This is a genomic window from Streptomyces sp. NPDC093089 (genome assembly GCF_044754405.1).
In the GTDB taxonomy this organism is placed as follows: Bacteria; Actinomycetota; Actinomycetes; order Streptomycetales; family Streptomycetaceae; genus Streptomyces.
On record NZ_JBIVPA010000004.1, the window covers coordinates 571,979 to 629,001 of the forward strand.

Consider the following 57,023-nt stretch of genomic DNA (forward strand, 5'->3'; position numbering starts at 1 on the left):
AGGAGTAGCCGTACTCGACGTGGTACTGGTCGGGCGAGCGGGGCCGCCACAGCTTGTGGAGGTCGCCGGGGAGCGATCCGGCGGCGTTGATCAGGATGTCGCTGGCGTCGACCAGAGTGTCGAGTACGCCGAGGACCTGGGTCTGGGTGGGGCGGGCGTCCTCGTCGGCGACGGCGTAGGCGGCGTCGACGCGGGTCCGCCAGCGGAGCCGCTCCTCGGCGATCTCGTGCGCGTAGTGCGCGGTGACGTGGTGCGGTTCCAGGAGCGAGTGGAGCTGCTCCAGGCCCTCGCGGGCGTCCGCCACGAGCGGGAGCCCGGCCAGCTTGTGGGAGTCGAAGGCGGCGGTGTTGAGGTTGACGAACCGTACGTCGGGGTGGCCGAAGAGGGTGCCGGAGGCGGTGGTGAAGTCGGTCCAGCGGGTGCCGACGCCGATCACCACGTCGGCGGTGCGGGCCAGGTGGTCGGCGACGGCGGTGCCGGTGTGGCCGATGCCGCCGACGTCCTGGGGGTGGTCGTGGGGCAGCGCCCCCTTGCCGGCCTGGGTGGCGGCGACGGGGATGCCGGTCAGTGCGGCGAAGTCGTGGAGGGCCTCCTCGGCGCCGCTGTACCGGACGCCGCCGCCGGCGACGATCAGCGGGCGGGTGGCCCGACCGATCGCCTCGACCGCCGCGTCCAGTTCGGCCTCGTCCGGGGAGGCGCGGCGGACCCGCCAGACCCGTTCGGCGAAGAAGTCCTCCGGCCAGTCGTACGCCTCCGCCTGGACGTCCTGGGGCAGGGCGAGGGTCACCGCGCCGGTCTCCACGGGGTCGGTGAGGACGCGCGCGGCGGCGAGGGCGGCGGGGATCAGGGCCTCGGGGCGGACGATCCGGTCGAAGTAGCGGGAGACGGGCCGCAGGCAGTCGTTGACCGACACGTCGCCGGCGTACGGAAGCTGGAGCTGCTGGAGGACGGGGTCGGCGGGGCGGGTCGCGAAGGTGTCGCCGGGCAGCAGCAGGACCGGCAGGTGGTTGACGGTGGCGAGGGCGGCGCCGGTGACGAGGTTGGTGGCGCCGGGGCCGATGGAGGTGGTGACGGCGTGTGCGGAGAGCCGGTTCGACTGGCGGGCGTAGCCGACGGCGGCGTGCACCATGGCCTGTTCGTTGCGGCCCTGGTGGAAGGGCATGCGGTCGGCGTCCTCGACGAGGGCCTGGCCGATCCCGGCGACGTTGCCGTGTCCGAAGATGCCCCAGGTGGCGGCGATGAGCCGGCGCCGTTCGCCGTCGCGTTCGGTGTGCTGGGCGGCGAGGAAGCGGACCAGCGCCTGGGCGACGGTCAGCCGGATGCTCATGCGTATCCCTCCGTGTGGTCCGGATGGAAGCAGATCTTCCATGCCCGCTCGGGCCCGGGGCCCGCCATGACGTTGAGGTAGTAGAGCGCGTGACCCGGTTGGGCGATCGAGGGGCCGTGCCAGCCGTCGGGGACGAGGACGGCGTCGCCGTCCCGCACCTCGGCGAGGAGGTCGGCGCCGCCGGGCCGGGAGGGCGAGATCCGCTGGTAGGCGAGGGCGCCCGGGCCGTCGATCTCGTAGTAGTAGATCTCCTCCAGGACGGACTCGGCGCCGGGCCGGTGCTCGTCGTGCTTGTGCGGCGGGTAGGAGGACCAGTTGCCGCCGGGCGTGACGACCTCGACGGCGATGAGGCGGTCGCAGGCGAAGGCGTCGGCCGCGGCGAAGTTCCGCACCCGGCGCTCGCGGTCGCCGCGGCCCCGGGTCTCGACGGGAACCTCCGGCGCGGGGCCGTAGCGGGCGGGGAGTCGTCGCTCGCACTTCGCTCCTGCCAAAGCGAAGCGGCCTCCCGCGCCGGAGGCGATCTGGGCGTGGGCGTCGCGCGGTACGTAGGCGAAGTCGGTCACTCCGTCGAACACGCTCGCGCGGCCCTGGAGTTCGAGGATCTCGCCGTCGACGCGCACGCTACAGGCACCGGCGAGGGGAAGCACGACCCATTCGCGATCTCCGCTGTCGAACGCGTGCGTCTCCCCGGGCCCGAGGGTGAGCACCCGGAGGGCGGAGTACGTCCATCCGGCCCGCTCCGGGTCGATGTCGACGGTGTACGGGCCGCGGGCGGCGGTCCCGGCGGGCAGGTGGAGGGAGGGGGGTCGGTCGGGGTTCATGCGCGGATCCCTACCCCTTGTGCGCCGGAATCGTTCCCGTGCCGGCGGTGAGGGCTTCGTCGATCTCGGAGGCGTAGGGCATGGCGGAGGAGCAGGGGAGGCGGCCGGCGACGATCGCGCCGGCGGCGTTGGCGTGGCGCAGGGTCCGTTCGAGGTCCCAGCCGGCGAGCAGGCCGTGGACGAGCGCCCCGCCGAACGCGTCGCCCGCACCGAGGCCGTTGACGACCTCCACCGGCAGGGGCGGCACCTCGGCGCGGGTGCCGTCGGCGGAGAGCGCGAGGACGCCCTCGGGGCCCTGCTTGACGACGGCGAGGCGGACCGTGCCGGTGGCGAGGAGCGCGCGGGCGGCGGCTTCGGGGTCGCGTTCCCCGGTCGCCACCTCGCACTCGTCGAGGTTGCCGACGGCGACGGTCGCGTGGCGGAGCGCCTCGGCGTAGTGGGGGCGGGCCGCCGCCGGGTCCGTCCAGAACATCGGCCGCCAGTCGAGGTCGAGGACCGTCGTCCCCCCGCCGGTGCGGGCCCGCAGCGCCGCCAGGGTCGCGGTGCGGCTGGGTTCGGCGCACAGGCCGGTGCCGGTCGCCCAGAAGACCCGGGCGGCGCGGACGGCGTCGAGGTCCAGTTCGTGCGGGTGGATCTCCAGGTCGGGGGCCCGGGGCCGGCGGTAGAAGTAGAGCGGGAAGTCGTCGGGTGGGAAGAGGGCGCAGAAGGTGACGGGGGTGGGGTGGGCGTCGACCTCGGTGACCCAGCGGGCGTCCACGCCGAAGTCCGCCAGCTGCCTGCGCAGGTAGGTGCCGAAGGGGTCGGCGCCGGTGCGGGAGACCAGGGCGGTGCGGCGGCCGAGCCGGGCGGCGGCGACGGCCACGTTGGCCGGGGAGCCGCCGAGGAAGCGGCCGAAGGCGTCGACCCGGTCGAGCCCGACTCCGCTGGTCAGCGGGTACAGGTCCACGCCGAGGCGCCCCATGGTGATCAGCTCGTACGGCTCCGTCTCCACGCGCCACCTCTCGGCTCCGGCCCCGGCCCCGGCCCCGGCCCCGGCCCCGCCACCAGGTCTAGTCGTCCGTCCGGAGGACTGTCAACGATATGTCCGGACATCCGGACGACCGTCTTGACGCTCCCCCGCCCCCCGGTCAGGGTGGCAATCATGACGAAACCGGCGCCACCGTCCCGTATCCGTGTCGGCTCCGCCCCGGACTCGTGGGGGGTGTGGTTCTCCGACGATCCCCGGCAGGTGCCGTGGCAGCGCTTCCTCGACGAGGTGTCGGGCGCCGGCTACGGCTGGATCGAGCTCGGCCCGTACGGCTATCTGCCCACCGATCCCGCCGTCCTCGCGGAGGAGACCTCGCGGCGCGGCCTGCGGGTCTCGGCGGCGACGGTCTTCACGGGGCTGCACCACGGCCCGGACGTCTGGGACCGCACCTGGGCGCACGTCGCCGAGAACGCGGCCCTCGCCCAGGCGATGGGCGCCGCCCATCTGGTCGTCATCCCGTCCTTCTGGCGGGACGACCGGACGGGCGAGGTCCTGGAGGATCCGGTGCTCACCGCGGGGCAGTGGCGGGACCTGACGCGGCTGACGGAGCGTCTGGGCCGTGAGGTGCGGGAGCGGTACGGGCTGCGGATCGTGGTCCATCCGCACGCCGACACCCATCTGGACGGCGAGGAGAGCGTGACGCGCTTCCTCGACGCGACCGACCCGGAGGCCGTCGCGCTCTGCCTGGACACGGGGCACTACGCGTACGCCGGCGGGGACAGCGTCAAGCTGATCGAGACCTACGGCGAGCGGATCGGCTATCTGCACCTCAAGCAGGTCGACCCGGAGGTGCTCGCCGGGGTGGTGGCCGAGGGGGTTCCGTTCGGGCCGGCGGTGGCGCGGGGCGTGATGTGCGAGCCGCCGTCCGGGGTGCCCGCCCTCGAACCGGTGCTGGCCGCCGCGCGGGCGCTGGACGTGGACCTCTTCGCCATCGTCGAGCAGGACATGTACCCGTGCGAGCCGGACGCCCCGTATCCGATCGCCCTGCGGACCCGGCGCTTCCTCCGCTCCTGCGGGGTGTGAGGGGCGCGGGGCGGGCGACCGGGCCGGGGCGGGCGTGACCGGCGTACGGCTGGGTGGAGTCCGGCGCATACCGGTCTGACCAGGGGTGACGCACGCGGACACACCGGTGGACGCGTGTGCCGCTTCCGTCACACGGGTCTCTTCTCCGTCACGCGTGTCTCCGTTACGCGGGTTTTGCGTCACAGGCGGTCGACAGCCCCTCTCCTCCCGTCGGGAAGGCCGTTGCACGGGGCAACAGGCTGATTGATCGCTTGATCGCCGACGCCCGCCCGCAGCGCCCCCGAACGGCACCCCCTGCCGCCGCTGCGCGGCGCGCAGGGAGGTACCGGGCATGACGGACAGAAGGCTCTGGTCGTACAAGGACATCGCCGCACACATCCGGGTGCAGCCCGACACGGTCCGCTCCTACCGGAAGCACGGGCTGCTGCCGCCGCCCGACCGGGTGGAGTCGGGCAAGCCCTACTGGTACGCGGACACGATCCGCACCTGGGTCGCCGGCCGCCCCGGCAACCGGGCCCGCCGCGACTGACGGCGCCGCCCCGCGGCGGCGCGGCGCCGGTCCGGAGTCCCCGGACCGGCGCCGCGCCGTGTCACCGCCGCGCGGTCGCGGTCTCCCGCCGCTCCCCGGGCGCCCCGGGGTCCTCCGGCGCCGGGGCGGCCGCGGAGGCGTCCGACTCGCTGATGCCGAAGCGGTCGTGGAAGCGCCGCAGCGGTGCCGGGGCCCACCAGGTGAGGCGGCCGGTCAGCTTCATGACGGAGGGGACGAGGAGGCTGCGGACGACCATGGCGTCCATGAGGACGGCGAGGGCGACGCCGAGGCCGAGCATCTTGGTGTTGGTGACCCGGGAGGTGCCGATGGCGACCATGACGACGGCGAGGATCACGGCGGCGGCGGTGATCAGTCCGCCGGTGTGGCTCAGGCCGAAGCGGACCGAGTGCTCGTGGTCACCGGTGGCGTCGTACTCCTCCTTGATGCGGGAGAGCAGGAACACGCCGTAGTCCATGGAGAGCCCGAAGGCCACGCAGAACATGAGGACGGGCAGGGTCGTCTCGATGTCGCCGGTGGAGGTGAAGCCGAGGAGTCCGGCGAGGTGGCCCTCCTGGAAGACCCAGACGACCGCGCCGAACATCGCGGTGAGGCTGAGGGCGTTGAGGACGACGGCCTGGACGGGGATGACGACGCTGCCGGTGAGCAGGAAGACGAGGAGCAGGGTGACGAGGACGACGATCGCCGCGGCCCAGGGCAGCCGCTCGGCGAGGGCGTCCTTGGAGTCGACGAGGACGGCGGACTGGCCGGTGACGGAGGTGTCGAAGGGGGCGGGGACGGCGCGGAGTTCGCCCACGACCCGCTGGGCCTCGGCGCCGACGGTCTCGCCCTCGGGCACGACGGTGAAGTAGGCGTGTCCGGGGCCGCCGCTGCCGGCGGTCACGGGGCCGTCGGCCCGGTCGACGCCGTCGAGGGCGGCGATCCGCTCGCGGTAGGCCGCGTACTGCGCGGGGGTGGCGGAGCCCTCGGCGAGGACGGTGATCCCGCCGCCGGGGTTGCCGGGGAAGCCGTCCCGCAGCTGGTCCTGGACGACCCGGGAGGAGGCGGTGACGGGGAGCTGGCGGTCGTCGGCGGTGCCGAACTTCACGCCGAGGAAGGGCAGTCCGAGGAGGACGAGCCCGGCGGTGGTGAGGACGGCGAAGACCGGTGCCCGGCGCATGACGAGGCCGGCGGCCCGCGCCCAGCCCGCGCCGGGGCCGGCCTCGGATCCGGCGCCGTCCGGCCGGCCGCGGCGGCGGCGGAGGAGGCGCCGCAGGTCGAGCGCGTTGACCCGGTCGCCGAGCAGCACGAGGGCCGCCGGGAGCAGGGTGAGCGCGGCGGCCGCGGCGAGGAGGACGACCGCGATGCCGGCGTACGCGAAGGAGCGCAGGAAGTACTGCGGGAAGACCAGCATCGCGGAGAGCGAGACGGCGACGGTGAGGGCGGAGAAGAGCACGGTGCGGCCCGCGGTGCGCAGGGTGGTGCGGACGGCGGTGTGCGTGTCGGCGCCTGCCGCGAGCTCCTCGCGGTAGCGGCGGACGACGAACAGCGCGTAGTCGATGGCGAGTCCGAGGCCGAGCGCGGTCGTCAGGTTCTGCGCGAAGACGGAGACGTCGGTGAACTCGGTGATGCCGCGCAGGACCGCGTTGGTGCCGAGGATGGCGACGATGCCGACGCCGAGCGGCAGCAGGGCGGCGACCGCGCTGCCGAAGACCATGACGAGCAGGACGAGGGTGAGGGGCAGGGCGATGAGCTCGGCCCGGAGCAGGTCCTCCTGGATGACGGTCTGCATCTCGTGGCGGACGGCGAGGCCGCCGCCGAGGGAGACCTCGACGGGACCGTGGGCGCCCCGGTACTCGGGGGCGATCCGGTCGAGTACGGCGGCGGCGTCCTTCTCCTCGCCGGCGATGCGGGCGGCGATGACCGCCTGGCGGCCGTCCTCGGAGCGGAGGGCGGGCGAGCCGGTGGACCAGTAGGAGCCGACGCCGTCGACGCCGGGCTCGGCGTCGAGCCGCTCGGCGAGCTTCCGGGCCTCGGCGGCGACGGCGGGCGCGTCCACGGCCGCGGTGCCACCGGCGCCCGCCGCCCCGGCCCCCGCGTCGACGAGGAGGAGCAGGTTCGGCTGGGAGCCGGGGAACTCCCGCTCCAGCGCCTTCGTCGCGTACGTCGACTCGGCCGACGGGTCCTCCCAGCCGCCGCTTCCCATGCGGTCGGCGACCCCGCCGCCGGCCAGGACGGCGAGGGCGGTGAGGAGGAGCGCCACGAGGAGGGTGAGGCGGGGCCTGGCGGTCGCGAACCGCGTCCACCCCCCGCCCGGAGACCCCGTCCGACCTGGTGCTCCGGCCTCGCCGGACGCTGATTTCTTGACTTCGGCCATGACGCGGTGTCCCCTTCACCTGACCCCTGCGCTCGCTTCCCGGCAGGTCGCATGGGTCGCCCATTGCCATAGACTGGCAAACACGAGTGATCACTCGCATTTTCCAAGAATGCGAGTGACCTCTCGTGTTTGTCAAACGTGTCGAGGAGAGCTGGGGACAGTCGTGTCCGAAGAGGTGCCCGAGGAACCGAAGCCGCGCCGCCGCCAGGCCCGCGGGGAACGCCGCATCGCACAGCTGCTCTCCGCCGCCGCGAACGTGTTCTGCGCGAACGGGTACACGGCGACCAGCACCAACGCGATCGCCCGCGAGGCACACGTCTCGCCCGGCACGCTCTACCAGTACTTCCCGAACAAGGAGGCCATCGCGATCGAGCTCGGCGGGCGCCTCCTGCACGAGATGCGGGCGGCCCACGGGCAGGCGTTCACCCCGGAGAACCTCTCCCTGCCGCTGCCCGAGCTGCTCGACGTCGTGGTCGACCCGATGATCGCGTTCAACTGCGAGAACCCGGTCTTCCTCGCCCTGATGCACGGCTCCGAGGTGCCCGGCCGGATCGCCGAGGAGCACGACGAGCTGCACGCCTCGCTGCTCACCAGCGTCCAGGGGGTGATCGCCCACTACGCCCCCGCGCTGTCCGCGGGCGAGCGCTCCCGCATCGCCGACATGACGTTCGCGATCTTCAAGGGCGGCCTGGGGCTCGTGCTCGCCGCGCCCGAGGGGGCCGAGCGGGAGGCGACGATCGCCGAGCTGAAGACGGTCCTGTTGCGCTACCTGGCCCCGCTGGCCCCCGCCGCCGTCACCACGACTCCGCCCCGCTGATCGACTCGGCGGGCGGCGTCCGCTCCCCCGCCCGCGCCCGCAGCCTCAGGGCGAGCAGCGGGAAGACGAGGACGGAGAGCATGCCGGCGCCGACGAGCGCGGCCGCCTCACCCGCCGTCATCGCCTTGCCGTCCACGCCGATCGTGGTGATGGCGACGACGAGCGGCAGGGCGGTGGAGCCGTAGAGCACGAGCCCGCCCCGGTCCACGCGGTCGAGGTCGCGCGGCGCGAGGAACCAGATCGGCCCGCCGCGCACGGCGAGGAAGAGCAGCAGGAAGACCGGCAGCAGGAGCAGGGTCCTGCCCCCGTCGAGGAGCGACGCGAGGTCGAACTCGATCCCGGTGACGACGAAGAACACCGGGACGAGGAAGCCGAAGCCGACGCCCTCGATCTTCTCCAGGATCTCCGGACCCGAGTCCGGCGCGGCCCCGGTCAGCACGAGCCGGGTGATGAGCCCGGCGGCGAAGGCGCCGAGGAGGACGTCGAGCCCGAGCGCCGTCGACGCCCCGAGCATCAGGGCGATCAGCAGAAAGACGAACCGGACCGCGAACTGGCCGCTGCTGTGCAGGGTCTTGGCGATGACCTTCGAGAACCACGGCGGGCGGGGCCGCATCGCCCAGAGGACGGCGCCGGCGGTGAGCGCGGCGAAGACGGCGAGGAGCACGGTCGACTCGGCGGCGCCCCGTCCGCTGAGCAGCAGCGCCATGGCGATGATGGGGCCGAACTCGCCGACGGCCCCGAAGGCCATGACGACCGAGCCGAACCGCCCGCGGAGTGCGCCGGAGTCCCGCAGCACGGGCAGGACGGTGCCGAGCGCGGTGCTGGTGAGGGCGACGCCGATGAAGACGCCCTTGGTGTAGCCGCCGCCGAGCAGGACGCCGGTGGCGAGCCCGAGGGCGAGGGCGGCGACCCAGGCCCACACGGAGCGCCTGAGGGTGTCGCCGCGGACCTTGCCGAACTCGATCTCGTACCCCGCGAGGAAGATCAGCATGGTGAGGCCGAGCTGCGAGAGCCCGTCGATGAGCGCGTCGGTGCGGGCCCAGCCCAGGACGTCGGGGCCGATCACGATGCCGAGCAGGATCTCGAAGACGACGAGGGGTACGGGGAGCCACCGCCCCACTCCGTAGGCGAGCAGCGGTGCCAGGACGGCGATCGTCATGATCAGGATGAGCGTGGTCCCCGAATGCGACATATCGGGTGTTTACCATAAGCTCCCGTCAGGCACCCGGCCGGCGGAGGGACTTGGAGGTCCGGCCGCGCACGAGCGTCCACCCCCAGCAGGAGCACCTGTCCACCCTGCTCCCGGCGGGCGGGCTCGCCCCGGTGACACTGATGGGGTCGGCGCGGCGGAGAACGCCCGCGCGGCGCGGGTCCGGGTCGGAGCCGGAGTCGGAATCGAGTGGAATTCATACCCCCTAGGGGTATAGTCTCGGTAGCGTAAGACCCTGATCCCCCAGGAGGAGAGCACCATGTCCGCAGAGACGAAGACCGAACTCACCACCGTCTACCAGGTCAAGGGCATGACCTGCGGCCACTGCGAAGGCGCGGTCTCCAGCGAGATCTCCGAGATCCCCGGCGTCTCCTCCGTCACCGCCGTCGCCAAGACCGGCGAGGTCACCGTCGTCTCCGACACCGCCCTCGACCGCGAGGCCGTCGCCGCCGCCGTGGACGAGGCCGGCTACGAGCTGGTCTGACCGCCGCCGGACGAGGCGGCACCGCAGGGTCGTACCGTTGCCTGGTACGGCCCTGCTCCCGTTTGGAACCGCCATGCCCACGACCACCGTCACCGAGCTGACGATCGGCGGGATGACCTGCGCCTCCTGCGCCGCCCGGATCGAGAAGAAGCTCAACCGGATGGACGGCGTCACCGCCACCGTCAACTACGCCACCGAGAAGGCGCACGTCGAGCACGCGCCGGACATCGGCGTCGACGCGCTGATCGCGACCGTCGTGAAGACCGGCTACACCGCCGAGGAACCCCTCCCGCCGGTGGAGGAGCAGGACGAGCCGCAGGACCCCGAGCTCGCCTCCCTCCGGCAGCGGCTCACCGTCTCCGCGCTCCTCTCCGCGCCCGTGGTCCTGCTCGCCATGGTCCCCTCGCTCCAGTTCGACAACTGGCAGTGGCTGTCGCTCACCCTCGCCTCCCCCGTCGTCGTCTGGGGCGGACTGCCCTTCCACCGGGCCGCCTGGACCAACCTCCGGCACGGCGCCGCCACCATGGACACCCTCGTCTCCGTCGGCACCCTCGCCGCCTACGGCTGGTCGCTCTGGGCGCTCTTCCTCGGCGACGCCGGCATGCCCGGCATGCGCCACGACTTCGACCTCACCGCCGACCGCGCCCACGCCTCCTCCGCGATCTACCTGGAGGTCGCCGCCGGCGTCGTCACCTTCATCCTGCTCGGCCGGTACCTTGAGGCCCGCGCCAAACGGAAGGCCGGCGCGGCGCTGCGGGCCCTCATGGACCTCGGCGCCAAGGACGTGGCCGTGCTGCGCGCCGGCGCCGAGGCCCGGATCCCGGTCGCGGAACTGCGGACCGGCGACCTCTTCGTCGTACGCCCCGGGGAGAAGATCGCCACCGACGGCACCGTCACCGAGGGCGCGTCCGCCGTCGACGCCTCCCTCCTCACCGGCGAGTCGCTGCCGCTCGACGTCACCGAGGGCTCCGCGGTGACCGGCGGCTGCGTCAACGTCTCGGGCCGGCTCGTCGTCCGGGCCACCGAGGTCGGCGCCGGCACCCGGCTCGCCCGGATGGCGAAGCTCGTCGAGGACGCCCAGAACGGCAAGGCCGAGGTGCAGCGGCTCGCCGACCGGATCTCCGCCGTCTTCGTCCCCGTCGTGCTCCTCGTCGCGCTCGGCACCCTCGTCACCTGGCTGCTGCTCACGGACGACCCGACCGCCTCGTTCACCGCGGCCGTCGCCGTCCTGATCATCGCCTGCCCCTGCGCCCTCGGCCTCGCCACCCCGACCGCCCTCATGGTCGGCACCGGCCGCGGCGCCCAGCTCGGCATCCTCATCAAGGGCCCCGAAGTCCTGGAATCCACCCGCAAGGTCGACACGATCGTCCTCGACAAGACCGGCACCGTCACCACCGGCCGCATGCGGCTGACCGGCGTCCACGTGCACGGCGGGCGGTACGGCACCGACTCCGCCGACGAGACGGAGCTGCTGCGGCTCGCGGGCGCCCTGGAGCACTCCTCCGAGCACCCGGTCGCCCGCGCCGTCGCGGCCGGCGCCGCCGAGCGCTGCGGCACGCTCCCCACCCCGAAGACCTTCGAGAACGTGCCCGGCCTCGGCGTCCGCGGCTCCGTCGACGGCCGGCTGGTCCTCGTCGGGCGCGCCGCCCTGCTCGCGGCCGAGGGCGTCGAGGCGCCCGCGGCGACGGAGCCCGGCGCCGTCCACGTCGCCTGGGACGGGGTCGCCCGGGGCACCCTGACCGTCGCCGACACCGTCAAGGACACCAGCGCCGAGGCGGTCGCCCGGCTGCGCGGCCTCGGCCTGCGCCCGGTACTGCTCACCGGGGACCACCGGGCGGTCGCGGAGGCAGTGGCGGCCGAGGTGGGCATCGACGAGGTGATCGCCGAGGTACTGCCCGAGGAGAAGGCCGAGGTCGTACGGCGGCTCCAGGCGGAGGGCCGGACCGTCGCGATGGTGGGCGACGGGGTCAACGACGCCGCCGCGCTCGCCACCGCCGACCTCGGCCTGGCGATGGGGACGGGCACGGACGCGGCCATCGAGGCGAGCGACCTGACCCTGGTCCGGGGCGACCTGCGGGTCGCCGCCGACGCCATCCGGCTCTCCCGGCGGACCCTCGCGACGATCAAGGGCAACCTCGGCTGGGCCTTCGGCTACAACCTCGCCGCGCTCCCCCTCGCGGCCGCCGGACTCCTCAACCCGATGATCGCCGGCCTCGCCATGGCCCTTTCGTCCGTGTTCGTCGTATCCAACAGCCTTCGTCTCCGTCACTTCACGTGATTTCACCTACACGTGACGCACAGGACCTTCACAAAGAGATCTAGATCACAGATATTGGGGGGTAACCATCTGGGCTGTTCGCGAGTCTAAGTGGGCGATGCCGAGAACGTCTTGGGGGACGTTCATGGAATGTCTTGGGGGACGTTCCAGGCAAGCGTTGGCCGGGGCACGTGCACCGGGGAGCTTTGAGCGGCCCTCCCGTACGTACCCCGGCAGACCGCATCGCGCCGACCCGCGTAGCTTCTGCTGACACCCGCAGACGCCCGGCCCGGATCCCGTGGGGGGAATCCGCACCGGGAAAAGGGAAGCGCCCCGCCCGTCGACCCGTGGGGGGATCGACGGCGGGGCGCCTCTCGCTTTTCTGACCCTCGTCGGGTGAGGTCAGCGGGCCTCGACCGGGACGAAGTCGCGGAGGACCTCGCCGGTGTAGATCTGGCGCGGACGGCCGATGCGGGAGCCGGGCTCCTTGATCATCTCGTGCCACTGGGCGATCCAGCCCGGGAGGCGGCCGAGGGCGAAGAGGACCGTGAACATCTCGGTCGGGAAGCCCATGGCGCGGTAGATGAGACCCGTGTAGAAGTCCACGTTCGGGTAGAGGTTGCGCGAGACGAAGTACTCGTCGGAGAGCGCGTGCTCCTCCAGCTTGAGCGCGATGTCGAGCAGCTCGTCGGACTTGCCGAGGGCCGAGAGGACATCGTGCGCCGCCGCCTTGATGATCTTGGCGCGCGGGTCGAAGGACTTGTACACCCGGTGGCCGAAGCCCATCAGGCGGACGCCGTCCTCCTTGTTCTTCACCTTGCGGATGAAGGAGTCGACGTCGCCGCCGTTGGCCTTGATGCCCTCGAGCATCTCCAGGACCGACTGGTTGGCGCCGCCGTGCAGCGGGCCCCACAGCGCCGAGATGCCGGCGGAGATCGAGGCGAACATGTTCGCCTGCGAGGAGCCGACCAGGCGCACGGTGGAGGTCGAGCAGTTCTGCTCGTGGTCCGCGTGCAGGATCAGCAGCTTGTCGAGCGCGTTGACGACGACCGGGTCGAGGTCGTACTCCTGCGCCGGGACCGAGAAGGTCATGCGCAGGAAGTTCTCGACGTAGCCGAGGTCGTTGCGCGGGTAGACGAAGGGGTGGCCGATCGACTTCTTGTACGCGTACGCCGCGATCGTCGGCAGCTTGGCGAGCAGCCGGATCGTCGAGAGGTGGCGCTGCTCCTCGTCGAACGGGTTGTGGCTGTCCTGGTAGAAGGTCGACAGCGCGGAGACCACCGAGGACAGCATCGCCATCGGGTGGGCGTCCCGCGGGAAGCCGCGGAAGAAGTTCTTGACGTCCTCGTGGACCAGCGTGTGCTGCGTGATCTCGTTCTTGAAGGTCGCCAGCTCGTCGACCTTGGGCAGCTCGCCGTTGATCAGCAGGTACGCCACCTCAAGGAAGGTGGAGCGCTCCGCCAGCTGCTCGATGGGGTAGCCGCGGTACCGGAGGATGCCCTGCTCACCGTCGAGGTAGGTGATCGCGGATTTATAGGCGGCGGTGTTGCCGTATCCGCTGTCCAGGGTGACAAGCCCGGTCTGGGCTCGGAGTTTCCCGATGTCGAAGCCCTTGTCGCCGACGGTGCTCTCGACCACCGGGTAGGTGTATTCACCGTCCGCGTACCGCAGTACTACAGAGTTGTCGCTCACGTCATCCCTCACCGACGTAGTGCCTCTTCTTCGAGGTGCCCTGACTGTCTCTACCATCCCCCATTTGGCTCAGGAGAGTGCACTCGGGGTCGCTCATTGGGCCATTCGGCGGCACTCAGTGCCGCCAACCTTCATATCCTGCCCCCTTCGCCCCGGTTGCGATAGCCCCTCGTGATCTTTCACACGAGGGGGTCCCCTGTGAGCCGGTGGGCCAGTGCGGTAAAGCGCCTGCCCGCGGAGACCGTACGCACCGCCTGGGCGATCGCCCGGCGGGAGCCGACCAGCACGACCAGCTTCCGGGCCCGGGTCACGGCCGTGTAGAGCAGGTTCCGCTGGAGCATCATCCACGCGCTCATGGTGACCGGGATCACCACCGCCGGATACTCGCTGCCCTGCGAGCGGTGGATGGTGACCGCGTACGCGTGGGCGAGTTCGTCCAACTCGTCGAAGTCGTACGGCACCTCCTCGTCCTCGTCGGTCCGCACGGTCAGCCGCTGCTCGACGGCGTCCAGCTCCGTGACGACGCCGACCGTGCCGTTGAAGACGCCGTTGGCCCCCTTCTCGTAGTTGTTCCGGATCTGGGTGACCTTGTCGCCCACCCGGAAGACCCGGCCGCCGAACCGCTTCTCCGGCAGGTCGGGGCGGGCCGGGGTGATCGCCTGCTGGAGCAGCCCGTTGAGCGAGCCCGCGCCGGCCGGGCCCCGGTGCATGGGGGCGAGGACCTGGACGTCCCGGCGCGGGTCGAGGCCGAACTTCGCCGGGATCCGGCGGGCGGCGACGTCCACGGCCACCCGGGCGGCGTCCTCGGTCTCCTCCTCGACGAAGAGGAAGAAGTCCGGCAGACCCTGGGTGAGCGGCGGGGTCCCCGCGTTGATCCGGTGCGCGTTGGTGACCACGCCGGACTGCTGGGCCTGCCGGAAGATCCGGGTCAGCCGGACCGCCGGTACGGGGCTGCCGGGGGCGAGCAGGTCGCCGAGGACCTCGCCCGCGCCGACCGAGGGGAGCTGGTCGACGTCCCCCACGAGCAGCAGGTGGGCGCCCGGCGCCACCGCCTTGACCAGCTTGTTCGCCAGGAGCAGGTCGAGCATCGAGGCCTCGTCGACGACGACCAGGTCCGCGTCGAGCGGCCGGTCCCGGTCGTAGGCCGCGTCCCCGCCGGGCTTCAGCTCCAGGAGCCGGTGGACGGTCGAGGCCTCGGCGCCGGTCAGCTCGGCGAGCCGCTTGGCGGCCCGGCCGGTGGGCGCGGCGAGCACCACCTTGGCCTTCTTGACCCGGGCCAGCTCCACGATCGAGCGGACCGTGAAGGACTTGCCGCAGCCGGGGCCGCCCGTCAGGACCGCGACCTTCCGGGTCAGCGCGAGCCGCACCGCCTCCTCCTGCTCGGGTGCGAGCGAGGCCCCCGTCCGGTCGGCGAGCCAGGCGAGCGCCTTGTCCCAGGCCACGTCCCGGAAGGCCGGCATCCGGTCCTCCTCCGTACGCAGGAGCCGCCGCAGCTGCCCCGCGAGCGACAGCTCGGCCCGGTGGAACGGCACCAGGAACACGGCGGTGACCGGCGTCCCCTCGGGGCCGGGCACCCGCTCCCGCACGACCCCCTCGGGGTCCTCCGCGAGCTCGGCGAGGCACTCGATGACGAGGCCCGTGTCGACCTGGAGGAGCTTCACCGCGTCGGCGATCAGCCGCTCCTCGGGCAGGAAGCAGTGCCCCTGGTCGGTCGACTGCGACAGGGCGTACTGCAGGCCGGCCTTCACCCGGTCCGGGCTGTCGTGCGGGATGCCGACGGACTGGGCGATCTTGTCGGCGGTGAGGAAGCCGATGCCCCAGACGTCCGCGGCGAGCCGGTACGGCTGGTTCCGCACGACCGAGATCGAGGCGTCCCCGTACTTCTTGTAGATGCGCACCGCGATGGAGGTGGAGACGCCGACCCCCTGGAGGAAGACCATCACCTCCTTGATCGCCTTCTGCTCCTCCCAGGCGGCCATGATCTTCTTCGTCCTCTTGGGGCCGAGCCCCGGGACCTCGATCAGCCGCGCGGGGGCCTCTTCGAGGACGTCGAGGGTGTCGAGGCCGAAGTGCGTCGTGATCCGATCGGCGAAGACCGGGCCGATGCCCTTGACCAGCCCCGAGCCCAGGTACCGCCGGATGCCCTGGATCGTGGCGGGAAGCAGCGTCGTGTAGTTGTCGACGGTGAACTGCTTCCCGTACTGCGGATGCGACCCCCACCGTCCCTCCATCCGCAGCGACTCCCCCGGCTGGGCGCCGAGCAGCGCCCCGACGACCGTCAGCAGGTCCCCCGCCCCCCGCCCGGTGTCGACCCGGGCGACCGTGTACCCGCTCTCCTCGTTGGCGTAGGTGATCCGCTCCAGGACCCCTTCGACCACCGCCGGTCCGCGACCCTCGTTCGACATACACCGACCGTAGCGAAGGCCTCGGACAGTGCGGGTGCCGCCTGCGGAATCGGTCAGCGCCGCTGCCTCACCCGTCGCGCTCCCCGGCTCTCCGCAACCCGCTTCACGTCCCTCAACGACTCGGTCAGCCGACTCGCCAGGTGGTGCAGCTCGCCGCTGGTCGCGCGACGGTCCGCGAGGAGTTCCTCGGCATGACCGAGAAGGCCCTCGGCCATGCCGAGCCGGATGGCCTCGATGTCGTCGGCGAGCCGTGAGACCGGCCCCACCCCGTCGCCCACCAGATAGCAGGGGCGGCCGTCCTCCCCCGTCCACGGCAGCAGCCGCCCGGCGCTCACGTCGTCACCCCGACGGGGATCGCCGGCAGCGCGTGGACATCCGTCCCCGGCCCGACGATCCGCAGCGCACGCCGGGCGACCGTCCGCCGCTCGTGGGCGAGCAGGTACGGACGCACCAACAGGCTGTCCTCCCCGCGCGACGGACGGCTTCCGATGTGGTGCGCGGTCGGACCTCCGACGTACACGCAGGAGTACGGATACGCGGAGTCAGGCAGGACCGGCCGGGAACGGCCACCCCACCGCCGGAAGGGACGGAGGAACCCGGCGAGAACCTCCGTCAACCGTGCGAGGCGAGAGGACATGGAGACCCGCTTTCGTCGCTCTGGGTGTCGAATCCCTCACAGCCTGGGGTCATCGCTGGCTACGCCGCCAGGGGGGAAGCCTTGACAGCGCATCCGTCAGGTTCGGGAGTCGGACACATGGAGAAGCACCGAAAGCCGCGTACACCGCGCCAGAAGTTCGGGGAGGAGCTGAGACTGCGCCGGAAGGCTCTGGGGCTCACCCAGAAGGCCCTCGGTGATCTGGTGCTGTGCTCGCCCACCTTGATCAGCCACTTCGAAGCAGGGCGGTGATTACCCGACGCCCAAGACGCACAGCGGATCGACCAAGCGCTGGCCACTGGCGTGTACTTCGCTCGCTGGCAGGAAGAGCTCAGGACCAGATTCCTCCCTGGGTTCGCGATTGCGGCCGAGCTGGAACAACAGGCACGGGAACTCAAGTTGTTCGCGCTCTCTCTGGTGCCTGGTCCGCTCCAGACGAAGAGCTACGCGCGAGCCGTGTTCCGCGCCTACCTGCCCAACCACACGGCCGAGGAACTTGACAGAGAAGTCGTCATTCGAACAGAGCGCGCGCAGGTGCTGACCGGGCCGACGAACCCGGTCGTCTGGACGCTCCTCGACGAAGCCGTGCTCCGGCGCGGAGTCGGCGGACCGCAGGTCATGGCCGAACAACTCCACAGGATTGCCGACATGGCCGAAGGTGGCCGGCTCCGACTGCACGTGCTGCCCTTCGGAACCGGTGCCCACGCCCTCCAGCAAGGCCTGCTGACACTCATGAGCTTCGGAGAGTCCGCACCGGTGGCCTACTCCGAAGGCTTCCACACCGGGTGGCTGACCACCGATCCGGACGCCGTGAGATACAGCCAGACCGCCTTCGATCTCGCGCTGAGTGACGCGCTGACGCACGCGGAATCAATCTCGCTCGTCAGAGCGGCGGCGAAGAAGCACGCACATGGTCAACAGTGAGCAGCCCGCCGTCTCCCACTCGTCCACCCGCACCGGACGATAGAAGTCCAGCTACAGCAGCCGTCAAGGTGACTTCCTTGAGATCGCCCCCCCCGGCCCCGTCGTCGTCTTCTCCGCCGACGGCTGGTCGGCCTCGTCGCCGCCGTCAAGGACGGCAGCCTCTCCTCCTGACCTTCCCGTACCGGCCCGGAAGGCCGGGAGAGGTGGGACGGTGTCCCGCTCCGGGCTCAGCCGCCCGGGTCCCACTCGTCCTGGATCTTGGTGTTGTGGTGCTCCACGGGCCGGTCCGTTCCCAGCCGTGCCCAGATCAGGAACGCGCCCGTTCCCAGCCCGCTCAGCCCGACCGGGATCAGTACCGCGATCAGCCACTCCGGCACGCCCGCCACCCACCTGCCCGTCAGGACGAGTGTCCCGGGCTGGGCAGTTCCCCGGCGGCGGTCTCGGCATGCCGACGGAAGGGGCAGGTCGTAGCGTTTCCGTCATTACTGACTCTTCGTTCCAGGACGAGGTCCTGACCGAACTCGGCGACGACCGGCTCCAGGAGATCGCCGGGCTCGTCGGCACGGACGCCGCCGGGGCCCGGGAGCTCGTGGGCGGTTCGGTCGCGGAGCTCTCCGGCGAACTGCGCCAGGCCGCGTCCGAGCCGCGCAGCGCGGACGAGGTCCGCGCCGCCGTCGACGAGGTGACCTCGCCCGAGCCGCCCCTTCAGGGCGTCGCCACCCTCGGCGGCCTGGTGAGTGGCGGACTGATGGCCGGCGTCCTGGCGAAACTGGCGAAGCCCGCCGCGAACGCCGTCGCGAAGCGCACCGGCATTCCGGCCGCCACGGCGAACCGCGCGGTCGAGATGCTGATCCCGGTCGTCCTGACCGCCCTCACCAAGCGCGCCGCCACGAAGAAGGGAGGCGGCCTCGGCGACCTGCTGGGCGGCGGCACGAGCGCGTACGTCCACCTCGGCACCGATCCGGCGGCGCAGCGACGCTGGGAAGCGGAGATCGAGACCGGCGCCATCGGCATGTGCGAGGCCACCCGGGCGGAGATCCTGTTCAGCGCCACCAGTGCTGACGACCGCGACGAGATCGACGAGGACCTCTCCGCCATGTTCGCGGCCGTCCGCGTTCCGAAGGACGCGTGGCGATGGGTGGAATCCGCCCAGTACAAGCTGACGCAGAAGGGTCAGCACAAGGCCGCGGGAGTGGTGGACCTCCTGCTGTGCGCCACGGCCGTCCATCACGGCCTGACCCTCCTGCACAGGGACAACGACTTCGCCACGGTCGCCCGCGTCCTCAAGGAAGTCGAGCAGCAGGACGTACGGCACCTGGGCGGGTGACCCGGTCGCCCGCCCAGGGTCAGACGGCCAGGAACGCCTCCAGCGTCTCCTCCAGGACCTCGGCGCCGTCCCTCGCCCAGAGGTCGTCGTTGAAGAGTTCCACCTCGACCGGGCCCGTGTAGCCGGTCTTGTCCAGCAGGTCGGCCCAGGCCCGGAGGTCGATCGCGCCCGTGCCCAGCTGGCCCCGGCCGTTGAGGACGCCGGCCGGGAGCGGGGTGGTCCAGTCGGCGAGCTGGAAGGAGTGGATGCGGCCCGCCGCGCCCGCGCGTTCCACGGCCGCCGGGGCCCGGTCGTCCCACCACAGGTGGTACGTGTCGACGGTGACGCCGACCTGCGAGGCGGGGAAGTGCTCCGCGATCTCCAGGGCCTGGTCGAGGGTGGAGACCGCGCACCGGTCGGAGGCGTACATCGGGTGGAGGGGCTCGATGGCGAGGCGGACGCCGCGCTCCCCCGCGTACGGGGCGAGTTCGCGGATCGCCTCGGTGATGCGGGCCCGGGCCGAGGGGAGGTCGGGGCAGGTCGGGGTGAGGCCGCCGGAGACCAGGACGAGGGTGTCGGTGCCGAGCGTCACCGCCTCGTCGATCGCCGCGCGGTTCTCCGCCTCCCAGCCGCCGGTGGTGAAGAAGCCGCCCCGGCAGAGGGTGGTGACGGCGAGTCCGGCGTCCCGGACGAGCGCGGCGGCCGCCTCGACCCCGTACGCCTGCACGGGTTCGCGCCACAGGCCCACGCCCGGGACGCCGAGCCGGACGCATTCCCGCACGAGGTCGGGGAGGGCCAGCTGCTTCACCGTCATCTGGTTGATCGAGAAGCGGTCGGGGTTCACTGCGGGACTCCGTACACGGTGAGGAGCGAGCGCATCCGGGACTCCGCGCGGGCCGGGTCCGGGAACAGGCCGAGGCCGTCGGCGAGTTCGTAGGCGCGGGCGAGGTGCGGGAGGGAGCGGGCGGACTGGAGGCCGCCGACCATCGCGAAGTGGTCCTGGTGGCCGGCCAGCCAGGCGAGGAACACCACGCCCGTCTTGTAGAAGCGGGTGGGGGTCTCGAAGAGGTGCCGGGAGAGGGCGACGGTGGGGTCGAGGATCTTGCGGAAGCCGTCGACGTCACCGGTGTCCAGCGTCCTGACCGCCTCGGCCGCCAGCGGGCCCAGGGGGTCGAAGATGCCCAGCAGCGCGTGGCTGAAGCCCTGTTCGTCCCCGGCGATCAGCTCCGGGTAGTGGAAGTCGTCGCCCGTGTAGCAGCGGACGCCCTCGGGGAGGCGGCGGCGCAGGGCGACCTCGCGCCCGGCGTCGAGGAGGGAGACCTTGATGCCGTCGACCTTGTCGGGGTGGGCGGCGATCACTTCGAGGAAGGTCTCGGTGGCGGCGTCGAGGTCCGCCGAGCCCCAGTACCCCTCCAGGGCGGGGTCGAACATCGGGCCCAGCCAGTGCAGGACCACCGGTTCGCTCGCCTGGCGGAGGAGGTGGCCGTAGACGTCGAGGTAGTCGTCCCGGTCCTCGGCCGCGGCGGCGAGCGCGCGGGAGGCCATCAGGATCGCCTGGGAGCCGGTCTCCTCGACGAGCGCGAGCTGCTCCTCGTACGCCTCGCGGACCGCCACCAGGTCGGCGGGGCCGGTGAGTTGGTCGGTGCCGACGCCGCAGGCGATCCGGCCGCCGACGGCCTTCGCCTCGGCGGCCGAGCGGCGGATCAGCTCGGCCGCCCCGGCCCAGTCGAGGCCCATCCCGCGCTGCGCGGTGTCCATGGCCTCGGCGACCCCGAGGCCGTGGGACCAGAGGTGGCGGCGGAAGGCGAGGGTGGCGTCCCAGTCGACGGCGGCGGGGCCGTCGGGGGTGGTGTCGGCGTACGGGTCGGCGACGACGTGCGCGGCGGAGAAGACCGTGCGGGAGGTCAGCGGGCCCGCCCCGGAGGGCGCGAGCGGCTCGGTGCGGGGGGTGTACGCGCGCGTGGCGCCGCCGGGCGCGGGCAGGCGGATCGTCACAGCGACACCTCCGGGACCTCCAGGCGGCGGCCCTCGGCGGCGGACCGCAGGCCCAGTTCGGCGAGCTGGACGCCGCGGGCGCCGGCGAGCAGGTCCCAGTGGTACGGCTCGTCGAGCGCGACGTGCCGCAGGAACAGCTCCCACTGGGCCTTGAAGCCGTTGTCGAACTCGGCGTTGTCGGGGACCTCCTGCCACTGGTCGCGGAAGGACTCGGTGACGGGGATGTCGGGGTTCCAGACCGGCTTGGGGGTGGCCGAGCGGTGCTGGACCCGGCAGCCGCGCAGGCCGGCGACGGCGGAGCCGTGGGTGCCGTCGACCTGGAACTCGACGAGTTCGTCGCGGTGGACGCGGACCGTCCAGGAGGAGTTGATCTGGGCGATCGCGCCGCCCTCCAGTTGGAAGATGCCGTACGCGGCGTCGTCGGCGGTGGCGGCGTACGGCTTGCCCTGCTCGTCCCAGCGCTGCGGGACGTGCGTGGCGACGTGCGCGGTGACGCTCGTGACCCGGCCGAAGAGTTCGTGGAGCACGTACTCCCAGTGCGGGAACATGTCGACGACGATGCCGCCGCCGTCCTCGGCGCGGTAGTTCCAGCTGGGGCGCTGGGCGTCCTGCCAGTCGCCCTCGAAGACCCAGTAGCCGAACTCGCCTCGCACGGACAGGATCTCGCCGAAGAAGCCGCCGTCGATGAGCCGCTTGAGCTTGAGCAGGCCGGGGAGGAACAGCTTGTCCTGGACGACGCCGTGCTTGATGCCCTTCGCCTCGGCGCGCCGGGCGAGTTCGAGGGCGCCGGCGAGGTCGGCGGCGGTGGGCTTCTCGGTGTAGACGTGCTTTCCGGCGTCGATGGCCTTGGTGAGGGCGTCGACGCGGGCGGAGGTGACCTGGGCGTCGAAGTAGACGTCGACGGTGTCGTCGGCGAGCACGGCGTCGAGGTCGGTCGACCACTCGGTGAGGCCGTGGCGCTCGGCGAGGGCGCGGAGGGCGTGCTCGCGGCGGCCGACGAGGACCGGCTCGGGCCAGAGCGTCTCGCCGTTGCCGAGGTCGAGGCCGCCCTGTTCGCGCAGGGCGAGGATCGAGCGGACGAGGTGCTGGCGGTGGCCCATGCGTCCGGTGACGCCGTTCATGGCGATGCGGACTGTCCTGCGTGTCACGAGAGGTTCCTCTCCCCGGTGCTCCGCGCCCTCGGAAGAAAGCGCTTTCTATCGAGGATGACGCTAGCCTGCCGACATCACCGTCGACAAGGGCCCCGGAGGTACGCACACGATGACCGTCACCCTGGCGGACGTGGCAGCCCGCGCCCGGGTCTCCCCCGCGACCGTCTCCCGCGTCCTCAACGGCAACTACCCGGTCGCCGCCTCCACCCGCGAACGGGTCCTCCGCGCGGTCGACGAGCTGGACTACGTCCTCAACGGCCCCGCGAGCTCCCTCGCCGCCGCCACGTCCGACCTGGTCGGAGTGCTGGTCAACGACATCGCCGACCCCTTCTTCGGGATCATGGCGAGCGCGGCGCAGAGCGCCATCGGGGAGAGCGCGACGGGCCGGGCCGGAGGGCAGAAGCTCGCCGTCGTCTGCAACACCGGCGGCGCCCCCGAACGCGAACTCACCTACCTCACCCTGCTCCAGCGGCAGCGGGCCGCCGCCGTGATCCTCATGGGCGGCTCCCTGGAGGACCCGGAGCACCTCGCCGCGACGGCGGGCAAACTGGCCAAACTCGCGGAGGCGGGGACCCGGGTCGTGCTGTGCGGGCGCCCGCCGGTGCCGGGCGACGCGAACACGGCGGCGCTCGTCTTCGAGAACCGCACCGGCGCGCGGCTCCTGACCGAGCACCTGCTCGCCCTCGGCCACCGGCGCATCGGCTACGTGGCCGGGCCCGCCGACCGCACGACCACCCGGCACCGCCTCGAAGGCCACCGCGAGGCCCTTGCCGCGGCGGGCGTCCCCGAGGGCCCGACCGTCCACGGCCCGTACGACCGCCGCTCCGGCCACGAGGCGACCGCCGAACTCCTCGCCCGAGAACCGGCGCTGACGGCGGTCGTCGCCGCCAACGACACGGTGGCGCTCGGCGTCTGCGCGGCCTTGCGGGAGCGGGGCCTGTCCATCCCGGACGACGTCTCGGTGGCGGGCTTCGACGACCTGCCCTTCTCCATCGACGTCGTCCCCGCCCTCACCACCGTCCGCCTCCCCCTCCACGACGCCGGCGCCCGCGCGGGCCGCCTGGCGATGGGCGCGGAGGAGCCCCCGACGGACGGCCCGGTGCCGGTCCCGGGCGAGCTGGTGGTCCGGGGGTCGACGGCCCGACCGCGGGGGTAGCGGACGGCCGTCGTGGTGACGAGCGCCGCTTGGAGGATCGCATGACGATACGGACGAGGAGCGCATCCCCTTCGGCGAGGACCCGGTGCTCCCCCCTCCGAGGCCGGGAGACCGTCGTCAAGACCGACGGGTTCCCCCGCGCCGAGGGCTGAGGGTCGGGGCTACTTCTCCGGCTTCAGGCCCGTCGCCGTGAGGACCGCCTCGACGGTCTCCTCGACGGTCTGGTCCGCGTTGTCGATCCAGACGCCCTCGTCGGAGAGTTCGGCGCGCATGGCCTCGTCCAGGAAGGCCCAGTTCGTGGTGAGCTTCTTGTGGCGGGCGTTGTTGCGCTCCCAGGCCTTGTCGGGGCCGGGGGCGAGGACCACCACGTGGAGCGGCACCGCCTTGACGTGGGCGCGGTAGAAGTCCAGGTGGGAGCGGCGTACGACCACGTCGTCGAGGACCGGCAGGAAGCCCGCGGAGGCGAAGCTGTCCGCGAGCAGGGAGCCGTTGCGGGCCCGCAGCAGGATCTGCCGGTCCGCCTCGGGATCGCCGTCCGGGCTCGGCCAGTGGCAGCCCTGGACGATCAGCTCCTGCAGGTCGTCGACCTCGATGTGCGCGGAGCGGGCGAAGCGGGCCGCGAGGGCCGCCGCGACGGTGCTCTTCCCGCTTCCCGGGATGCCGACGAGCAGGACGGCGCCGGGGGCGGGTTCGGAGCTGTCGACGGTGACGTTCTCGAAGGTCATACGGGGCGGGGCCTTTCCGTGGGGCGCGGTCACACCGGCGTGACACGGTAGCCCGGCCCCCCGGGGGTGTCGATCATGTTTTCGGCACGCGGGGCCCCGGCCCCCGAGCGTCAGCTCCCCGCCCGCCTGCCCCCCACCTGCCTGCCTGCCTGCCGCCCGCCCGTCGACCATCGGCCGGCCGACCGCCGCCTCCCCGACCGCCCGCTCCCCGCCCGCCTGCCCCACGACCGCCGACGCGCCGACCGCCCGCCATGTGGCGGACCGGTGCGGCGCGGCGCCCGGCGATCCGGGAGGCGGTCCGTACGCTCCAGGAACTCTGGCCTTCGATCGCCTCCGCCGGGTGAGGAGCACGCGGACGATTCCTGCGCGGATCCTTGACCTGGCAGTTACTTTCGGGCTATCCGTGGCACCTTGGAAGTTTCCTTCATCTCCGCACGGCCGGAAGGAGCAGCAGTGCACCACCGCGCCCCCGCCCCCTCCCGACGCACCCTTCTCACGGTGACCGCCGCAGCAGCGGCGGCAGCCGTCACCGGGGTCACCGCACCGGTGGCCCAGGCCGGGACCGACGACCGGAGGCTCCGGCGGATCATCGACCGGATGTCCCTGGAGGAAAAGGTCGGCCAGCTCTTCGTGATGCGGGTGTACGGCCACTCCGCGACCACGCCGGACCAGGCCGACATCGACGCCAACCTGACCGAGATCGGCGTCCGGACCGCCGCCGAACTCGTCGAGCGCTACCACGTGGGCGGCGTCATCTACTTCGCCTGGGCCCACAACACCCGTGACCCGCAGCAGATCGCCGCGCTCTCCAACGGGATCCAGCAGGCCGCGCTCGCCCAGCCGACGCCGATCCCGGTGCTCATCTCCACCGACCAGGAGCACGGCATCGTCTGCCGGGTCGGGAAGCCCGCCACGCTGCTGCCCGGGGCGATGGCCCTCGGCGCCGGCGGTTCGCACGCGGACGCCCGCAGGGCCGCGCAGATCGCGGGCGAGGAACTCGCGGCCGTCGGCATCCGGCAGAACTACGCCCCGGTCGCCGACGTGAACGTCAACCCCGCCAACCCGGTCATCGGCGTCCGCTCGTTCGGCTCCGACCCGCAGGCGGTCGCCGGGCTCGTCGCCGCGCAGGTGAAGGGGTACCAGCGGGCCGGTGTCGCGGCCACCTCCAAGCACTTCCCCGGGCACGGCGACACCGCCGTCGACAGCCACTACGGCCTGCCGACCATCACCCACACCCGGGAGCAGTGGGCCGAGCTCGACGCGCCGCCCTTCCGGTCCGCCATCGCCGCCGGGATCGACTCGATCATGACGGCACACATCGTCGTCCCCTCGCTCGACCCCAGCGAGGACCCGGCGACGCTCTCCCGGCCCATCCTCACCGGCATCCTGCGCGAACAGCTCGGCTACGACGGCGTGGTGGTCACGGACGCGCTCGGCATGGAGGGCGTCCGCACCAAGTACGGGGACGCGCGCGTCCCGGTCCTCGCCCTCAAGGCCGGCGTCGACCAGCTGCTCAACCCGCCCAAGCTGGACGTCGCCTGGAACGCGGTCCTGACGGCGGTCCGGGAGGGCGAGCTGACGGAGGCCAGGCTCGACGAATCGATCCTGCGCATCCTACGGCTCAAGTCGAAGCTCGGCCTGTTCCGGAAGGCGTACGTGACCCGGGCCGGCGTCGACCGCGTCGTCGGCACCGCCGCCCACCGCGCCGGGGCCGACCGGATCGCCGAGGCCACGACGACCCTCCTCCTGAACGAGGACGACTTCCTGCCCCTGAGCCCGGTCACCCACGGCGACGTCCTCGTCGTCGGCGCCGACCCCGCCTCGCCGTCCGGCACGACGGGCCCGCCGACCACGACCCTCGCCACCGCCCTGAACGAACTGGGCTTCACCGCGACCGCGCTCTCCACCGGGATCACCCCCACGGCGGCGAAGATCGACGAGGCGGTCGCGGCGGCGGCCGGCAGGTCCGCGGTCCTGGTGGGCACGTACAACGTCTCCGCGACGAGCCCCCAACGCGCCCTCGTCGCCCGGCTCGTCGCCACCGGGGTCCCCGTCGTCACGGTCGCCCTCCGCAACCCCTACGACATCGCCCGGATCTCCGGGCAGCGGGCCACCCTCGCCAGCTACTCCTGGACCGACGTCGAACTCCGCGCCGCGGTCCGCGTCCTCGCCGGCCGCGCCCGCCCGCTCGGCCGCCTCCCCGTCCCCGTCCAGCACGCCGACGACCCCTCCCGGGTGCTCTACCCGGTGGGCCACGGCCTCTCGTACGGGCGGTAGACGCGAAAGCGGGGTGCGTCCCGCCGGACGCACCCCGCTGTCACGCTCAGGTACTACGGGCGCAGCCCGTGCTCCCGGGTGGTGTCCTCGTCGACGACCGCGTCGAGGCGCGAGTCGAAGCGGGCGAGGGGCTGGGCGGCCTGGACGGCGGGTGCGGGGACGCCGGCCCAGGCGAGGATGCGGGCCGTGGCGTTCTCGCGCTCGGCGTCGACGAGCCCGGCGACGTTGGCGCCGTGGTTGGCGCCCGGGGCCGTGTAGACGTAGCTGTCGCGCGCGCCCTTGCCGAGGCGGAACTTCTCGGAGCCCCACGGGTCGTTGCCGCCGTAGACGAAGAGCATCTGGTTCGCGTTCTTGCGGACCCAGTCGTCGACGTCGCGCATGACCTGCGGCTTGAACTTCATGGGGATCTCGCGCGGCACGAAGCTGCTGGCCGGCTGGTAGCCGTAGCGGCTCAGGCCGGCGAGGTGCGGCTGCTTGATGGTGGGCGAGCCGAGCTCGGTCGCCGCCTGGTAGTAGTACGGCGTGTAGTACTCGAGGCCCTGGTCGGAGTAGGCGGACCAGCCGGAGTAGGCGTCGATCGTCTCGTAGACGGTGTCGTCGCTCGCGGTCGCCGCGTCCGGGATCTGGTCGCAGACGTCCTGGCCGTAGTACTGCCAGAAGCCCCAGACGAAGTCGAGGACGACGGCCTCGTAGGCCTTGTCGAGCGAGCCGAGGGTGTTGAAGGTGGCGCCTTCGGACTCGGCCCAGGCCTGGAACTTCTTCTCCAGCGGCTCGCGGCGGACGAGGGCCTCGCGCTGCATGTTGTTCAGGCGGTCGCGGCAGTCCTTCGTACCGACGGTCTCGAAGAACCGGTCGTACGCCGAGTCCTCCTTGTTCACCACGTCGTTCGGGGCGACGTAGGCGACGACACCGTCCATGTCGCGCGGGAAGAAGCGCTCGTAGTACGTGGCGGTCATGCCGCCCTTGGAGCCGCCGGTGGACAGCCAGTTCTTGCCGTAGATCTTCTTCAGCGCCGTGTAGATCCGGTGCTGGTCACTGGCCGCCTGCCAGATGTCCAGCTTGGACCAGTCGGCGGGCTGCGGGCGGGACGGCGTGAAGAAGCGGTACTCCATGGAGACCTGGTTGCCGTCGATGATCCGGGTCGGCTCGGTCCGGCTCGGCGTGGTGCTCAGGCCGTACCCGCTGGTGCGGAAGACGGTCGGGCGGCTCGTGTCCTTGTGGAGGAGCGAGAGGCGCTGCTTGAACGTGCCCGCCCACGGGCGGTGGTGGTCGATCGGCTGGACGTACTCCAGGACGAAGTAGCGGTAGCCGGCGTACGGCTTCTCCTCGATCAGGCTCATCCCGGGGATCGCCAGGATGCGGTCCTTGATGTCCGTGCTCGTGCTCTGCGAGTCGACGACGGTCGCGCTGCCGGTCTCCGTGTCCACGGCGGTGGCCGTACCGGTCGACCCGACGGTGCCTATGAGCACCGAAAGCGACAGCGCCCATCTCAGCGACTTGCGCATTCACCCTCCCCTTGGTTCACAACGGTGTCGCGAACCTAGCGGGGGCAACGTGTGGACCGCCAGACCCAATTGGTCCTTACTCTTGGACTTTCCTTCGCATCAGCACAGGATCCATCCCGTGGCGGTGCCCTTCCCGGCCACCGAACCGTTCACCCGCACGCAGCGGTTGAGGGCGTGGACGGTGACGGGACCGGCCTGCCGGTCGAACCGTCCGGCCTTGACGGCGGGCCGCCCGCCGCGCGGCTGGAGGGAGACGGACATCGGGCGGCGCGGGCCGGGCCGCTTGGCCACGGTGACGGCGCAGACGTAGTTCCGGGTCCGGTACACCCGCACCTCGCCCGTGGAGAAGGCGAACGTCCTGGTCGGCCGGCCGTTGCAGACGGAGGCGGCGTCGGCGGTCCCGCCGCCGGGCCCCGGGCCGGGCAGCACGAGCAGCACGAGGGCGGCGAGGAGCGTGCCGAGCACGCGGGCGAGCGCCCGGGCGGGCCCGCCCACCGGTCGCCGCCCGCCGCCGGGTCGGCCGCCGTGCCGGTCGCCTCGCCGGCCGTCGCGGTGGTCCGTGGCCGTCGGGTCCGAGCTCATGCGCTCCCCTCCCGGGTGAATCGCCGTACGGGCATACGGCCGTACGACGCACCCCACACCGGAATGGTTGCCTCCGACCATCCGGGGCGACGGCGGGAGGCCGGAAAGCGCGCCCGGCCGGCCCGGCTCCGGGAAGAGGTCGTGCGGGCCGACCGGGAGCGGTCGGGCGGGCGTCCCGGGAGCCGCCCGACGGGTGCCCGGGAAACGGCCGCGGCCGGCCGGGAAAGGCCGGCCGGCCGCGTACGTCCGCTGCGAAGGGGTCAGACCCGCTCGGGTTCCGCCTCCCCGATGAAGGTGCTCCAGAGGGAGGCGTACCGGCCGCCGAGGGCGAGGAGCTCGTCGTGGGTGCCGTCCTCGGCGACCCGGCCGTGGTCCATGACGATCACGCGGTCGGCGCGGGCCGCCGTGGTGAGGCGGTGGGCGACGACGAGCGTGGTGCGGCGGCCGGCGAGGCGGTCGGTGGCCTGGTTGACCTGCGCCTCGGTGGCGAGGTCGAGGGCCGCGGTGGCCTCGTCGAGGAGCAGGATGTCCGGGTCGACGAGCTCGGCGCGGGCGAGCGCGATGAGCTGGCGCTGCCCCGCGGACAGGTTCCGCCCCCGCTCGGCGACCTCATGGAGATAGCCGCCGTCGAGCGTGGCGATCATGTCGTGGGCGCCGACCGCGCGGGCCGCCGCCTCGACCTCGGCGTCGGTCGCCTCGGGGCGGCCGTACGCGACGGCGTCGCGGATCGTCCCGGCGAAGAGGTACGTCTCCTGCGGGACGACGCCCAGCCGGTGGCGGTACGCCGTGAGGTCGAGCTCCCGCAGGTCGGTGCCGTCGGCCGTGACCCGGCCGCCCGTCGGGTCGTAGAACCGCGCCACCAGCTTGACGAGGGTGGACTTCCCGGCGCCGGTCTCGCCGACGAAGGCGACGGTCTGCCCGGCGGGGATGCGCAGGTCGACGCCGGTGAGCGCCTCCTCGCCCGCGTCGGCGGAGCCGTATCCGAAGGACACGTCCTCGAAGGCGATCTCGCCGCGCAGCGACCGCACGCCGAGGGGCGCGGCGGCGGGGGCCGTGGACGTCGGCTCCCGGAGCAGTTCCTGCATCCGCTTCAGCGAGACGGAGGCCTGCTGGTAGCCGTCGAAGACCTGCGAGAGCTGCTGGACGGGGGCGAAGAAGAGGTCGATGTAGAGGAGGTAGGCGACGAGGGCGCCGGTGGTGAGCGTGCCGGCCTCGATGCGGTTCGCGCCGACGATCAGGACGGCGGCGGCCGCGGCGGAGGACAGCAGCGTGACGAACGGGAAGTAGACCGAGATCAGCCACTGGCCCCGGACGCGCGCCGCACGGTACTCCTCGCTGTGGGCGCCGAACCGGTCCGCGACGGACTGCTCGCGGCGGAAGGCCTGCACGATCCGGAGGCCGGTGACGGACTCCTGGAGGTCGGCGTTGACGACGCTGATCCGGTCGCGCGCCAGCTCGTACGCCCGGACGCTCGACCGGCGGAAGAAGTACGTGGCGACGGCGAGGACGGGCAGGGTCGCGAAGACGACCAGGGCGAGCTGGAGGTCGAGCACGAGCAGCGCGACCATGATCCCGAAGAAGGTCACGACCGAGACGAAGGCGGTGACCAGGCCCGTCTGCAGGAACGTCGACAGGGCGTCCACGTCCGTGGTCATCCGGGTCATGATCCGGCCGGTGAGCTCGCGCTCGTAGTAGTCGAGGCCGAGCCGCTGGAGCTGGGCGAAGATCTTGAGGCGCAGCGCGTAGAGGACCCGCTCGCCGGTACGGCCCGTCATGCGGGTCTCGGCGGTCTGCGCGACCCACTGCACGAGCACGGTGACCAGGGCGAGCGCGGAGGCGGCCCAGACGGCGCCGATCGCCAGCCGGTTCACGCCCTCGTCGATGCCGTGCCGGATCAGGACCGGCAGCAGGAGGCCCGCGCCGGCGTCGAGGGCGACGAGCCCGAGGCTGATGAGCAGCGGGGCGCCGAAGCCGCGGAGCAGCCTGCGCAGGCCGTACGCGTCCTCCGCCGAGACGGCCCGGGCCTCGTCGACGGTGGGGACGTCGGTGGCGGGCGGCAGGGCGGCGACGGCGGCGAGCAGCTCGGGGGTGGCCCCGGGCGCGGCGCTCTCCCGGTCGGCGGCGTCGTCCCGCACCCACAGGGTGGGGGTGATGCCCCGCTCGGCGTCGAACTCGGCGTCCAGCTCGGCCCGCAGCGTGCGGTCCTCGGGAGGCCCGGCGGGCGCCGCGGCGTGGCCGGGCGAGACGGCGCCCAGCTCGTCGGGGTCGGTGAGGAGCCGCCGGTAGAGCTCCGAGCGCTCCTCCAGTTCCTCGTGGGTGCCGATGTCGGAGAGCCGGCCGCCGTCCAGGACGGCGATCCGGTCGGCGAGGCCGAGGGTGGAGCGGCGGTGCGCGATGAGCAGGGTCGTGCGGCCCGCCATCACCGACTTCAGCGCCTCGTGGATCTCGTGCTCGACCTTGGCGTCGACGGCGGAGGTGGCGTCGTCGAGGAGCAGCAGCCGGGGGTCGGTGAGGATCGCGCGGGCCAGCGCGAGGCGCTGGCGCTGGCCGCCGGAGAGGGTGAGGCCGTGCTCGCCGACCTTGGTGTCGTACCCGTCGGGCAGCTCGGCGACGAACCGGTCGGCCTGGGCGGCGCGGGCGGCGGCCTCGATCTGCTCCGGGGTGGCGTCCGGGACGCCGTACGCGATGTTGGCGCGGACGGTGTCGGAGAAGAGGAACGAGTCCTCGGGCACGAGCCCGATCGCGGCGCGCAGGGAGTCGAGGGTGAGTTCGCGGACGTCGTGGCCGCCGACGAGGACGGCGCCGTGGGTCACGTCGTAGAAGCGGGGCAGGAGCAGCGAGACGGTCGACTTGCCGGAGCCCGAGGCGCCGACGACGGCGACGGTCTCGCCGGGGCGGATCTCCAGGGAGAAGCCGTCGAGGACGGGGGTGCCGTCCTGGTAGGCGAACGACACGTCGTCGAACTCGACGGTCGCGGGCACGTCGGCCGGCAGTTCCACGGTGCCGTCCTGGATGGCGGGCTCGGTGTCGATGAGCTCGACGACCCGCTCGACGCCGGCGCGGGCCTGCTGGCCGATGGTGAGGACGATGGCGAGCATCCGGACCGGGCCGACGAGCGAGGCCAGGTAGGAGGAGAAGGCGACGAAGGTGCCGAGGGTGATCTGCCCGCGGTAGGCGAGCCAGCCGCCGAGGGCGAGGACGGCGACCTGGCCGAGGGCGGGGACGGCCTGGAGCGCGGGGGTGTACCTCGCGTTCAGCCGGATCGTCCGGAGCCGGCCGGCGAACAGCTTCCGCCCGGCCTCCCTGATCTTCCCGGTCTCCTGGTCCTCCTGCCCGAAGCCCTTGACGACCCGGACGCCGGTCACGGCCCCGTCGACGACGCCGGCGACGGCCGCGGCCTGCTGCTGGGCGTACCAGGTGGCCGGGTGGAGGCGGGTGCGGCTGCGCCTGGCGATGAACCACAGGGCGGGGGCGACGGCGAGCGCGACCAGGGTGAGCGGGAACGACAGCCAGGCCATGACGGCCAGCGAGATGAAGAACAGGAGGAAGTTCCCGATCGTCATCGGGAGCATGAACAGCAGGCCCTGGATCAGCTGGAGGTCGCTGGTCGCCCGCCCCACCACCTGCCCGGTGGACAGCTCGTCCTGCCGCCGCCCGTCGAGCCGCGTGATCGTCCGGTACATGTCCGTGCGCAGGTCGTGCTGGATGTCGAGGGCGAGGCGGCCCCCGTAGTAGCGGCGGACGTACGTGAGGACGTAGACGGCGACCGCGGCTCCTATCAGGAGTCCGGTCCACACCGCGAGGTCCCGGGTCTTCGTCCCGATCACGTCGTCGATGATCACCTTGGTCACCAGCGGCACCAGCGCCAGCACGGCCATTCCCGCCAGCGACGACCCGAGGGCCAGCAGCGTGTTCGCCTTGTACCGCCACGCGTACCCGGCCAGCCTCCGCGCCCACCCCTGCTGTTTCCGCCCGGTCTCCGCCACCAGTGGCCTCCCGCTCGTCCTGCTCTACCGGAACACCCAACGCGGCCGACGTGCGTTTTCATCCCACCGCAACATTCGGGGGCCGTTCCTGCGCCCCTTCCCGGTCAGCAGGAGCAGCCGCTCGCGTAGTACGCGAACACGAGGACGTACCCGGACGTGCAGACGGCGGCGGCCGCCAGGCGTCCCGTCCGCCGCCGGGCCGGCGCGCGGAACGCCTCCCAGACGCCGTAGCCGGTGAAGAGGGCGAACAGACCGGCTCCCCCGCCGGTCAGGAGCGGGCTGACGCTCCAGCCCCAGAGGGCCAGGAGCAGCAGGCCGCCGAGGAGCAGGCAGGCCAGCACCCCCAGGAGCGCTTCCCCCACGATCTCGGCGACCGCCTCCTTCAGGAACTCCCACAGACCCCGCACCATGGCCTCCCCCTCGTGTCGCGCGACCGGCCCCGCGCCGGTCCTCGGCCAGGAGGACCCGTGCGGGGCCGGGAGAGTTGCCAGGGGTGGGGCTCCTTCGGTCAGAAGGGGCCGGGGAGGGTGACGGAGATGCCGTTGCCGGTGTCGGTGACGACGACATTGCTCCAGACCAGCGTCATGGGCGGGCTGCAGGCGGGCTTGAAGGTGGCGGTGACGGTGACGGAGAAGTTGGCCTTGCCGTTCTGGACGGGGAAGGTGCCACCGCCGCCGGTGGACTGCTTGTTGGAGGCGCTGGGGTCGTTGCCGCCGCGGTTGACGCACTGGGCGTCGGCGGTCACGGAGATGTTGACGGACTGCTGGTTGCCGAGTCCGGCTTCCTTGCCCTTGACGGTGAGGCTGCTGCCGGAGGCCGTCGCGGTCGGGGTTCCGACGAAGTGGGCGCTGACCGCGCCGGCGGTCGGGGCGAGGAAGCCGACGAGGCCGAGGGCCACGGAAGCGGGGAGGAGCAGGGCGGAATGGCGTCGCATGACGGGTCACCTCTCAGGGGAACGAACGCCGTCGTCGCGGAGTGCGCCGCTGTCCGCGGGATGCCCCCAGGATATGCCCGGGGGCGCCGCGCGGCCGGTTCAGAGGTGGGTCGGTTCGAACATGCGGAGGAGCGCCGGGAGGACCACGACGGAGGGGCCGGGGGTCGCGAGGGCGGCGGCGAGGTCGGTCGCGAGCGCGTCGGGGTCCGTGAGGGTGGCGGGGACGCCGAAGGACTCGGCCAGCGCGACGAAGTCGGGGCGGGTCAGCTCGGTGCCCGTGGTCTCGCCGAAGGCGTCCGTCATGTACTCGCGGAGGATGCCGTAGCCGCCGTCGTCGACGATCAGCCAGGTCACGTCGAGCCCGTACTGCTTCGCCGTGGCCAGCTCCGCGATCGAGTACATCGCGCCGCCGTCCCCGGAGACCGCGAGGACCGGCGCGGACGGGTCGGCGACGGCCGCGCCGAGTGCGGCGGGGAAGGCGTAGCCGAGGCCGCCGGCGCCCTGGGCGGAGTGCATGGTGTTGGGGTGCCGGGCGTCGAACGCCGACCAGGCCCAGTAGGCCAGGATCGTCATGTCCCAGAAGCTCGGCGCCCGGGCCGGCAGCGCCTTCCGCACCGCCGCGACGACCCGCTGCTCCAGGCCGAGGTCCTGGGCGGCGATCCGCTCCCCGACCTTGGCCAGGACCGCCGAGACCCGCTCGGGCGCGGTCGGGTCGGTGCGCTTCCCGGCCGTCTCCAGGAGGGCCTGGAGGGCGAGCCGCGCGTCCGCGTGGATGCCGAGCGCCGGATGGTTGGACTCCAGCTTCCCGGCGTCGGCCTCGATCTGGATCACCCGGCCGCGCGGGGCGAACGTGCGGTAGTTCGAGGACAGCTCGCCGAGCCCGGAGCCGACGACGAGGAGGACGTCGGCGTCCTCCAGGAAGTCGGTGGTGTGCCGGTCCTCCAGCCAGGACTGGAGCGACAGCGGGTGCGTCCAGGGGAAGGCGCCCTTGCCGCCGAAGGTGGTGACGACGGGCGCGTCGATGAGCTCCGCCAGGGCCCGCAGCTTGCCGGACGCGTCGGAGCGCACGACCCCGCCGCCCGCGATGATCGCCGGCCGCTCCGCCCTGGTCAGCAGGTCGGCCGCGACCGCGGTGAGCTCGGGGCGCGGTGCGAGGTCCTCGGGCGTCGCGTCCAGCGCCGTGACCACGGGCAGGAGGGTCTCGGCGGTGAGCACGTCCTGCGGGATCTCCACCCACACCGGCCCGTGCGGGGCCGTGAGCGCCGACTCCCAGGCCGCCGCGATCGCGGACGGGATCTGGGACTGCGTGCGGACGGTGTGGACGGACTTCACGACGTCCCGGAACGAGGCCTGCTGGTCGCGCAGCTCGTGCAGGTAGCCGTGCCGTCCGCCGCCGAGCCCGGCCACCGGGATCTGGCTGCCGATCGCGAGGACCGGGGCCGACGCGGCGGCCGCCTCCTGGAGCGCGGCGAGCGACATCAGCGCGCCGGGGCCGGTGGACAGCAGCAGCGGGGCCGCCTCGCCCGTGATGCGGCCGTACGCGTCGGCGGCGAAGCCGGCGTTGTTCTCCACCCTGAGGCCCACGTACCGGAGCGACGACCGGCGCAGCGCGTCGAACATGCCGAGCGCGTGCTGGCCGGGGAGGCCGAAGACGGTCGTCGCGCCCAGACCCGACAGGGTCTCGATGACGAGGTCACCGCCCGTGCGGCCCGGGGGAGGGTTGAGGGCGGCGGCCGTCTGCGCCGGGGTGGGGCGCAGTACCAGGTCGTGGTCGTGGGTCATCGGGTCCCTCGGGGCGTGGCTCGGTGGTCGGGTGCGGCCCGGTGGTCGGGTCGTGCCCACCCGTTCCTCCCCCAAGGACTTCGTCCAGGGCGGACCCCCAGGCAGAACGTACGCCCACGACCCGACCGGCGTCACTTCGCGGCGCGACCGGCCGCGATCTGGCGGGACATGATCGTGGTGAGTTCGTACGCGGTGTGGGAGGCGGCGACCGCGGTGATCTCGGCGTGGTCGTAGGCGGGGGCGACCTCGACGACGTCGGCGGAGACCAGGTTGCAGGAGGACAGGCCGCGGAGGATCTCCAGGAGCTCGCGGGAGGTCATGCCGCCGGCCTCGGGGGTGCCGGTGCCGGGGGCGTGGGCCGGGTCGAGGCAGTCGATGTCGATGGAGATGTACAGCGGGCGGTCGCCGATGCGCTGGCGCAGCTGGTCGGCGACCTCGTCGGCGCCCCGGCGGTAGATGTCCGCGGAGGTGACGATGCCGAAGCCCATCTTCTCGTCGTCGGTGAGGTCCTGCTTGCCGTAGAGCGGGCCGCGGGTGCCGACGTGGGAGAGCGCGGAGGTGTCGAGGATGCCCTCCTCGACGGCGCGGCGGAACGGGGTGCCGTGGGTGTACTCGGCGCCGAAGTAGGTGTCCCAGGTGTCGAGGTGCGCGTCGAAGTGGAGCAGGGCGACCGGGCCGTGCTTCTTGGCGACGGAGCGCAGCAGCGGCAGGGCGACGGTGTGGTCGCCGCCGAGGGTCATCATGCGGGCGCCGGTGGCGAGCAGGTCGTCGGCGGCGGCCTCGATGGTCTCGACGGCCTCGTTGATGTTGAACGGGTTGGCGGCGATGTCGCCGGCGTCCGCGACCTGGGCGAGGGCGAACGGGGAGGCGTCCTGCGCCGGGTTGTACGGGCGGAGCAGGCGGGAGGCCTCGCGGATGGCGTTGCCGCCGAAGCGGGCGCCGGGGCGGTAGGAGACGCCGCTGTCGAAGGGGATGCCGACCACGGCGACGTCGGCGGTGCCGACCTCGTCGAGCCGCGGCAGCCGGGCGAACGTCGCGGGACCGGCGTACCGCGGGATGCGGGACGAGTCGATCGGGCCGCGCGGGGTGTTCTGGTCGCTGCTGCTCATGGTCGGGGTCCTCCTGGGGGTGTCGGTCGGTCCGGCTCGACAGTAAGTGGCCCGAAAGGGACAGAGAAGTGTACGTTCCCTCCACTGTACGGACCGTGGATGTACGAAGGGGCCACTCCGATGACCGCACCGACCGGCCCGGAGCCCGGGCCCGGTTCCACTCCCCCCGCGCCGCCGGTGCCGCTCGCCGCGCTCCTCGCGCACCCGGACCTCGGCCTGCGGCTGCTCGCCGGGCCCGGCGACGTACCGCTGCACTGGGTGCACACCTCGGAGATGGCCGACCCCTATCCGTACCTGCTCGGCGGCGAGCTGCTGATGACGGCGGGCGTACAGCTCGCCGACCCGGCGCACTACGTCGAGCGGGTGGTGGAGGCGGGCGCCGCGGCGCTCGCCTTCGGCGTGACGCCGGTGTACGACACGGTCCCGGCCGCGCTCGTCGAGGCCTGCGCGCGCCGCGGCCTCCCGCTGGTCGAGGTGCCGCCGAGGACCCCGTTCACGGCGGTCGCCCGGGCGCTGTGGCGGCTGATGGCGGAGGCCCGGCTGCGCGAGCTGCGCCGGGTCACCGAGGCCCAGCAGTCCCTCGCGACGGCCGCCGCCCGCCCGGCGCCCGTCCCGGCGGTGCTCGGCGCCCTCGCCTCCCGCCTCGGGGGGCGCGCGGTGCTCTTCGGCGCGGACGGCACGGAGGCGCTGGCCGCCGGCCGCGAGGTGCCGGCGGAGGCGGCCCGCGCCCTGCGGGAGCTGGCGGGCGTCCTCGGCCCGCGCCCGGGCGGTCCGGCCTCGGCGAGCGGGGACGGCGGCGGGCTGCGGCTCGCCGCGTACGCCCTCGGCGGCGGGGACGGCCTGACCCTCGGCGTGGCGACGGGCCACCGCGGCCCGGGCGACCACACGATCGTCGGCGTCGCCGTGGTGCTGCTGTCCCTCCTGACGGCCCCGCACCGGGGCGCCGACGCGGCCGTACGGGACGGCGCCCTGGTCCGGCTGCTGCTCGGCGCGGCCCCGGCGGAGGTCGCGGGCGCCCTGGGCCCGGGCCCCTGGACGGTGGTCCACGCCCGCGGCGGCGACGGCACCCCGTTCGCGGCGGCCTCGCTGGCCGCGGCGCTGGGGACACCGCTGGTGGACGCGGGCGGTACGGCTCCGGGGGGCGCGACCGGAGCCGTGCGCCTGCTCCTGCCCGCCTCCTCCCCCGTCACCGCTCAGTCCGGCTGGACGCTGGGGGTGGGCGTCCCCGCCGAGGCGGACGAGCTGTCGGCGGCCGACGCGCAAGCAGCGCGAGCCCTGCGGCGGGCGGAGGCCACCGGGGCGGATCTGGTGCGGCACCACCCGGGCGGGATCGCCGCCCTGGTGGACCCGGACGAGGCCGCCGCCCACGCGCGCACCCTCCTCGCCCCGCTGACCGGACCGCTCGCCGAGACCCTGCGCGTCTGGCTCTCGCTGCACGGCGGCTGGGACCGGACGGCCGTCGCGATGGACATCCACCGCAACACCGTCCGCCAGCGGATCGCCCGCTGCGCCGCGCTGCTGGGACGGGACCTGGACGATCCGGACGTGCGCATGGAGCTGTGGTTCGCGCTCAAGTCCCGGTGAGGGGCGAGGCCGGGTCGTCCGGCCGGGGCGGTCATGCGCGGATCGCGCCCCGGCCGAGGGCAGCGAGCCGCGGGTCGGGGCGCAGCTTCGCCATACGGAGGATCTCGGGGGGCCACGACAACGGCACGGGGATCACCACCCCGGTATCGCGGCGGCCAGTTCGGGTGTCGCGCCTTCGAGGCCGTGGGCCCAGTTCACGCGGTCGGGGACCCCGGCGAAGTGCAGGCCGAGGACCTTCCGGCCCTCGGCCTCCAGGTCGACGACGAGCGAACCGGAGCTGCCGCCGAGCGTGCTGGCGTCGTGGCTGATGATCCAGCGCCGTTCGTCCTCGTCCACCTCGCCCCGGCCCTCGGTGAGCACCCCGGGAGTGAGGCGCTTCACGCCCTTGACTCCGGCGAACAGTTCGGCGAAGACGTCCGGACTCGTCGATCCCGCGCTGCCGGGGAAGCCGACGATGTAGACCTTGCGCCCACGGGAGGCGAGCGCTCCGCGGGTCGCCTCGTCATCGCCTCGGGCCACCTCGACCGGGGTGGGGAAAGGCCGTCCGCTCACCCGGTCGAGCTGGAGTACGGCCAGGTCGAGGCCGTCGAAGTTGACCCTCGGAACGGTGGGGTGAGCGCGTTCGGGTGCCCCCGCGCGCCCCACGCCCAGGACACGGCTGATCCGGAAGACGCGATTCGGCGGCCCGCCGCCGACCTCCGCGCCGAAGTCGACCGCCACGCCGGGCTTGAGCTCTCCGCCGAACTGCCCGTCCGTACGGGACGGATGCGTGGAAATGGCCTCCAGGACGTGGTAGTTCGTCACGACGACACCCTCGTCGATCGCCCACGCCGTGCCCTGGTAGCCGAGGAGCGAGCTCGGGTCGTTCACCCGGCCGGCCGCCCGGCAGACGGTACGGAGCTCGGCTTCGATCCGCGACAGGGCCGCCGCCCACGTCGCCACCGCGGGTGCCGTGACGTCGAAGAAGTCGTCCTCGACGAAGAGCACCGGGCGGGTTCCGTCGCTGTGGACGACGGCCTCCAGCCGCGCCACGTCCCGCATGCCGAGCTGGGCGTCGACGCCGTGGTCGACGACCTCCCGCAGCGCGTACTCGGCGCCGCGCATCAGTCGCTTCCGCGCCTCGGGATCGGCCCTCTCCCCGAGGTGTTCCTCCAAGCGGCCGACCTCGTCGGACAGTTGCGTCATCAGACGTTCGGGATCCGGCGGGCCCGGCGCGCCGCCCCCGCCGGCGTGCTCGGGTCCTCCGCTCTGCGACTCGCCGAGGAGCCGCTCATAGGCGCTGCCGACGGACATGGCGTCCCCTGCTCGGCTCGGTCCTCGACTCGGTTCGGCTCAGTGGACGGCTGCCGCCTGGGCGGCGGCCAGCTCCGCGACCCGGCTGCGGTACGCCTCGACCAGACCTCCGCCGTTCGCCTCGGGAATCCCTTCCGGGCCGGCCCCGAGCGACTGCAGGACCGCGCCGGCACGGGCCTGACGGTCCGCCAACGCGCTTTCCGCGTGCGGGTACAGCAGTTCGAGCCCGCGCTTGTCGCCCTCCGACAGGTTCTGCCCGTTGCCGGCCGGCGCGCAACTGCTGGGGGCGGACTTGTAGAAGAAGTCCGGGAACCGGTACAGCATCACGGACAGCCGGTCGAAGGGCCCGAGGGTGAGGTCCGGGTCGTTCACGGTGCGCAGGTTGTGATCGACCTTCGCGCGCGACCATCTGTTCGGCTCGCCCGCGAGGAACGTGTAGATGCCGGGTTGCCGACCCTGGGCGTCCGCCACGAAGACACCGGCCGCGTTCTGCGTGGGGACGTACCCGGCATGGTCCTCCCAGCGGAACTCGCCCTCACAGGTGCCGCGCATGTTCTGGTGGGAGTGGTGGAACGCCAGTGCGTGCAGGAACTCGTGCCGCACGGTGCCCTCCCACTGGACGGGCCTGTTCGTCACGAACCGCCCGAGGTTCAGGCTGCGCTGGCCGGGGTTGCCCCCGACCTGGCCGCCTCCCGCGCCGATCATGCGGTCCGTGCTGTCGGTGCCCACCAGGGAGAAGAAGCCCGGCAGGTCGAAGCTGACCCGGATCTCGGCGGCGTAGGTGGTGTCGGCCGTGGTCCACCGCCGGAACGAGCCGTTCCCGTCGTCCCGCCCGAAGTCGAGCGTCAGGTTGCAGACGTCGGTGATCTGCTTCGTCGCGCCCGCGATGTCCGCGTGCAACTGGTCGTTCCCATCGAGGAACGCGACCCTCACGGTCGAACCCACGGGCCACTTCGCGATGTCGGTGAAGATGAACTCCAGGCCGCCGTGGGCCATTCCGCGCCTCCAGCGGTCCCGTACCTCGATCTCGGCGACGACCTCATCGGGGAGAGCTTCGAGTTCCATGACGCGTCCTTTCGCATCACATTCGAAATGATCCCCCGCCGGATTCCCCCCGACCGGCCTGATGACGGATGGGCTGCTCGGCTCTACACACGAGCGCGCCGACATGAATTACTCATGTCCCAGTATCACCCGAATGGAGGTACTGCGCGACTTCGCCGTCACCCTGAGTAGTCGAGCGTCCATCAAGATGACGCTGCGTCAGGTCCAGAGCTTGTTCACGGCGGTACGGGTCGTCGTCTTGAAGGCCGTCAGCGGGGCGTCGTCGAAGTCGCCCATCTGGCCCCAGCGGACGAGGGTGACGGTGCGGCCGTCGCGGCCGACGGAGAAGAGGTGGATGTCGGTGGTGCCGATCTGCGGGTCGGCGGTGTCCAGGCTGTAGACCCAGGCGCCCTCCTCGACGGCGAGCTTGCCGTGGGAGGCGCTGACGGCCCGCAGGCCCGGGTTCTGCCGCTCAAGGAGGGGGCCGCAGCCGGCGAGGGCCTTGCGGAGGGTGTCGACCAGCTTCACGGCGTCGGCCTCGGTGCGGGCGACGGTGGTGATCTGGACGCCGTTGGTGTCGAGCTCGGTGCTGAACTCGCGGTAGCGGGTGTTCTCCGCCGGGATCTTGTACGGGGCGCAGAGGACGCCGCCGTTCTCCGGGACGCCGGCGAAGACCTGGGTGGCGGTCCACGGCGTCGACGACGGCGGCATCTGGGAGGCGGCGAGGAAGGCGGGCTGGGCGGCGGCCTGCGCCGGGGCCGTGGCGAGGGCCGCGAGGCCCAGGGCGGCAGCGGCGGCGGTGGCGAGTGCGATACGGAGCTTGTTCATGGTGGTGGATCCCCCGTCGGGTCGTTCGGTCAGTGCTCCACCAGCGTCCGGCCGCCGCCCGCCGCCCGCAACGGTGACGCGCCCGTCATCCGTCCCGGAACCATTCCACCCCCGCTGACGTGCCAGAACGTGAAGGGTGGGACGCAGGGGCGAGGGGGATGGAATGCCGAAGGACGCCACCGTCGAGGAGTTCGCGCGGCTCGTGCGCGCGCTGAAGGCGCGGGACGGGAGGAGTTACGAGGCGCTGGGCCGGCGCCTGAGCGTCAGCGCGTCCACCCTCCACCGCTACTGCTCCGGCGCGACCGTCCCGGAGGAGTTCGCCGTGGTCGACCGCCTCGCCCTGCTGTGCGGGGCGGACGAGGAGGAGCGGCGCACCCTGGAGGCGGCCTGGACCCGCGCGGACGGCGCTCGCCGCCCTCCGGTACCGGAACCCGGCGCGGAGGCGAAGCCCGAGCCGGAGGCGAAGCCCGAGCCGGAGCCGGAGGCCGAGGCGGAGGCCGAGGCGGAGGCCGAGGCGGAGGCCGAGGCGGAGGCGGCGGCCGAGCCGGAGGCGGCGGCCGAGCCGGAGGCGGCGGCCGAGCCGGAGGCGGCGGCCGAGCCGGAGCCCGAGCCGGAGGCGGCGGCCGAGCCCGGCGCGGGGGCGAAGCCCGAGCCCGAGCCGGAGGCGAAGCCGGCCCCGGAGCCCGCGTCGGCCCCGGAGCCGGAGCTGGAGCCGGAGCCCGTGCACGCGCCGCAGCCGGAACCCGTGCACGCGCGCGTGCCGGGCCTCCCGTCCGGGCGGCGGAGGCGCCGGTGGGGGTGGGCGGGCGTGGCCTGCGGGGCGCTGGCGGTCGTGGGGACGGTGACGCTCGGAGCCGTACTCCTGCCCGGGAAGGCCCGGGAGCGGGCCGCCGAACCACCGGCGCCGCTGACGTGGACGGTCGCCTCGGACCTCTGGAAGAACGGGTGCGGGCACACCTATCTCGTGCAGCGGACGCCCCCTCCCCCGCCGGAGGCGGCCGACGCGCGGAACTGGGCGACGGCGCAGGGGGCCGTGGACGGCGGGGAGACGCTGGTACGGGTGTCGGTGCAGGGGAAGAGCGCGGCGGCGGTGGTGCTCCAGGCGCTGCACGTGCGGGTGGTGGAGCGGGGCGCGCCGCTGCCGTGGGCGGCGTACCGGACGGACGACGGGTGCGGCGGGGCGGTGACGCCGCGCCGTTTCGAGGTGGACCTGGACCGGCCGCGGCCGGTGGCGCGGGCGCTGGACGGGTACGACGCCTCCGGGGAGGAGGGCCGGACGCTCCCGGCGGTCTCCTTCCCGTACGCGGTCAGCGTCGCCGAGCCGGAGGAGCTGCTGGTCTTTGCGGGGGCGGCGGGGTGCGACTGCCGCTGGTACCTGGAGCTGGAGTGGAGCTCGGAGGGGCGCCGGGGCACGGTCCGGATCGGGGACGAGGACGGCGCACCCTTTCGGACGAGCGGGGCGAAGGGGCGGCCCGTGTACGGGTACGACTCCGTGGGGCGGGCCTGGATCACAGGCGAGGAGTCTGGACAGGGTGGGTGACCGATGGGTAACTTCGTTGACGACATCCTGAGCAAGCGCTTAGAAAACTGGGCCCGCCCGCACACCGGAGGAGACGCACCGTGCGCCGTACCGTATTCAACGAGGACCACGAGGCGTTCCGGGAGACCATCCGCGCCTTCATCGAGGCCGAGGTCGTCCCCGTCTACGACGAGTGGTTCGCCGCGGGCCAGGCGCCGCGCGAGTTCTACGACAAGCTGGGCGAGCTGGGCATCTTCGGCATCAACGTGCCGGAGGAGTTCGGCGGCGCGGGCCTGGACACCCACAAGTTCGAGGCCGTCCTGTACGAGGAGACCTCGCGCGCGGGCGTCCAGTTCGGCGGCTCCGGCGTGCACGTGCTGCTGGCCCTGCCCTACATCAAGATGCTCTCCACCGACGAGCAGAAGAAGCGCTACCTGCCGAAGTTCGTCACCGGCGAGGAGATGTGGGCGCTCGCCATGACCGAGCCGGGCACCGGCTCCGACGTCGCGGGCATGAAGACCACCGCCAAGCTCTCCGAGGACGGCACCCACTACGTCCTCAACGGCGCCAAGACCTTCATCACCGGCGGCGTCCACGCCGACCGCGTGATCGTCTGCGCCCGCACCTCCGCCCCCACGGCCGAGGACCGCCGCCACGGCATCTCCCTCTTCGCCGTCGACACCAAGTCCGAGGGCTACTCCATCGGCCGCAAGCTGGACAAGCTCGGCCTGCGCACCTCCGACACCGCCGAGCTGGCGTTCGTCGACGTGAAGGTCCCCGTCGAGGACCTGCTCGGCGAGGAGAACAAGGGCTTCTACTACCTCGGCCACAACCTGGCCTCCGAGCGCTGGGGCATCGCCTTCGGCGCCTACGCCCAGGCCAAGGCCGCCGTCCGCTTCGCCCAGCAGTACGTCACGGACCGCACGGTCTTCGGCAAGCCGGTCGCGCACTTCCAGAACACCAAGTTCGAGCTGGCCGCCTGCCAGGCCGAGGTCGACGCCGCCGAGGCCGTCGCCGACCGCGCCCTGGAGGCCCTGGACGCCGGCGAGCTGACCCCGGCCGAGGCCGCGAGCGCCAAGCTCTTCTGCACCGAGGTCGCCCACCGCGTCATCGACCGCTGCCTCCAGCTGCACGGCGGCTACGGCTACATGAACGAGTACCCGATCGCCCGCCTCTACGCCGACAACCGCGTCAACCGCATCTACGGCGGCACCAGCGAGATCATGAAGTCGATCATCGCCAAGTCGATGGGCCTGTAGGTGCCCGACGCCCCCACGGCGCTGGACGACCTGCTCGATCTGCTCGACCTGGAGCGGATCGAGCAGGACATCTTCCGCGGCGAGTCCCGGTCCGCGCTCGTCCCCCGCGTCTTCGGCGGCCAGGTGGCCGCCCAGGCGCTGGTGGCGGCGGGCCGGACCGTCCCGGCCGACCGGCTCGCCCACTCGCTCCACGCGTACTTCCTGCGGGCCGGGGACCCGGGCGCGCCGATCGTCTACACGGTCGACCGCATCCGCGACGGCCGCTCCTTCACCACCCGCCGGGTCGTCGCCGTCCAGCACGGGCAGCCGATCTTCCACCTCTCGGCGTCCTTCCAGACGTACGAGGAGGGGCTCGACCACCAGGTCGACATGCCGCCCGCCCCCGACCCGGAGTCGCTCCCCGCGCCGACCGAGATGCTCCCCCGCCACCTCCCCCGCGAGGTCGCGGACCGGCTGATCGAAGCCCGTGCGGCCGTCGACCTGCGCTACGCCGAGACGCCCCCCTGGGGAACGGTCGGCACCCCGCGCGAACCCCGCTCCCAGGTCTGGTTCCGCACCAACGGCAAACTGGCCGACGACCCGCTGCTGCACGTCGTCCTCGCCACGTACGTCTCCGACATGACGCTGCTCGACTCGGTGCTCCTCGCCCACGGGCGCGGCGGCTGGGCCGTCGGCGACGTCGTCGGGGCCTCCCTCGACCACGCCATGTGGTTCCACCGACCCTTCCGGGCCGACGAATGGCTCCTGTACGACCAGGAGTCGCCGACCGCCTCCGGCGGGCGCGGCCTCGGCCAGGCGCGGATCTACACGCGGGACGGGCGGCTCGCGATCTCCGTCATCCAGGAGGGTGTCGTTCGCGTCCCGCGCTGACGACCGAACATACCGTCCGATTCATGACGGAAAACAGCGAAAGCACCTTCACGGTGATCGTGGCGGCGGCGGCGAACCTCGGGATCGCCGCCGCCAAGGTCGTCGCCGGCCTCGTCAGCGGCTCCAGCGCCATGCTCTCCGAGGCCGCCCACTCGGTCGCCGACACCGTCACCGAGGTCATGCTGCTCACCGCGCTCAAGCGGAGCGAGAAGCCCGCCGACGAGGACCACCCCCTCGGCTACGCCGGCGAACGGTACGTGTGGGCGATGCTGGCGGCCGTCGCGACCTTCGTCGGCGGCGCGGTCTTCTCCGTCTACGACGGCATCCACACCCTCACCCACGGCGAGGAACTCGGCGACCCGACGATCTCGTACATCGTCCTCGGCGTCGCCTTCGTCCTGGAGGGCTTCTCCCTCCGGACCGGCGTCCGGCAGGTCAAGGCCGAGGCCGAACGCATGCGCGCCCCCTTCGCCGCCTACCTGCGGTTCACCCCCGACACCACCGTCAAGGCCGTCGTCATGGAGGACTCCGCCGCCCTCACCGGCCTCATGCTCGCCGCCGCCGGCCTCCTCGGCGGCCAGCTCACCGGCTCCGGCGTCTGGGACGGCATCGCGTCCATCCTCATCGGCGTCCTGCTCGTCTACGTGGCCTGGGTCCTCGGCCGCTCCAACGCCGAACTCCTCATCGGCCGCCCCGCCCCGTCACGCATGCGGTCCGGCATCCGCGAGGAGATCCTCACCGTCCCGCACGTCGTCGACGTCCTCGACCTCATCACCCTGATCCAAGGGCCCGGCGAAGTCCTCGTCGCGGCAAAGATCGACTTCCGGGACGTCGCCTCCGCCGAGCAGGTGGAATGGGCCTGCGAAGACGCGGAGTCCCAACTCCGCGACCGCTTCCCCTCCATCCACCGCGTCTACCTGGACCCGACCCCAGGCCTCACCCAGCACCGCCCCACCCCCTGACGGCCCCTGCGCGGCCCGCTCCCCCTCCCCTGCGGGCCGCGCCCACTGCCGCGCGGGCAATCCGTCCGCCAGGGGCGTGGGGGTCGGTCAGGCGAGGCCTGCTGCGTTCAGCGTGTACGCCGTCATCGGCTCGTAGAAGCGCGGGTCGAGCACGTGGTCGTCGAGCGGGACGGTGACCTGCAGGGTGCCCTCCGCTTCGGCGAGGAACAGCGCCGGGTCGTTGCAGTCCGCGTAGCCGACGGCGTCGACGCCGCGCTGGCCGGCGCGCCCCGCCCAGCCGTGGTCGGCGACGACGAGGTCGGGCCGCCCGGACTCCCCGAGCGCGTCGAGGATCGCGTTCATCGGCTCGGGGGAGTGGGTGTGCCAGAGGCTGGCCCCGCGCTCGAAGACGGCGACGTCGGCGAACTGCACCACGTACCCCTCGTCGGCGACGAGCCCGCCGGGGATGCGCACGATGTCGCAGCCCTGGGCGCGCAGCGCGGCGGCGACCCGGCTGTGGACGTCGATGAGCGCGCCGGGGTGGCCGGTCGCGAAGAGGACGCGTTCCCGGCCCGCGGCGGCCTTGCGCAGCCGGGCGGCCAGCCGGTCGAGGCCGTCGACGGTGAGTTCGGGGTCGATGGTGTCCTGGCCGGCCCGGTGGGCGGGGTCGTCGATGACGCCGCAGCGTTCGGCCATGACGGCGAGCACGTCCTGCTCGTCGGTCCAGCGGTCGCCGAACTCGAGGCCGAACCAGTAGTGCCGGTCGCCGTTGGCGAGCTTGCGGTAGTGGGAGAGGTTGTTGTCGCGCGGGGTGGCGACGTCTCCCGCGATCCGGGTGCGGACGAGGTGCTCGACGAGGGCGGCACGGCTGAGTATCGGCATGGGGCTCATTCTGTCCGAGTGCGGGCCGCGCGGGGCAACCGGTTCCGCCCCGTGGACCGTTGTGTCCCCCGGCCCGCCGGGAACTCCCGGCCGCCCGCACCCGCCCCCGTAGCGCCCTTCGGTTCCTGGTGCCGCCGCCGGTGCCGGTGCCGGTGCCGGTGCCGGTGCCGGGCGGCGCGTCCGCCGCTACCGCGCCAGCGCCCCGAACGCCCCGTCGGCGAGTCGCCTGAGGAGGTCTTCCATGGGGCCGCGGCCGAGGGCGGCGAGGTGGGGGGTGGAGTTGAGGAGGCCGAAGACGGCGTGGACGGCGGTGCGGGCCTCTTCTTCGGCGGCGTCGGGGTAGAGCTCGCGGACGACGGTGACCCAGAGCTCGACGTACTGGCGCTGGAGCTGGCGGACCCGCTTGCGGTCCTCGTCCTTGAGGCGGTCGAGCTCGCGGTCGTGGAGGGTGATGAGCGGGCGGTCGTCGAGGGCGAAGTCGATGTGGCCGTCGATGAGGGCGCCCAGGAGGGCCCGGGGGTCCCCGTCGGCCTCGCCGACGCGGAGCCGGCCGCCGTCGAGGAGCCGCTCGCTGATGCCGACGAGGAGCTCGGCGAGCATCGCGTCCTTGCCGGGGAAGTGGCGGTAGAGGCCGGGGCCGCTGATGCCGACGGCGGCTCCTATCTCGTCCACGCCCACACCGTGGAAGCCACGGGCCGCGAAGAGGCGGGCGGCCTCCTTGAGGATCTGCTCGCGCCGCGTCGGGGCATCGGTCCTGCCGGTGGCGATCGAGGTCGTGGCGGGGGTCGTGGTCATGGATTCGATTCTAGACAACCCCGTTAGCGGTCGTTAACCTGGGCGACATACGTTAACGCTCATTAACCGAGCAAGGGAGCTCGAGGGATGCAGCAGGCACCTGTGCTGACGAGCGCGGCGGACCCCGCGTCCGCGGCCTGGCAGGCCAACGAGGCGGCCCATCACGAGCTGGCGGCGACCCTGCGCGCCAAGCTCGCGAAGGCCGCCCTGGGCGGCGGTGAGAAGTCCCGGGCCCGGCACACCGCGCGCGGGAAGCTGCTGCCGCGGGACCGGGTGGACACCCTCCTCGACCCGGGCTCGCCCTTCCTGGAGCTGGCCCCGCTCGCGGCGGACGGCATGTACGGCGACCAGGCCCCGGCGGCCGGCGTCATCGCGGGCATCGGCCGGGTCTCCGGCCGGGAGTGCGTGATCGTCGCCAACGACGCGACCGTCAAGGGCGGCACGTACTACCCGATGACGGTGAAGAAGCACCTGAGGGCCCAGGAGGTGGCGCTGGAGAATCGTCTCCCCTGCCTCTACCTGGTCGACTCGGGCGGCGCCTTCCTGCCGATGCAGGACGAGGTCTTCCCCGACCGGGAGCACTTCGGGCGGATCTTCTTCAACCAGGCCAGGATGTCCGGCGCGGGCATCCCGCAGATCGCGGCGGTCATGGGCTCGTGCACGGCCGGCGGCGCGTACGTGCCGGCGATGAGCGACGAGGCCGTGATCGTGCGGAACCAGGGCACGATCTTCCTCGGCGGTCCGCCGCTGGTGAAGGCGGCCACCGGCGAGGTCGTCACGGCCGAGGAGCTGGGCGGCGGCGAGGTCCACTCGCGGATCTCCGGCGTCACCGACCACCTGGCCGAGGACGACGCCCACGCGCTGCGGATCGTCCGGAACATCGTGGCCACGCTCCCCGAGCGCGGCGCGCTCCCCTGGTCGGTCGAGCCGGCCGAGGAGCCGAAGGTCGACCCGTACGGCCTGTACGGCGCGGTGCCGGTGGACTCCCGCACCCCGTACGACGTGCGCGAGGTCATCGCCCGGGTGGTGGACGGCTCCCGCTTCCAGGAGTTCAAGTCCGAGTACGGGCAGACGCTGGTCACCGGCTTCGCCCGGATCCACGGCCACCCGGTCGGCATCGTCGCCAACAACGGCATCCTGTTCGCCGAGTCCGCCCAGAAGGGCGCGCACTTCATCGAGCTGTGCGACCAGCGCGGGATCCCGCTCGTCTTCCTGCAGAACATCACCGGCTTCATGGTCGGCAAGGCGTACGAGCACGGCGGCATCGCCAAGCACGGCGCCAAGATGGTCACGGCCGTGGCCACCACCCGGGTGCCGAAGCTGACGGTCGTCGTCGGCGGCTCCTACGGCGCGGGCAACTACTCGATGTGCGGCCGGGCCTACTCCCCCCGCTTCCTGTGGATGTGGCCCAACGCCAAGATCTCGGTCATGGGCGGCGAGCAGGCCGCGTCCGTCCTCGCGACCGTCAAGCGGGACCAGCTCGGCGACGAGTGGAGCGCCGAGGACGAGGAGGCCTTCAAGGCCCCGATCCGCGAGCAGTACGAGAGCCAGGGCAACGCCTACTACGCGTCCGCCCGGCTGTGGGACGACGGGGTCATCGACCCGCTGGAGACCCGGCAGGTCCTCGGCCTCGCCCTGACCGCCTGTGCCAACGCGCCCCTGGGTGACCCCCAGTTCGGCGTCTTCCGGATGTGAAGGGCCCCCAGAAGATGCAGAGCATGTTCGACACCGTCCTCGTGGCCAACCGGGGCGAGATCGCCGTCCGCGTCATCCGCACCCTGCGGGAGATGGGCGTGCGCTCGGTGGCCGTCTACAGCGACGCGGACGCCGACGCCCGCCACGTGCGGGAGGCGGACACGGCGGTGCGGATCGGCCCGCCGCCGGCCGCCGAGTCCTACCTGTCCGTGCCGGCGCTGCTCGACGCGGCCCGGCGCACCGGCGCGCAGGCCGTCCACCCGGGTTACGGCTTCCTCGCCGAGAACGCCGGGTTCGCGCAGGCCTGCGCCGACGCCGGGCTGGTCTTCATCGGCCCGTCCGCCGCGGCGATCTCCCTCATGGGCGACAAGATCCGCGCGAAGGAGACCGTGAAGGCGGCGGGCGTCCCGGTCGTGCCGGGCGCCGCCGACCCCGAGCTGGAGGCGGCCGCCCGCGAACTGGGCGCCCCCGTCCTGCTCAAGCCGAGCGCGGGCGGCGGCGGCAAGGGCATGCGGCTGGTCCGCGACCTGTCGACGCTGACGGACGAGATCGCGGCGGCCCGCCGCGAGGCCCGCTCCTCGTTCGGCGACGACACGCTCCTCGTGGAGCGCTGGATCGACCGCCCCCGGCACATCGAGATCCAGGTCCTCGCCGACACCCACGGCAACGTGGTCCACCTCGGCGAGCGCGAGTGCTCCCTCCAGCGCCGCCACCAGAAGATCATCGAGGAGGCGCCGAGCGTCCTCCTCACCCCGGAGATCCGTGCCGCGATGGGCGCGGCGGCGGTCGAGGCGGCCCGCTCCTGCGGCTACGTCGGCGCGGGCACGGTGGAGTTCATCGTCCCGGGCGGCGACCCCTCCTCGTACTACTTCATGGAGATGAACACCCGCCTCCAGGTCGAGCACCCGGTCACCGAGCTCGTCACGGGCGTCGACCTGGTGGAGTGGCAGCTGCGGGTCGCGGCGGGCGAGCCGCTCCCCTTCGCCCAGGACGACGTCCGCCTGGACGGCTGGGCGATCGAGGCCCGCGTCTGCGCGGAGGACCCCTCCCGGGGCTTCCTCCCCTCGGGCGGCACGGTCCTGTCGCTGCACGAGCCGCAGGGCGACGGCGTCCGCACCGACTCGGGCCTGTCGGAGGGCACGGAGGTCTCGTCCCTCTACGACCCGATGCTCTCCAAGGTCATCGTCCACGCGCCGACCCGCGAGGCGGCCCTGCGCAAGCTGCGCGCCGCCCTCGCCGCCACCGTCACCCTCGGCGTCCCCACGAACGCCGGCTTCCTGCGCCGCCTCCTCGCCCACCCGGACGTGGTGGCCGGCCGGCTGGACACCGGCCTGGTCGAGCGCGACGCGGAGTCCCTGGTCCCGACGGGCGTCCCGGACGAGGTGTACGCGGCGGCGGCCGCCGTACGGGCCGCGAAGCTGGCCCCGGAGCCCCGGGAGGGCTGGACGGACCCGTTCTCGGTGCCGAACGGCTTCCGCCTCGGCGGCACGCCGAAGCCCCTCGCCTTCCCGTTCCGGGTGGCGGGGGTCGAACCCGTGACGGTCGGCGCCCCCGCCGGCGGCCGGGTCACGGACACCGCCGTCACCGTGACGGTGGACGGGATCGCCCACCGCTTCCGGCGTGCCGGCTCCTGGCTCGGCCGGGACGGCGACTCCTGGAACGTCCTGGACCACGACCCGGTCGAGGCGGCGCTCAGCGGCGCGCGGCACGGCGGCGCGGACACGCTGGCGGCGCCGATGCCCGGCACCGTGACGGTCGTGAAGGTGGCCGTCGGGGACGAGGTGGAGGCCGGGCAGAGCCTGCTGGTGGTGGAGGCGATGAAGATGGAGCACGTCATCTCCGCCCCGCACGCCGGGACCGTCACCGAGTTGGACGTCACGCCCGGGACCACCGTCGCCATGGACCAGATCCTGGCCGTGGTGGCGCCGCGTGAGGAGGAGGGCGCGTGAGCCTGCCGATGACCGTGAGGGACCCCTCCCTCCCCGCCCGGGTCCGGATCCACGAGGTCGGGGCGCGGGACGGCCTGCAGAACGAGAAGACCACGGTCCCGACCGGGGTGAAGGCGGAGTTCGTGCGGCGGCTCGCCGCCGCGGGCCTCGGCACGATCGAGGCGACCAGCTTCGTGCACCCGAAGTGGGTGCCGCAGCTGGCGGACGCCGAGGAGCTGTTCCCGCTCGTCCGCGACCTGCCGGTCCGGCTGCCCGTCCTCGTCCCCAACGAGCGGGGTCTGGACCGGGCGCTCGCGCTCGGCGCCCGCGAGGTCGCCGTGTTCGCCTCGGCGACCGAGTCCTTCGCGAAGGCCAACCTGAACCGGACCGTCGACGAGGCGCTCGCGATGTTCCGGCCGACCGTCACCCGGGCCATAGAGTCCGGGCTCAAGGTCCGCGGCTACCTGTCGATGTGCTTCGGCGACCCCTGGGAGGGGGCCGTGCCGGTCGAGCAGGTCGTCCGCGTGACCAAGGCCCTGGCCGACATGGGCTGCGACGAGCTGAGCCTCGGCGACACGATCGGCGTCGCCACCCCCGGCCACGTCCAGGCCCTGCTGACGGGGCTGAACGAGGCCGGCGTCCCCACCTCCCGTATCGCCGTGCACTTCCACGACACCTACGGGCAGGCCCTGTCCAACACCCTGGCCGCGCTGCGGCACGGGGTGACCACGGTCGACGCCTCCGCCGGCGGCCTCGGCGGCTGCCCGTACGCGAAGAGCGCGACCGGCAATCTCGCCACCGAAGACCTCGTGTGGATGCTCGACGGTCTCGGCATCGAGACCGGGGTCGACCTGGCCGCCCTCACCGCCACGAGCGGGTGGATGGCCGAACAACTGGGCCGCCCCAGCCCGTCCCGTACCGTCCGCGCCCTCTCCCACAAGGAGTGACGAAACCCATGTCCCTCGACCACCGGCTCACCGAAGAGCACGAGGAACTCCGCCGCACCGTCGAGGAGTTCGCGCACGACGTCGTCGCCCCGAAGATCGGCGACTACTACGAGCGGCACGAGTTCCCGTACGAGATCGTCCGCGAGATGGGCCGGATGGGCCTGTTCGGGCTCCCCTTCCCGGAGGAGTACGGCGGCATGGGCGGCGACTACCTCGCCCTCGGCATCGCCCTGGAGGAGCTGGCCCGGGTCGACTCCTCGGTGGCCATCACCCTGGAGGCGGGCGTCTCGCTCGGCGCGATGCCGGTCTTCAGGTTCGGCACGGAGGAGCAGAAGCGGGAGTGGCTGCCGAAGCTGTGCTCCGGCGAGGTCCTCGGCGCCTTCGGCCTCACCGAGCCGGGCGCGGGCTCGGACGCGGGCGGCACCCGCACCACCGCCGTCCGGGACGGCGACCAGTGGGTGATCAACGGTTCGAAGTGCTTCATCACCAACTCCGGTACGGACATCACGGGGCTGGTCACGGTCACCGCGGTCACCGGCCGCAAGCCCGACGGGCGCCCGCTCATCTCCTCGATCATCGTCCCCTCCGGCACCCCCGGCTTCACGGTCGCCGCCCCCTACTCCAAGGTCGGCTGGAACGCCTCGGACACCCGTGAGCTGTCCTTCGACGACGTCCGCGTCCCGGTGGAGAACCTCCTGGGCGAGGAGGGCCGCGGCTACGCCCAGTTCCTGCGGATCCTCGACGAGGGCCGGGTGGCCATCGCGGCGCTCGCGACGGGCCTCGCGCAGGGCTGCGTCGACGAGTCGGTGAAGTACGCGCACGAGCGCCACGCGTTCGGCCGGCCGATCGCCGACAACCAGGCGATCCAGTTCAAGATCGCCGACATGGAGACCAAGGCGCACATGGCCCGCATCGGCTGGCGTGACGCCGCCTCGCGCCTGGTCCTCGGCGAGTCCTTCAAGAAGGAGGCGGCCATCGCGAAGCTGTACTCCTCCACCGTGGCCGTCGACAACGCCCGCGACGCCACCCAGATCCACGGCGGCTACGGCTTCATGAACGAGTACCCGGTGGCCCGCATGTGGCGCGACTCGAAGATCCTGGAGATCGGCGAGGGCACCAGTGAGGTCCAGCGCATGCTGATCGCCCGGGAGTTGGGCCTCCCGGCCTGACCTGACAGGACGCCCTCGGCGACACCCGCGCCCGCCGCACCGGTTCCGGTGCGGCGGGCGCGGCGCGTTCCGCGGGCGTCGGAGCGGCCGGCGTCAGGCACCAGGAACCAGGGGTGCCAGGTGCCAAATGCCAAGCGTCCGGCGTCCGGCGTCCGGCGTCCGGCGTCCGGCGTCCGGCGTCCGGCGTCCGGCGTCCGGCGTCCGGCGTCCGGCGTCCGCGGAGGGTCCGGCGTCCGGCGTCCGGCGTCCGCGGAGGGTCCGGCGTCCGGCGTCCGGCGTCCGCGGAGGGTCCGGCGTCCGGCGTCCGGCGTCCGCGGAGGGTCCGGCGTCCGGCGTCCGCGGAGGGTCCGGCGCGGCCTCGTTCAGAGCCAGCCGCGCTGGGCGGCCTTGAGGCCGGCCTCGAACCGGCTCGTCGCGTTGAGCCGCTCCATGAGGGCCGCCATCTGGCGGCGGACCGTGCGGACCGAGATGCCGAGGCGCTTACCGGCGCCCTCGTCGGTGAGTCCCGAGGCGAGGAGCCGCAGCAGTTCCCGGTCGCCCGTGGTGATGCCGTCCTCCGGGCGTTCCCGGTGGTCGGCGCCGAGGGGGACGGCCGTCTCCCACGTCTGCTCGAACAGCGACAGGAGTGAGGCGACGATGCCGGGCGACGAGGTGCACAGGGCGCCGAGCTTCGAGTCCCGGGGGTCGATGGGTACGAGGGCCGTCCGCCGGTCGAAGATCAGCATCCGGGGCGGCAGGACGGGACTCGTCCGCACCTGGCCGCCCCGCTCGGTCGTCCACTGCGCGTAGGCGAGGGTCGGCCCGTCGTTGCGCGCACTGTCCTGGTACACCGCCCTGATCTGGACCCCGCGCGCCAACGCGGCCTCGTCCAGCGGCCGTCCGGCGTCGAGGCTGCGCTGCGACTGCGCGCCGCCCGGGAGGATCGACTGGCACTCCTCGACGAGGCCCCTGGCCAGCACGGCGAGACGCTCCTGGATGGCGTCGAGTCCGACGAGCCGTTCGGCCTGCTCGGTCTCGGTGTTCGGCCGCAGGTCCGCGTACGCGGCGACCGCACGCGCCACCGCCACCTTGCTCTGCGCCAACATCTCCTGTCTCTGCGCGAGTTCGGCCTCCTGGCGCTGGAGCATCAGCTCCAGGCCGACCTCCGGAGAGAGGGCCCGCAGGCCGCCCGCGGACTCCCGGGACGGTGTCAGCAGATCCCTGTCGACGAGCCGGTCGAGCGCGTCGCGCACCCGCGATTCGGACATTCCCAGGCGCCCGGCGAGCTCCCCGATCCCGCCGGACGGAGCAGCGAGCATGGCCCGGTAGACCGATTCCTCGTCGGCGTCGAGTCCCAGCACTTCGAGCATTTCAACCCCCCCATGGGTCGTGTCAGCCCTGACTGGGCCCGAAGTTACCCGATCTTGTCCGGGGTGCGCCCGGGGAGTGGCGGCCCGGTGTCCTGATGCTGCCGGACAGCTTCAGGACACCGGGGAAGCCTTCCGGGCCCCGGGGACGGGGCGGCAAGGTAGGGGACACGAGGGCGGACGCGGTCACCGACCGGACGCCAGAGCAGTCACCACCCGAACCTCTCCGGAAGGAAACCTCGTCATGTCGCGCATCTCCCGTCTCGCCGCCGCCGCCGGTCTCGCCGTCCTGGTGTCCGTCACCGCCGCCACCACCGCGCAGGCCGCGGGCACCACGGGCACGGACGGCATCATCTGGGACTCGGTGCGCGCCGCTTCGGGAGCCGGCGACGACGGCATCATCTGGGACTCGGCCCCGGCCGGGTCGGCCGACGACTCCGGCATCATCTGGGACTCGGTCCCGGCCGGGTCGGCCGACGACTCCGGCATCATCTGGGACTGACCCGGGATGCGTGTGGTCCTGGCCTCCCTGACCACCACCTCCACGGGCATCCGCGCCGCCGGGACGTCGGCCGTCGTCACCGATCTGCTGTGGGCGCACGCCCGCCCCGAGGACGGTCTCGAACACGTGACGCCGCGCGCGACCTGCTCCGGCATCGACCTCTACCTCTTCGTCCGCGCCAAGGCCGACGGCCCCGCCGTCACCCAGATGCGCCCCCTCCTCGAACGCGCCCGCGCCGCCCTCGCCGCGCAGGGTTACGCGCTCGTCGCCGACTGAGCCACCTTCCGGTCGCCTCCTCCCTCGCCTCCGTGCTTCCCGGCGCCCCCGTGCGCGCCGTCTCTCCTCACCCACCCCTTCCCAGGGCACCGCCATGCCCTTCGTCAGGAGTTCCCTCATGTCCCGCAGCGTTCTCCCCCGCACCGTCCGGACCGGCCTCGCCTCCTTCGTCGTCGCCGCCGCCCTCACGGGTCTCACGACCGTCCCGGCGTACGCCGACGAGTTCACCGACATGGCCGCCCGGGCCACCAGTCAGAACGGCAACGGCCCTTGTGCGAACGGTGGTTACGACAACGGCCTGAGCCAGACGAACAGCTGCGCCCCCGACGGCGGCCAGGCCCACGCGTGGTGCGCCGACTTCGTGGGCTGGGTCTGGTCCAAGTTCAACATCAAGGGCCAGACGATGCTCGACGACACCGCGGCGAGCTTCTACAAGTACGGGCAGCAGTACGGCACCCTGTCGGGCACGCCGCACGTCGGTGACGCGGTCGTGTACGGCTACAACAACGGGTGGGCGCAGCACGTGGCCATCGTGACCGGGGTCAGCAACGGCGTCGTCACGATCACCGGCGGGAACCAGGGGCACTCGACGCACCCCGAGGGCATCGTGTCGACGAACTCGACGACGTCCTACCGTCTGGGCCAGGCGCCGTGGGGCCAGACGATCAGCGGCTACATCTCGCCGAAGCTCCAGCAGGCCACGCCGCCGACCGTCGACCTCAACGGGGCGACCGGCACGATGTCCGGCATCGCCAACCTGTCGTCGGCGGTCTCGCCGGGCACCTACTCGGTCGCCTCGGTGCAGTACTACGTGGACGGCCAGCCGGTCAGCGGCAAGCTGACGTCGGCCCCGTACTCCTTCGCCCTCGACACCAGCCGCTTCCCGGACGGCAAGCACATCGTGTCGGCGGAGGTCACGGACTCCAACGGCAACACGGGCGCCTCCCGCGCCCAGATCATCACGTCCAACGGCGAGGCCACGTCGACCTTCCACGCGGACTTCAACGGTGACGGCAAGGCCGACATCGGCGTGCTGTACGACTACGGCAAGCAGGCCGACGGCTCCTACCGCACCGGCCTGTGGTCGTACCTGAGCAACGGCTCCGGCTTCAACCAGCCGGTCAAGGTGTGGGACAGCGAGACGTCCGGCTTCGGCTCCTGGAACTGGGACCGCTCGAAGGTCACCACCGGCGACTTCAACGGCGACGGCAAGGACGACATCGGCGTCCTCTACAACAACGGCCAGCAGGCGGACGGCACCAACGTCACGGCGATGTGGACGTTCACGAGCAACGGCACCGGCTTCGGCGCCCCTTCGAAGAAGTGGGACAACGACTCCACCAACTTCGGCTCCTGGAACTGGAACCGCTCGAAGGTCACGACGGGCGACTTCGACAACGACGGCAAGGACGACGTCGGCCTCCTCTACAACAACGGCCAGCAGGCGGACGGCACCAACGTCACCGCCCTGTGGACGATGACCAGCACCGGCACCGACTTCACCAACCCCTCCAAGAAGTGGGACAACGTCTCCACCAGCTTCGGCTCCTGGAACTGGGACCGCTCGAAGATGGTCGCGGGCGACTTCAGCGGCGACGGCAAGACCGACATCGGCATCCTCTACGACAACGGCCAGCAGGCGGACGGCACCAACGTCACGGCGATGTGGACGATGACCAGCACCGGCACCGACTTCACCAACCCGTCCAAGAAGTGGGACAACGACTCCACCAACTTCGGCTCCTGGAACTGGGACCGCTCGAAGGTCACCACCGGCGACTTCAACGGCGACGGCAAGGCCGACGTCGGCATCCTCTACGACAACGGGCAGACCGAGGACAGCCGCAACGTCTCGGCGCTGTGGACGCTGACCAGCACGGGCACCGACTTCACCAACCCGTCGAAGAAGTGGGACTCCGGCGCGGACAGCTGGAACACCAAGTCGAGCAAGCTGACCGCCGGCGACTTCAACGGCGACGGCAAGACCGACATCGGCGTCCTCTACGGCTACGGCGTCCAGGACGACGGCACCAACCGGACCGCCATCTGGAAGTTCACCAGCACCGGCACCGACTTCGCCAACCCGGTCAAG

Annotated in this window: 47 protein-coding genes and 2 pseudogenes (2 of these 49 running past the window's edge); 22 read left to right on the top strand and 27 right to left on the bottom strand. The window is 72.7% G+C overall.

Annotation, left to right across the window (positions count from 1 at the left end):
* The 3 genes in view from iolD to iolC are tightly spaced (at most 10 nt apart) and all read right to left on the bottom strand, a layout consistent with a single transcriptional unit that may run on beyond the window.
* Positions 1-1,327, bottom strand: the 5' portion of a protein-coding gene (gene iolD, locus ACIQFX_RS12525; RefSeq protein ID WP_402461467.1) for a 3D-(3,5/4)-trihydroxycyclohexane-1,2-dione acylhydrolase (decyclizing). Its footprint begins 545 nt before the window's first position; the window shows 1,327 of its 1,872 coding nt (coding positions 1-1,327); the start codon lies at positions 1,325-1,327; its stop codon lies beyond the left edge, outside the window.
* Positions 1,324-2,148: a 5-deoxy-glucuronate isomerase gene (gene iolB, locus ACIQFX_RS12530; protein ID WP_402461468.1), complete on the bottom strand. Its 825-nt coding sequence runs from the start codon at positions 2,146-2,148 to the stop codon at positions 1,324-1,326. Before iolB ends, iolD begins: the two co-directional genes overlap by 4 nt.
* Before the next feature lie 10 nt (positions 2,149-2,158).
* Entirely contained in the window at positions 2,159-3,109 is a 951-nt protein-coding gene (gene iolC / locus ACIQFX_RS12535) for a 5-dehydro-2-deoxygluconokinase (protein WP_402461599.1), read from the bottom strand.
* Between the two features lie 180 nt (positions 3,110-3,289).
* Between iolC and ACIQFX_RS12540 the strand changes: the two genes are divergently transcribed.
* Together ACIQFX_RS12540 and ACIQFX_RS12545 are read left to right on the top strand one after the other, a co-directional pair.
* Positions 3,290-4,198, top strand: a complete 909-nt coding sequence (locus ACIQFX_RS12540) for a sugar phosphate isomerase/epimerase family protein (RefSeq protein ID WP_402461470.1) — start codon at positions 3,290-3,292, stop codon at positions 4,196-4,198.
* 331 nt (positions 4,199-4,529) lie between these two features.
* Positions 4,530-4,727 (top strand): helix-turn-helix transcriptional regulator, encoded by a 198-nt coding sequence (locus ACIQFX_RS12545; protein ID WP_402461471.1) that lies wholly within the window; start codon positions 4,530-4,532, stop codon positions 4,725-4,727.
* Positions 4,728-4,788: 61 nt separating this feature from the next.
* Here the strand turns inward: ACIQFX_RS12545 and ACIQFX_RS12550 are convergent, their stop codons facing one another.
* Positions 4,789-7,101: an MMPL family transporter gene (locus ACIQFX_RS12550; RefSeq protein ID WP_402461472.1), complete on the bottom strand. Its 2,313-nt coding sequence runs from the start codon at positions 7,099-7,101 to the stop codon at positions 4,789-4,791.
* Between the two features lie 163 nt (positions 7,102-7,264).
* On the opposite strand from ACIQFX_RS12550, the gene ACIQFX_RS12555 reads away from it, so the two are divergent.
* Positions 7,265-7,918: a TetR/AcrR family transcriptional regulator gene (locus tag ACIQFX_RS12555; RefSeq protein WP_402461474.1), complete on the top strand. Its 654-nt coding sequence runs from the start codon at positions 7,265-7,267 to the stop codon at positions 7,916-7,918.
* Here ACIQFX_RS12555 and ACIQFX_RS12560 read toward each other — a convergent pair.
* Positions 7,896-9,110 (bottom strand): cation:proton antiporter, encoded by a 1,215-nt coding sequence (locus tag ACIQFX_RS12560; RefSeq protein ID WP_402461476.1) that lies wholly within the window; start codon positions 9,108-9,110, stop codon positions 7,896-7,898. The two genes, ACIQFX_RS12555 and ACIQFX_RS12560, sit on opposite strands and share 23 nt — an antisense overlap.
* 277 nt (positions 9,111-9,387) lie before the next feature.
* Between ACIQFX_RS12560 and ACIQFX_RS12565 the strand changes: the two genes are divergently transcribed.
* A complete protein-coding gene (locus tag ACIQFX_RS12565; RefSeq protein ID WP_402461478.1) occupies positions 9,388-9,612 on the top strand; it encodes a heavy-metal-associated domain-containing protein in 225 nt (74 codons plus the stop codon).
* Between the two features lie 73 nt (positions 9,613-9,685).
* Positions 9,686-11,890, top strand: coding sequence for a heavy metal translocating P-type ATPase (locus ACIQFX_RS12570; RefSeq protein ID WP_402461479.1), 2,205 nt, complete (start codon positions 9,686-9,688; stop codon positions 11,888-11,890).
* A 381-nt stretch (positions 11,891-12,271) separates the two neighbouring features.
* On the opposite strand, the gene ACIQFX_RS12575 is transcribed toward ACIQFX_RS12570, so the two are convergent.
* From ACIQFX_RS12575 to ACIQFX_RS12590, 4 genes are all read right to left on the bottom strand, one after another.
* Positions 12,272-13,561: a citrate synthase gene (locus ACIQFX_RS12575; RefSeq protein WP_026057844.1), complete on the bottom strand. Its 1,290-nt coding sequence runs from the start codon at positions 13,559-13,561 to the stop codon at positions 12,272-12,274.
* 179 nt (positions 13,562-13,740) lie between these two features.
* Positions 13,741-15,966 (bottom strand): ATP-dependent RecD-like DNA helicase, encoded by a 2,226-nt coding sequence (locus ACIQFX_RS12580; RefSeq protein ID WP_402461481.1) that lies wholly within the window; start codon positions 15,964-15,966, stop codon positions 13,741-13,743.
* 53 nt (positions 15,967-16,019) lie between these two features.
* The gene (locus tag ACIQFX_RS12585; RefSeq protein WP_402461483.1) at positions 16,020-16,301 is read right to left on the bottom strand and encodes a hypothetical protein; all 282 of its coding nucleotides are present in this window, start codon (positions 16,299-16,301) and stop codon (positions 16,020-16,022) included.
* The gene (locus ACIQFX_RS12590; RefSeq protein ID WP_402461484.1) at positions 16,298-16,420 is read right to left on the bottom strand and encodes a hypothetical protein; all 123 of its coding nucleotides are present in this window, start codon (positions 16,418-16,420) and stop codon (positions 16,298-16,300) included. The genes ACIQFX_RS12585 and ACIQFX_RS12590 overlap by 4 nt, the downstream gene beginning before the upstream one ends.
* Before the next feature lie 300 nt (positions 16,421-16,720).
* Here ACIQFX_RS12590 and ACIQFX_RS12595 point away from each other — a divergent pair.
* Positions 16,721-17,545 (top strand): annotated as a pseudogene (locus tag ACIQFX_RS12595) (Scr1 family TA system antitoxin-like transcriptional regulator).
* Positions 17,546-17,772: 227 nt separating this feature from the next.
* Here the strand turns inward: ACIQFX_RS12595 and ACIQFX_RS12600 are convergent.
* Positions 17,773-17,922 (bottom strand): hypothetical protein, encoded by a 150-nt coding sequence (locus ACIQFX_RS12600; RefSeq protein WP_402461486.1) that lies wholly within the window; start codon positions 17,920-17,922, stop codon positions 17,773-17,775.
* A gap of 371 nt (positions 17,923-18,293) precedes the next feature.
* Here ACIQFX_RS12600 and ACIQFX_RS12605 point away from each other — a divergent pair.
* Positions 18,294-18,434: pseudogene (locus ACIQFX_RS12605) on the top strand (hypothetical protein); the annotation flags it as partial.
* A gap of 27 nt (positions 18,435-18,461) precedes the next feature.
* Positions 18,462-18,872, top strand: a complete 411-nt coding sequence (locus tag ACIQFX_RS12610; protein ID WP_402461602.1) for a PIN domain nuclease — start codon at positions 18,462-18,464, stop codon at positions 18,870-18,872.
* A 19-nt stretch (positions 18,873-18,891) separates the two neighbouring features.
* Here ACIQFX_RS12610 and ACIQFX_RS12615 read toward each other — a convergent pair whose 3' ends face one another.
* From ACIQFX_RS12615 to ACIQFX_RS12625, 3 genes are read right to left on the bottom strand one after another with little or no spacing between them, the layout of a single operon-like run.
* Positions 18,892-19,695, bottom strand: a complete 804-nt coding sequence (locus ACIQFX_RS12615; protein ID WP_402461488.1) for a sugar phosphate isomerase/epimerase family protein — start codon at positions 19,693-19,695, stop codon at positions 18,892-18,894.
* The gene (locus ACIQFX_RS12620) at positions 19,692-20,846 is read right to left on the bottom strand and encodes a dihydrodipicolinate synthase family protein (protein ID WP_402461490.1); all 1,155 of its coding nucleotides are present in this window, start codon (positions 20,844-20,846) and stop codon (positions 19,692-19,694) included. The genes ACIQFX_RS12615 and ACIQFX_RS12620 overlap by 4 nt, the downstream gene beginning before the upstream one ends.
* Positions 20,843-21,994: a Gfo/Idh/MocA family protein gene (locus tag ACIQFX_RS12625; protein WP_402461492.1), complete on the bottom strand. Its 1,152-nt coding sequence runs from the start codon at positions 21,992-21,994 to the stop codon at positions 20,843-20,845. The genes ACIQFX_RS12620 and ACIQFX_RS12625 overlap by 4 nt, the downstream gene beginning before the upstream one ends.
* Positions 21,995-22,106: 112 nt before the next feature.
* On the opposite strand from ACIQFX_RS12625, the gene ACIQFX_RS12630 reads away from it, so the two are divergent.
* Complete coding sequence (locus ACIQFX_RS12630) at positions 22,107-23,153, top strand: LacI family DNA-binding transcriptional regulator (protein WP_402461493.1); 1,047 nt, start codon at positions 22,107-22,109, stop codon at positions 23,151-23,153.
* A gap of 161 nt (positions 23,154-23,314) precedes the next feature.
* Here the strand turns inward: ACIQFX_RS12630 and ACIQFX_RS12635 are convergent, their stop codons facing one another.
* Positions 23,315-23,878 carry an AAA family ATPase gene (locus ACIQFX_RS12635; RefSeq protein ID WP_402461495.1) on the bottom strand — a complete coding sequence of 188 codons (564 nt, stop codon included), beginning with the start codon at positions 23,876-23,878 and terminating at the stop codon, positions 23,315-23,317.
* A gap of 453 nt (positions 23,879-24,331) precedes the next feature.
* On the opposite strand from ACIQFX_RS12635, the gene ACIQFX_RS12640 reads away from it, so the two are divergent.
* The gene (locus tag ACIQFX_RS12640; RefSeq protein ID WP_402461497.1) at positions 24,332-26,155 is read left to right on the top strand and encodes a glycoside hydrolase family 3 protein; all 1,824 of its coding nucleotides are present in this window, start codon (positions 24,332-24,334) and stop codon (positions 26,153-26,155) included.
* A 53-nt stretch (positions 26,156-26,208) separates the two neighbouring features.
* On the opposite strand, the gene ACIQFX_RS12645 is transcribed toward ACIQFX_RS12640, so the two are convergent.
* From ACIQFX_RS12645 to speB, 7 genes are all read right to left on the bottom strand, one after another.
* Complete coding sequence (locus ACIQFX_RS12645) at positions 26,209-27,660, bottom strand: aminopeptidase (RefSeq protein WP_402461499.1); 1,452 nt, start codon at positions 27,658-27,660, stop codon at positions 26,209-26,211.
* 99 nt (positions 27,661-27,759) lie between these two features.
* Complete coding sequence (locus ACIQFX_RS12650) at positions 27,760-28,242, bottom strand: hypothetical protein (RefSeq protein ID WP_402461501.1); 483 nt, start codon at positions 28,240-28,242, stop codon at positions 27,760-27,762.
* A 260-nt stretch (positions 28,243-28,502) separates the two neighbouring features.
* A complete protein-coding gene (locus ACIQFX_RS12655) occupies positions 28,503-32,228 on the bottom strand; it encodes an ABC transporter ATP-binding protein (protein ID WP_402461502.1) in 3,726 nt (1,241 codons plus the stop codon).
* A gap of 104 nt (positions 32,229-32,332) precedes the next feature.
* The gene (locus ACIQFX_RS12660; RefSeq protein ID WP_402461503.1) at positions 32,333-32,638 is read right to left on the bottom strand and encodes a lysine transporter LysE; all 306 of its coding nucleotides are present in this window, start codon (positions 32,636-32,638) and stop codon (positions 32,333-32,335) included.
* A 98-nt stretch (positions 32,639-32,736) separates the two neighbouring features.
* Positions 32,737-33,162 (bottom strand): hypothetical protein, encoded by a 426-nt coding sequence (locus tag ACIQFX_RS12665; protein WP_402461504.1) that lies wholly within the window; start codon positions 33,160-33,162, stop codon positions 32,737-32,739.
* A 99-nt stretch (positions 33,163-33,261) separates the two neighbouring features.
* Positions 33,262-34,944 (bottom strand): thiamine pyrophosphate-binding protein, encoded by a 1,683-nt coding sequence (locus tag ACIQFX_RS12670; RefSeq protein ID WP_402461506.1) that lies wholly within the window; start codon positions 34,942-34,944, stop codon positions 33,262-33,264.
* A 131-nt stretch (positions 34,945-35,075) separates the two neighbouring features.
* Positions 35,076-36,053 carry an agmatinase gene (gene speB / locus ACIQFX_RS12675; protein WP_367827920.1) on the bottom strand — a complete coding sequence of 326 codons (978 nt, stop codon included), beginning with the start codon at positions 36,051-36,053 and terminating at the stop codon, positions 35,076-35,078.
* Between the two features lie 120 nt (positions 36,054-36,173).
* Between speB and ACIQFX_RS12680 the strand changes: the two genes are divergently transcribed.
* A complete protein-coding gene (locus ACIQFX_RS12680) occupies positions 36,174-37,637 on the top strand; it encodes a PucR family transcriptional regulator (protein ID WP_402461508.1) in 1,464 nt (487 codons plus the stop codon).
* 132 nt (positions 37,638-37,769) lie between these two features.
* On the opposite strand, the gene ACIQFX_RS12685 is transcribed toward ACIQFX_RS12680, so the two are convergent.
* The 3 genes from ACIQFX_RS12685 to ACIQFX_RS12695 all read right to left on the bottom strand — a co-directional run bounded on the left by ACIQFX_RS12685 (position 37,770) and on the right by ACIQFX_RS12695 (position 40,802).
* Complete coding sequence (locus ACIQFX_RS12685) at positions 37,770-38,930, bottom strand: trypsin-like serine peptidase (protein WP_402461509.1); 1,161 nt, start codon at positions 38,928-38,930, stop codon at positions 37,770-37,772.
* Between the two features lie 39 nt (positions 38,931-38,969).
* The gene (locus tag ACIQFX_RS12690) at positions 38,970-39,995 is read right to left on the bottom strand and encodes a hypothetical protein (RefSeq protein ID WP_402461511.1); all 1,026 of its coding nucleotides are present in this window, start codon (positions 39,993-39,995) and stop codon (positions 38,970-38,972) included.
* A 198-nt stretch (positions 39,996-40,193) separates the two neighbouring features.
* Positions 40,194-40,802, bottom strand: coding sequence for a hypothetical protein (locus ACIQFX_RS12695; protein WP_402461513.1), 609 nt, complete (start codon positions 40,800-40,802; stop codon positions 40,194-40,196).
* A gap of 163 nt (positions 40,803-40,965) precedes the next feature.
* Here ACIQFX_RS12695 and ACIQFX_RS12700 point away from each other — a divergent pair, with 163 nt between their 5' ends.
* The 4 genes from ACIQFX_RS12700 (at position 40,966) to ACIQFX_RS12715 (ending at position 45,412) form a co-directional block, all read left to right on the top strand.
* Positions 40,966-42,342 (top strand): helix-turn-helix domain-containing protein, encoded by a 1,377-nt coding sequence (locus ACIQFX_RS12700; RefSeq protein ID WP_402461514.1) that lies wholly within the window; start codon positions 40,966-40,968, stop codon positions 42,340-42,342.
* Positions 42,343-42,422: 80 nt separating this feature from the next.
* Positions 42,423-43,580 (top strand): acyl-CoA dehydrogenase family protein, encoded by a 1,158-nt coding sequence (locus tag ACIQFX_RS12705; protein WP_017237177.1) that lies wholly within the window; start codon positions 42,423-42,425, stop codon positions 43,578-43,580.
* Positions 43,581-44,450 (top strand): acyl-CoA thioesterase, encoded by an 870-nt coding sequence (locus ACIQFX_RS12710; protein WP_402461517.1) that lies wholly within the window; start codon positions 43,581-43,583, stop codon positions 44,448-44,450.
* 23 nt (positions 44,451-44,473) lie between these two features.
* A complete protein-coding gene (locus tag ACIQFX_RS12715) occupies positions 44,474-45,412 on the top strand; it encodes a cation diffusion facilitator family transporter (RefSeq protein WP_402461519.1) in 939 nt (312 codons plus the stop codon).
* 87 nt (positions 45,413-45,499) lie between these two features.
* Here ACIQFX_RS12715 and ACIQFX_RS12720 read toward each other — a convergent pair whose 3' ends face one another.
* Together ACIQFX_RS12720 and ACIQFX_RS12725 are read right to left on the bottom strand one after the other, a co-directional pair.
* Positions 45,500-46,273: a phosphatase gene (locus tag ACIQFX_RS12720; protein WP_402461522.1), complete on the bottom strand. Its 774-nt coding sequence runs from the start codon at positions 46,271-46,273 to the stop codon at positions 45,500-45,502.
* Positions 46,274-46,459: 186 nt separating this feature from the next.
* Positions 46,460-47,068, bottom strand: a complete 609-nt coding sequence (locus ACIQFX_RS12725) for a TetR/AcrR family transcriptional regulator (RefSeq protein WP_402461525.1) — start codon at positions 47,066-47,068, stop codon at positions 46,460-46,462.
* Positions 47,069-47,155: 87 nt separating this feature from the next.
* Here ACIQFX_RS12725 and ACIQFX_RS12730 point away from each other — a divergent pair, with 87 nt between their 5' ends.
* From ACIQFX_RS12730 to ACIQFX_RS12745, 4 genes are read left to right on the top strand one after another with little or no spacing between them, the layout of a single operon-like run.
* Complete coding sequence (locus tag ACIQFX_RS12730; RefSeq protein ID WP_402461528.1) at positions 47,156-48,763, top strand: carboxyl transferase domain-containing protein; 1,608 nt, start codon at positions 47,156-47,158, stop codon at positions 48,761-48,763.
* Positions 48,764-48,777: 14 nt separating this feature from the next.
* Positions 48,778-50,712 (top strand): acetyl/propionyl/methylcrotonyl-CoA carboxylase subunit alpha, encoded by a 1,935-nt coding sequence (locus ACIQFX_RS12735; RefSeq protein ID WP_402461531.1) that lies wholly within the window; start codon positions 48,778-48,780, stop codon positions 50,710-50,712.
* The gene (locus ACIQFX_RS12740) at positions 50,709-51,638 is read left to right on the top strand and encodes a hydroxymethylglutaryl-CoA lyase (RefSeq protein WP_376480172.1); all 930 of its coding nucleotides are present in this window, start codon (positions 50,709-50,711) and stop codon (positions 51,636-51,638) included. Before ACIQFX_RS12735 ends, ACIQFX_RS12740 begins: the two co-directional genes overlap by 4 nt.
* A gap of 8 nt (positions 51,639-51,646) precedes the next feature.
* On the top strand, positions 51,647-52,807 hold the full coding sequence (locus tag ACIQFX_RS12745; protein WP_402461535.1) for an acyl-CoA dehydrogenase family protein: 1,161 nt from the start codon (positions 51,647-51,649) through the stop codon (positions 52,805-52,807).
* A 362-nt stretch (positions 52,808-53,169) separates the two neighbouring features.
* On the opposite strand, the gene ACIQFX_RS12750 is transcribed toward ACIQFX_RS12745, so the two are convergent.
* Positions 53,170-54,156, bottom strand: coding sequence for a LuxR C-terminal-related transcriptional regulator (locus ACIQFX_RS12750; RefSeq protein ID WP_402461538.1), 987 nt, complete (start codon positions 54,154-54,156; stop codon positions 53,170-53,172).
* 241 nt (positions 54,157-54,397) lie between these two features.
* Here ACIQFX_RS12750 and ACIQFX_RS12755 point away from each other — a divergent pair, with 241 nt between their 5' ends.
* The 3 genes from ACIQFX_RS12755 to ACIQFX_RS12765 all read left to right on the top strand — a co-directional run.
* Positions 54,398-54,655 carry a hypothetical protein gene (locus tag ACIQFX_RS12755; protein ID WP_402461541.1) on the top strand — a complete coding sequence of 86 codons (258 nt, stop codon included), beginning with the start codon at positions 54,398-54,400 and terminating at the stop codon, positions 54,653-54,655.
* A gap of 6 nt (positions 54,656-54,661) precedes the next feature.
* On the top strand, positions 54,662-54,931 hold the full coding sequence (locus tag ACIQFX_RS12760; protein WP_402461543.1) for a hypothetical protein: 270 nt from the start codon (positions 54,662-54,664) through the stop codon (positions 54,929-54,931).
* A gap of 118 nt (positions 54,932-55,049) precedes the next feature.
* Positions 55,050-57,023, top strand: partial view of an FG-GAP-like repeat-containing protein gene (locus ACIQFX_RS12765; RefSeq protein WP_402461546.1) — the 5' portion only. 63 nt of this gene lie beyond the right edge of the window; the window shows 1,974 of its 2,037 coding nt (coding positions 1-1,974); it begins with the start codon at positions 55,050-55,052; its stop codon lies beyond the right edge, outside the window.

Coding starts and splice junctions, on each gene's coding strand:
- ACIQFX_RS12735 (WP_402461531.1), top strand. CDS start 48,778: ATGCAGAGCATGTTCGACACCGTCCTCGTGGCCAACCGGGGCGAGATC.
- ACIQFX_RS12700 (WP_402461514.1), top strand. CDS start 40,966: ATGCCGAAGGACGCCACCGTCGAGGAGTTCGCGCGGCTCGTGCGCGCG.
- ACIQFX_RS12570 (WP_402461479.1), top strand. CDS start 9,686: ATGCCCACGACCACCGTCACCGAGCTGACGATCGGCGGGATGACCTGC.
- ACIQFX_RS12685 (WP_402461509.1), bottom strand. CDS start 38,930: ATGTCCGTCGGCAGCGCCTATGAGCGGCTCCTCGGCGAGTCGCAGAGC.
- ACIQFX_RS12650 (WP_402461501.1), bottom strand. CDS start 28,242: ATGAGCTCGGACCCGACGGCCACGGACCACCGCGACGGCCGGCGAGGC.
- ACIQFX_RS12565 (WP_402461478.1), top strand. CDS start 9,388: ATGTCCGCAGAGACGAAGACCGAACTCACCACCGTCTACCAGGTCAAG.
- ACIQFX_RS12690 (WP_402461511.1), bottom strand. CDS start 39,995: ATGGAACTCGAAGCTCTCCCCGATGAGGTCGTCGCCGAGATCGAGGTA.
- ACIQFX_RS12750 (WP_402461538.1), bottom strand. CDS start 54,156: ATGCTCGAAGTGCTGGGACTCGACGCCGACGAGGAATCGGTCTACCGG.
- ACIQFX_RS12670 (WP_402461506.1), bottom strand. CDS start 34,944: ATGACCCACGACCACGACCTGGTACTGCGCCCCACCCCGGCGCAGACG.
- ACIQFX_RS12760 (WP_402461543.1), top strand. CDS start 54,662: ATGCGTGTGGTCCTGGCCTCCCTGACCACCACCTCCACGGGCATCCGC.
- ACIQFX_RS12730 (WP_402461528.1), top strand. CDS start 47,156: ATGCAGCAGGCACCTGTGCTGACGAGCGCGGCGGACCCCGCGTCCGCG.
- ACIQFX_RS12540 (WP_402461470.1), top strand. CDS start 3,290: ATGACGAAACCGGCGCCACCGTCCCGTATCCGTGTCGGCTCCGCCCCG.
- ACIQFX_RS12745 (WP_402461535.1), top strand. CDS start 51,647: ATGTCCCTCGACCACCGGCTCACCGAAGAGCACGAGGAACTCCGCCGC.
- ACIQFX_RS12755 (WP_402461541.1), top strand. CDS start 54,398: ATGTCGCGCATCTCCCGTCTCGCCGCCGCCGCCGGTCTCGCCGTCCTG.
- ACIQFX_RS12560 (WP_402461476.1), bottom strand. CDS start 9,110: ATGTCGCATTCGGGGACCACGCTCATCCTGATCATGACGATCGCCGTC.
- ACIQFX_RS12545 (WP_402461471.1), top strand. CDS start 4,530: ATGACGGACAGAAGGCTCTGGTCGTACAAGGACATCGCCGCACACATC.
- ACIQFX_RS12680 (WP_402461508.1), top strand. CDS start 36,174: ATGACCGCACCGACCGGCCCGGAGCCCGGGCCCGGTTCCACTCCCCCC.
- ACIQFX_RS12720 (WP_402461522.1), bottom strand. CDS start 46,273: ATGCCGATACTCAGCCGTGCCGCCCTCGTCGAGCACCTCGTCCGCACC.
- ACIQFX_RS12630 (WP_402461493.1), top strand. CDS start 22,107: ATGACCGTCACCCTGGCGGACGTGGCAGCCCGCGCCCGGGTCTCCCCC.
- ACIQFX_RS12660 (WP_402461503.1), bottom strand. CDS start 32,638: ATGGTGCGGGGTCTGTGGGAGTTCCTGAAGGAGGCGGTCGCCGAGATC.
- ACIQFX_RS12715 (WP_402461519.1), top strand. CDS start 44,474: ATGACGGAAAACAGCGAAAGCACCTTCACGGTGATCGTGGCGGCGGCG.
- ACIQFX_RS12695 (WP_402461513.1), bottom strand. CDS start 40,802: ATGAACAAGCTCCGTATCGCACTCGCCACCGCCGCCGCTGCCGCCCTG.
- iolC (WP_402461599.1), bottom strand. CDS start 3,109: ATGGGGCGCCTCGGCGTGGACCTGTACCCGCTGACCAGCGGAGTCGGG.
- ACIQFX_RS12665 (WP_402461504.1), bottom strand. CDS start 33,162: ATGCGACGCCATTCCGCCCTGCTCCTCCCCGCTTCCGTGGCCCTCGGC.
- ACIQFX_RS12580 (WP_402461481.1), bottom strand. CDS start 15,966: ATGTCGAACGAGGGTCGCGGACCGGCGGTGGTCGAAGGGGTCCTGGAG.
- ACIQFX_RS12550 (WP_402461472.1), bottom strand. CDS start 7,101: ATGGCCGAAGTCAAGAAATCAGCGTCCGGCGAGGCCGGAGCACCAGGT.
- ACIQFX_RS12635 (WP_402461495.1), bottom strand. CDS start 23,878: ATGACCTTCGAGAACGTCACCGTCGACAGCTCCGAACCCGCCCCCGGC.
- speB (WP_367827920.1), bottom strand. CDS start 36,053: ATGAGCAGCAGCGACCAGAACACCCCGCGCGGCCCGATCGACTCGTCC.
- ACIQFX_RS12645 (WP_402461499.1), bottom strand. CDS start 27,660: ATGCGCAAGTCGCTGAGATGGGCGCTGTCGCTTTCGGTGCTCATAGGC.
- iolB (WP_402461468.1), bottom strand. CDS start 2,148: ATGAACCCCGACCGACCCCCCTCCCTCCACCTGCCCGCCGGGACCGCC.
- ACIQFX_RS12725 (WP_402461525.1), bottom strand. CDS start 47,068: ATGACCACGACCCCCGCCACGACCTCGATCGCCACCGGCAGGACCGAT.